The sequence below is a fragment of the Pseudomonas sp. NPDC088368 genome (genome assembly GCF_044753445.1).
GTDB classification, from domain to species: domain Bacteria; phylum Pseudomonadota; class Gammaproteobacteria; order Pseudomonadales; family Pseudomonadaceae; genus Aquipseudomonas; species Aquipseudomonas bambusae.
Window position 1 is genome coordinate 296,066 of record NZ_JBIVNG010000005.1, and the last position, 51,699, is coordinate 347,764.

Consider the following 51,699-nt stretch of genomic DNA (forward strand, 5'->3'; position numbering starts at 1 on the left):
TGGCTTGCCTACGATCTGCCGGGCACCGGCAGCAAAACCTGACGGCTGCGATCCATGTGACCCACCGCATGCACAGGATTTGCTGCCGCTTCGCGCCAGATCGCGAGCAAGCAGCGCTCCCACGCCTTCGGCAGAAGCCGATCGCAGGTAACTCAACATTCTGCGGTGGGAGCAATTGGCTTTTGATTCTGGCCGAAGGCCGTGGGAGCGCCACCCCGGCACTCCCACGCCTTCGGCAGAAGCCGATCGCAGGCAACTCAACATTCTGCCGTGGAAGCAATTGGCTTTTGATTCTGGCCGAAGGCCGTGGGAGTTGGCTTGCCTACGATCTGCCGGGCACCGGCAGCAAAACCTGACGCCTGCGATCCATCTGACCCACCGCATGCACAGGATTTGCTGCCGCTTCGCGCCAGATCGCGAGCAAGCAGCGCTCCCACGCCTTCGGCAGAAGCCGATCGCAGGCAACTCAACATTCTGCGGTGGACCCAATTCCGGGTTCATTTATGCAACACATACTGCCCAACAAACTCCACCGCTGAATCGTCCGATCCTTCGGCCACGATTCGGGTGTTCAGCGCCAATCGCGCACGACCGCGACGCTGATAAAGCTTTACGAATTTCTCCCAGGTCGCGTCATCCGGCGCTTCGCAAATCGCCACACCGTCACGCTTCACCGGCAGCGGATAGCTGATCTGGCCGTCCTGGATCACGATATGGCCGTCTTCGATCCCGGCTTCTTTCAACCGCAGGTACAGCCAACCCCAACCCGCCAGCACGGCGCCGCAATACAGGCTGCCGCCAAACAGCGTGCTCTTGTGGTTGATGTTCTGCGCCAACGGCAAGTGCAGGCGCAGTTGATGGTTTTCCCACGCGATGACTTTCATGCCCATGTCGCGGGTCAGGGGGATGTCGTGATGCAGCACGGTTTCCAGGTAGCTGGCCGCAGATTCATTCGTTGTCATCGGAACCGCCACCGCTAAAGATCAGGCCGTGTTTGCGCAGTTTGTCGTGCAGGGTTTTGCGGGGGATGCCCAGTGCTTCGGCGAGGCTGCGAACGGAGTTGTGAGGGCGGGTCAGTTCGGCGGCAATCAGAGCGCGCTCGAAGGCTTCGACTTGATCACTCAGGCCACCGGTCGAGGCGGGCATGTGCGGCGACGTGCCTTCCAGCTCCAACTCCAGACCCAGCGCAAAACGCTCGGCGGCATTTTGCAGCTCGCGCACATTCCCGGGCCAACTGTGGCGCAACAGCATTGCCCGTTGCCCCGGTTGCAGCTCGTGGCGAGGCAAGCCGTGACGCAGGCTCCCGGCGTCGGCGAAATGCTGAAACAGCACCAGTGCATCCTCGCCCCGTTCGCGCAGAGGGGGAATGCGCAGCGGCGCGACGTTCAGGCGGTAATACAGGTCGGCCCGGAAGCGGCCTTGATCGGCGGCGTGACGCAGGTCTTCCTTGGTGGCGGCGACGATGCGAATGTCCAACGGGATCTGCTGATTGCCGCCCAGCCGTTCGACCACCCGTTCTTGCAACAGCCGCAGTAGCTTGACCTGCACGTCCATGCTCATGCTCTCGATCTCATCGAGAAACAGCGTGCCGCCGTTGGCGAATTCGAATTTACCGATGCGCCGTTTTTGCGCCCCGGTGAAAGCGCCCGGCTCGTGGCCGAACAGCTCGCTCTCGACCACCGACTCCGCCAGCGCGCCCGCGTTGATCGCAACAAAAGGGCCGTTACGGCGGTTGGACAGATCATGCAGCGCGCGGGCCACGACTTCTTTACCGGCGCCGGTTTCACCGAGAATCAGCACATCGGCCTTCGTGGCTGCCAGCGCACCGATCTGGTCACGCAAGCGCTGCATCTGGGGCGAGAGGCCGACCAGTCGCGCACTCAGTTGCTGACGATCACTCAGCTCAAGACGCAGGCTCCGGTTGTCCAGCACCAACCGGCGCAAGGCCAGTGCCCGGCGCACGCTGTCGAGCAGCGCGTCGCTGGCGAAGGGTTTTTCCAGAAAGTCATAGGCCCCGGCCCGCATCGCCTGGACGGCCAGCGGTACATCGCCGTGACCGGTGATCAGCAGTACCGGGAGTTCCGGGTCTTGTGCGTGGAGTTGGTTGAGCAGTTCGAGGCCGTCGATGCCTGGCATGCGGATGTCACTGACGATCACCCCCGGCCAGTCACGCTCAATGCGGGCTTGCAGGCCAGTGGCGTCGCTCAGCGGCAGGACTTTCAGACCTGCCAGGTCCAGCGTCTGACTCAGGGCCTGACGCAAGTGTGGGTCGTCGTCGATCAGCACAACCTGAATACGGCTGTCGATGGCGGTGTCCGTGGTCATGCAGATAGATCCTCCGGCGGTTGAAGACTGACCCCTGAAGCCCCGGTGCGCATGCGCAACGTCAGCAGCGCGCCCCCCTCGGGGTGATTGGCGAACAGCAGTTCGCCGCCCAGCGCGCGCATCAGCGTATCGCAGATCGCAAGGCCCAGCCCCAGGCCCTGCGTGCGCGTCTTGGTGGTGAAGAAGGGTTCGCGCGCATGCTCCAACGCCTCGCGGGAAAAGCCCGGGCCGTTGTCGCGAATGTACAGGTTGACGCCCTCGGCGTTGTACTCGGCACTTATCCACAATTTGCGCGGCGGGCCTTTCTCGGTGAGAGCGTCCAGTGCGTTCGCCAGCAAATTGCCGAGCACCTGCCGCAAGCGGGTTTCGCCAGCCTGCACCCACAGCGTGGCGTCGGGCAGGTCGCGGATCAGCTCGACGTCCATGGCACGGCGCCGTTTGGCGAGCAAGGCCAGTGCGTCGTCGAGGGCCGGTTGCAGCGCCACGCTTTCAGGCGCGTGCCGGTCACGCCGGGCGAAGGCCCGCAAGTGCGCGATGATCGAGGCCATACGTCCCGTAAGCTCGCTGATCAACTTGAGGTTGCCCCGTGCATCGTCGGTGCGCTGGTGATCGAGCAGCACTTCGGCGTTTTCCGCGTAGCTGCGGATCGCTGCCAACGGCTGGTTGAGCTCATGGCTGATGCTGGCCGACATGGTGCCCAGCGCCGACAGTTTGCCCGCTTGAACCAGCTCGTCCTGCGCACGAAACAGCTCCTGTTGCGCATGTTCCCGTTCCAGCACTTCCTGGCGCAGCCGCTGGTTCAAGCCTTCCAGGTCGCTGGTGCGTTCCATCACCCGCACTTCCAGTTCGCGGCGGGCTTTGCCTTCGAAGTTGATGCGGTCCAGGTAGTGACGCCGCCGCTGCATCATGATGCCGAGCAGCAACATCAGCACCAGCAACGTCGCGCCGCCGATGGCGACCACCGTGCGCACTGGACGCGAGACCAGCACTTTCGGGGCGAGGATGTTCACGCTCCAGCCGGTTTCGTCGATCTGCTGGGTCTGGGTCAGCCAGCCGTTTTCATTCAGTTGAAGCGGGCGCGGGTCGCGGGTCGGGTACGGCTGAATCGCAACGATGGCCTGTTTTTCTTCTTCGCTGAGCGGCCGTGTCGCGCGGAAACGCCAGGCCGGGTTGGACGTCAGGATCACCACGCCGTTGTGGTCGGTGACCAGCAATTGCTCAGGCGTCTTGCCCCACAGGGTTTCGGTCAGGTCCAGATCGACCTTGACCACCAGCACGCCGATGACAGTGTTACCGTCATGCACGGCGGCGGCGAAGAAATACCCGCGTTTGGCCGACGTGGTCCCCAAGCCGAAGAAGCGACCCAGTTTGCCGGCCATGGCGTTGCTGAAATACGGGCGGAAGGCGAAATTCCGACCCACGAAACTGTCGCGCTTGTCCCAGTTGGATGCCGCGAGGGTTTCGCCGTTAGGCGCCATCAGGTAAATGACTTCCGCGCCGGTTTGCTGGGCCGTATTCATCAACAGCAGATTGGCCTGCTCTTGGGTCTGCTTGTCCTGAGGGTTGGCCAGCATGGCGCGTAAGCCCGGCAGGTCACCAAGGATTTGTGGCAGCACTTCGTAACGGTGCAGCGTGCCGAGGAGGTTGGCGACGTAGAGGTCCAGCGTCTGGCGGTTCTGGCTCAGCAGCTCATTGAGGTAATAACGCTCGGCCAGGCGTTCGAGCGGCCACAGCAGCGGCGCGAGGATCAACGCCAATAACGCGAGGCTGCGCCAGCGAGGGCGACGGGGTAGGGTGGTGCTGTTCATCGTATGCGTACGCTGCCGATTTTTGTGATGCCTGCATCGACGTCTCGCGGATGAATTCGCTTCCACAGGGGGGGGGGCGTTTTTCTGTGGGGGTGGATTCATCCGCCAACGAGCGCGCAGCGGTCGCAATAGATTACACGCGATTCGCCTATCGCTGCTGAGCTAAGCACTCCAGCAATGCAGCGTGCCAATCCGGCTGGCTCACGCCCCATTCCTGTTGCAGGTGGCTGCAATCGAGGCGGGAGTTGAGCGGGCGTTTGGCGGGGGTTGGGTAGGCGCTGGAAGGGATCGGCTCAATTGTCGCGCACGGCTTCCCGACCTTGATCAGTTCCTGACCAATCGCCTCCGCAAAACCTGCCCATGACGTTTCGCCGCTGGCCGTCAGGTGATACACGCCCCACTTGCCGGGCTCGCCGTCACGCCAGCGCTCTATCAACGCCCGCGTGCTCTGCGCGATGGTGCCCGCCCACGTCGGTGCGCCAATCTGGTCGGCCACGATGGTGAGTTTTTCGCGCTCTTGCAGCAGGCGTTGCATGGTCAGCAGAAAGTTGCGGCCGGTCAGGGAATAGACCCAACTGGTGCGCAGGATCAGGTACTGACCACCGGCCTTTTCGATGGCCTGCTCCCCGGCGAGTTTGCTGCTGCCGTAGACGCCCAGCGGGTGGGGCGTATCTGTTTCCGTCCATGCTTCGTTCTTGCTGCCATCGAACACGTAATCGGTGGAGTAATGAATGAATGGGATGCCCAGCGCGGCAGCTTCTTCAGCAAATACGCCGGGAGACGTCGCGTTGATCGCGTAGGCCAGGTCGGGTTCACTTTCGGCCTGATCCACTGCCGTGTGCGCGGCAGCGTTGATGATCAGGTCCGGTTTGACCTTACGCACGACATTGCGGATCGACTCCGGCTCACTCAAATCGAGCTGGTCGCGACCCACCACGATCAGCTCACCGAGGTCCTTCAGAGTGTGCTGCAACGCTTGCGAGACCTGGCCGTGTTGCCCGCTGATCAGAATCCGCAGTGGCGCACTCACGGGAACAATTCCGCGTCTTTGAGGCTTTTGCCGACCTGGTCCTTGGCCGACAAGGTTGGCGCGTCGCTCAGGCCCCAGTCGATGCCCAGCTCTTCGTCGTCCCAACGAATGCAGCGCTCGGCGGATGGCGTGTAGTAGTCGGTGGTCTTGTACAAGAACTCGGCGTGATCGCTGAGCACCACGAAGCCGTGGGCGAATCCTGGTGGAATCCAGAGCTGGCGAGCGTTTTCCGCCGACAGCTCAAGGCCGAACCATTTGCCGAAGTGCGGCGAGCTGCGGCGGATGTCGACAGCGATGTCCAGCACCTTGCCCGCCGTGACGCGCACCAGCTTCCCTTGAGGGTTCTGGATTTGATAATGCAGACCGCGCAACACGCCTTTCTGCGAACGCGAGTGATTGTCTTGCACGAACTGATCGGTAATCCCGGTGGCTTCGGCGAAGGCTTTGGCGTTGAAGCTTTCGTAGAAGAAACCGCGCTCATCACCGAACACTTTAGGCTCGATGATGAGCACTTCTGGCAACTCGCTTTGAGTGACGTTCACTGGCTTTCCCCGGCAATTTTGAACAGGTACTGACCGTAGCCGGTCTTGCCAAAATAGTCAGCCCGTTTGAGCAGATGATCGCGATCGATCCAGCCGTTCTGATACGCAATTTCTTCGAGGCACGCGACTTTCAGGCCCTGACGATGCTCGATGGTCTGCACATATTGCGAGGCGTCGAGCAGGCTGTCGTGAGTGCCGGTGTCGAGCCAGGCAAAGCCCCGCCCGAAACGCTCGACGCGCAGGTCGCCGCGTGTGAGGTAAGCGTTGTTGACGTCGGTGATTTCCAGCTCGCCCCGAGGCGACGGTTTCACGTCTTTGGCGATCTGAATGACGCCGTTGTCGTAGAAATACAAACCCGTTACGGCGTAGCTGGACTTCGGTGCCTTGGGCTTTTCTTCGATGGACAGCGCGTGGCCGTTCTCGTCGAAATCAATCACGCCGAAGCGCTCCGGGTCCTTGACCCAATAGCCGAACACGGTTGCGCCCGAGATGTGCTCAGCCGCTCGCTTGAGCTGATCGCTGAAGTGCTGACCATGGAAGATGTTGTCGCCCAGGATCAGGCACACCGAATCGTCACCAATGAACTCCTCGCCGATCAGGAACGCCTGCGCGAGACCGTCCGGCTTGGGCTGTTCGGCGTAGTGGAAATGCACGCCGAACTGGCTGCCATCACCGAGTAGGGCCTTGTATTGCGGCAGGTCCAGCGGCGTGGAAATGACCAGGATTTCCTTGATGCCCGCCAGCATCAGCACCGAGATCGGGTAGTAGATCATCGGTTTGTCGTAGATCGGTAACAGTTGCTTGGAGACCCCGAGGGTGATGGGGTGCAGGCGCGTGCCCGACCCGCCTGCCAGTACGATTCCTTTAGTCATGCGATCAGATCCTTCACGTTGGTGCCCAAGCGTTCGCCCTGGTAGCTGCCGTCCTGCACGTTGCGGCACCATTCCAGGTTGTCGAGATACCACTGCACGGTTTTGCGCAGCCCGGATTCGAAGGTTTCTTCCGGCGTCCAGCCCAGTTCGCGCTCGATCTTGCTCGCGTCGATGGCGTAGCGCATGTCATGGCCAGGGCGGTCGGTCACGTAAGTGATCAGGTCCGCGTAGTTGGCCACGCCTTTGCGCTGCTCCGGCGCCAGTTCTTCAAGCAGGGCGCAAATGCCACGCACCACGTCGATGTTCTTTTGCTCGTTATGGCCGCCGATGTTGTAGGTCTCGCCGACCTTGCCTTCAGTCACGACCTTCAGCAGCGCGCGGGCGTGATCCTCGACGAACAGCCAGTCCCGCACTTGCAGGCCGTTGCCGTAGACCGGCAGCGGTTTGCCCGCGAGGGCGTTGAGGATCACCAGCGGAATGAGCTTTTCCGGAAAGTGGAACGGCCCGTAATTGTTCGAGCAGTTGGTCACGACGACTGGCAGGCCGTAGGTGCGTTGCCAGGCGCGAACCAAGTGATCGGACGCCGCCTTGCTGGCCGAATAGGGCGAGCTGGGTGCGTAAGGCGTGGTTTCGGTGAACAGGTCATCGACGCCATGCAGGTCGCCGTACACCTCATCGGTGGAAATGTGGTGGAAGCGGAACGCGGCGCGCTCGGCCTCAGGCAAGGTCAGCCAGTAACCGCGAGTCGCTTCCAGCAGGCTGTAAGTGCCGACGATATTGGTCTGGATGAATTCCGACGGGCCGTCGATGGAGCGGTCCACGTGGGATTCAGCGGCCAGATGCATGATCGCGTCAGGCCTGAAACGCGCCAGCACTTTGCTGACTTCGGCCTGATTGACGATGTCCTGCTGCACGAATTCGTAGCGGGTGTTCGTCACGATGCTGTGCAGCGATTCGAGGTTGCCTGCGTACGTCAATTTGTCGAAATTCAGTACGTCGTGGTCGGTGTTATTGATCAGATGGCGGATCAGCGCCGAACCGATAAATCCGGCGCCACCGGTGACAAGTATTCGCATAGCCAGACCTTCTTCCCTGGATGGACGTCAAGATAACGAAGCATAGCTTGTGGGTGAGTGGTGACAGGCGCAAGGCGCAAACGCCCATATGGCCATGAAATTAATTGATGGCCAGGCCTGCATAGCGTCATAAAACTGCCGTGAGTGTTTCATCCGCTTAACGACTACGCTATCTATCGATCAGCTAAATGATTTCTTTACGTTGCGCTGTCGCAGGGTTGCGAATTTCACGAGCAACTGGCGATATTGCGCGTTCATCCCTGTCCCGAGACCCTTCACATGCCGCTCGCCACCCTGATTCATCGATCCAGCCTGCCTTGCCCGGAGGTCACTCCCGATCAGGCGGCCGAACTGCTTTCGGTGCATTACGGGCTGGTGGGTTCGTTGAAGGAGTTGGGCAGTCAGCAAGACCGAAATTTCTTGCTGGACACAAACGAAGGGCGGCGCTTTGTGTTGAAGATCTGCCGGGGCGACTACGCCACCGCTGAGTTGGCGGCCCAGCATGCAACGCTTCGGCACCTGGGGGCGCACCCCGATCTGCGGGTGCCGGGGGTGGTGCCTGCGGTCAGTGGCGACGACATCTTGTCGGTCGAGGTGGGTGGGAACGCGGTGCACGTGCGCTTGCTGGAGTTCATCGACGGGCAGTCGCTGGCCAATGTTCAGCACCTCAGCCGGGACGTGGTGACCCGTTTGGCTGAGCTGTGTGCCAAGGTCGATGTCGCACTGGCTGACTTCGACCATCCGGGGCTGGAGCGCATTCTGCAATGGGACCCTCGCCATGCGAGCGCGCTGATCAAACACCTGCTGCCGGTGATTGAAAACGCGGATGAGCAGGCCTGCATCGCCAATGCAACGGATCAGGCCCATGCCCGGTTATTGCCATTGATCGCTGCATTGCCGGTGCAAGCCATTCACCTGGACATCACGGAATACAACGTCGTCTGGGAACGCGACGCCCACCATATGTGGCAGTTGCAGGGCCTGATCGACTTTGGGGATGTGGTGCGTACCTGGCGCATCGCGGACCTCTCGGTGACCTGCGCCGCGCTGCTGCACCATGCCGAAGGCGATCCGCTGTACATCCTGCCGGCAATTCAGGCGTATCACCAAATCAACCCCTTGCAGATCGAAGAGCTGAAAGCGCTGTGGCCGTTGATCGTCAATCGCTCGGCGGTGCTGGTGCTCAGCAGCGAGCAACACGGCAGTGTCGAGCCGGATAATGCTTACATTCAGGCCAACCTCGACAGCGAATGGAACATCTTCGACGTGGCGACTTCGGTGCCGATGGCGTTGATGGAAGCTGCGATTCTGGACGCCGTGGGTCTGCTTGAAACGACCAACGAATCAAAAGGCGAAACGCCGTTTTCGCCCCTGCTGCCAAGTCTGGCGGGGCAGCCATTCAAAACCGTTGATTTGGGTGTCCTCAGCGCGCATTTCGAGGCGGGAAACTGGGAGCAGAGTGGCATCGACGAGACGCTCCTCAAGGAGGCGGCCCACGAGCACGGCCTTGCCGCCAGTCGCTACGGGGAGTTCCGGCTCTCCCGAACGTTGCTCGACAGCGCCCATGAGCCGGACACCTTCGCGTTGCACGTCGAACTGCTGATCCCCCACGGGACAGCGGTGCACGCGCCTTTTCACGGCACCTTGCGACACACCGCCGACGGCGCGTTAATGCTCGCCGGTGCCCATTCGAACCTGCGCCTGTGGGGCGTGCGATCGGATTTCGATTCCGGAGTCGAGTTCGGGGCCAGCGATGTGATCGGGCAGGGCGGCGGTTCATTGATCGTGCAGTTGTGTTCCGAACGCAACGTCAGCCCGCCGCTGTTTTGTACGCCTTCCCGCGCTGCTGCCTGGCGCACGTTGTGCCCCTCGCCAAGCGGTTTGCTGGGGTTCGATTGCGACGCGCCGCTCCCCTCAGACGCTGCCGAGTTGCTGGCCCGTCGCGACGCCAGTTTTGCTCGCTCACAGAAGCACTATTACCAGGCGCCGCCGCAGATCGAACGCGGTTGGCGCAATCACCTGATCGACATGCAAGGCCGTTCGTATCTGGACATGCTCAACAACGTCGCGGTCCTCGGTCATGGTCATCCGCGCATGGTGCAGGTCGCGGCGCGGCAGTGGTCGTTGCTGAACACCAACTCGCGCTTTCATTACGCGTCCATCGCCGAATTCTCGGAGCGGCTGCTCAAGCTGGCGCCGCAAGGCATGGATCGGGTGTTTCTGGTCAACAGCGGCACCGAAGCGAATGATCTGGCAATCCGGTTGGCTTGGGCCTACAGCGGCGGGCGCGATGTCTTGAGCGTGCTGGAGGCGTATCACGGCTGGTCGGTGGCCACCGATGCGATTTCCACGTCCATTGCGGACAACCCGCAGGCGTTGAGCACGCGTCCGGATTGGGTGCATCCAGTGGTCGCGCCGAACACGTATCGGGGCGAAGCGCGTGGCGCGGACAGCACGCCGTTCTACCTGAAAAGCGTGGATGCGCACTTGGCACGACTGGCCAGGCAGGGGCGTCAGGTGGCGGGTTTCATCTGCGAGCCGGTGTACGGCAACGCGGGTGGCATCTCGCTGCCGCCGGGTTACTTGAGCGAGGTGTATCAGAAAGTCCGCGCGCAGGGCGGGGTGTGCATCGCGGACGAGATTCAAGTGGGGTACGGCCGTCTCGGGCACTATTTCTGGGGCTTTGAAGAGCAGGGCGTGGTGCCGGACATCATCACCATGGCCAAGGGGATGGGCAATGGACACCCGCTTGGCGCGGTGATCACACGGCGCGAGATTGCTGAGGCGCTGGAAGCCGAGGGCTATTTCTTCTCATCGGCGGGGGGCAGTCCGGTGAGCTGCCATATCGGCCTGGCGGTGCTGGATGTCATGGAAGACGAACAGCTGTGGGAGAACGCGCAGGTGGTCGGCGGCTATTTCAAGGAACGGCTGCTGGCGCTGATCGACCAACACCCGTTGGTGGGCGCAGCTCACGGTTCGGGCTTCTATCTCGGACTAGAACTGGTGCGCAATCGCCAAACCCTCGAACCCGCCACCGAAGAAACCACCTACCTGTGCGACCGGCTGCGCGAACTCGGCATCTTCATGCAACCCACCGGGGATTACCTGAACATCCTCAAGATCAAACCACCGATGGTGACGACGCGTCGCAGCGTGGATTTCTTTGTTGACTGCGTTTCGAAGGTGTTGACCGAGCTTGAAGGGTAATTAAACCTGGCGCTTTGTCGGGCATGGAACAGGTCATCTGTGGGAGCGAATTCATTCGCGAATGGTCGGTACATTCGACGCATCTCCGTCGTCTGTGCCACCGTTTCGCGAATGAATTCGCTCCCACAGGCTGTTTTTTTTACAGATTTATATCGAATTTTAGTCCAGATTATTCTGCATTTTATGTGAGATAAACTTCTAAGGCGGATATATATCGGCTATAAAGTCGACCCTGTCCCGCTACTTCCATCGCTGCTCACTGGAGTCCTGATTAATGACCACACTCAACAGCACACCACGCGCCGACGGCTTCTACATGCCTGCCGAATGGGCCCCGCAAACCCAGACCTGGATGGTGTGGCCTGAGCGCCCTGACAACTGGCGCCTAGGCGGTAAACCCGTGCAGAGCGCCCATGTCGCGGTGGCCAAGGCGATCGCCCGCTTCGAACCTGTGACCGTCGCCGTATCCGCTGCGCAATACGACAACGCCCGCGCGCGTCTTGATGTGCCGAACATCCGCGTCGTCGAAATCAGCAACGACGACGCTTGGGTGCGTGACACCGGCCCGACCTTCGTCATCAATGACCAAGGCGAGGTGCGCGGCGTGGACTGGGGCTTCAACGCCTGGGGCGGCTTCGATGGTGGCCTGTATGCGCCGTGGAACCTGGACGAACAGCTGGCCAGCAAAGTGCTGGAAATCGAACGCTGTCCGCGTTACGTCACCGAAGGCTTCGTGTTGGAAGGCGGCTCGATCCATGTCGATGGCGAAGGCACGCTGATCACTACCGAAGAATGCCTGCTCAATCGCAACCGCAACCCGCACTTGTCCCGCGAAGAGATCGAAGCCGTGCTGCGCGATCACTTGTCGGTCGAGAAGATCATCTGGCTGCCAGACGGTTTGTACAACGACGAAACCGACGGCCATGTGGATAATTTCTGCTGTTACGTGCGCCCAGGTGAAGTGTTGCTGGCGTGGACTGATGATCCGAAAGACCCCAACTACCCGCGCTGCCAGGCGGCCATGGGCATTCTGGAAAACGCGCGTGATGCCAAGGGTCGACCGTTCGTCGTGCACAAGATGCCGATTCCCGGTCCGTTGTTTGCCACGGATGAAGAGTGCGCAGGCGTCGATCAGGTGCACGGCAGCCAGGAACGCAACCCATCGGTGCGCCTGGCCGGTTCGTACGTTAACTTCCTGATCGTCAACGGCGGCATTATTGCCCCGAGTTTCGACGATCCGCTGGACGAAACGGCGCGTCAGATCTTGCAACGCCTGTTTCCAGAGCATGAAGTGGTCATGGTGCCGGGCCGCGAATTGCTGCTCGGCGGTGGCAACATTCATTGCCTGACTCAGCAGCAACCGGCGCCGCACCGCCGCTGAGTTGGTTCACTTCTTGCTCTCATCAAAGCCTGTCGAACGACGGGCTTTTTTGTGGGTAGCGACTTCTCGTTTTTCTAGGAAGGGGTGTTTCCACGAAGGCTTAGCGGTGACGCGAGTCGTTCGTCTGTAACAAAAGCTCCGTAGATTTCGCGGTCCAAGACGTAAGAGGTTATCCCTATGAACGCAGGTCATGAGCCACGCGTGACTCAAGGTTTGTCTGCGAGCAGTGAAGCACGGCAGATGATGGCGGACTGGTTACGGATAACCCAGGCTTCAAAACACCAGGCTCCGGATTACCGGGCCATGCTTTCCGAGCGCTACCCCTCTGGCCTCATCAACGATGCGGAAATCGAGGCGTTGCTCGGAATTTGGCACAAATGATCATGCGCACCTGTTCCAATTTGGAGTAGGCGCACTTCATCGTTTCGGCCTTCATCAAATTGACACTCATCGGTGCTGGCGATAGCATTCGCGCCTCAACCGCCTGTGGCCAAGCGCCATGTACGTGCATCAGTAGTCCACTGCGATGATTTCGTGCGGGCTTCCAGGACTGAAAGTAAGTCTGGGGAGACGCAATTACCTGTCCGGTTTTTGCCACAGCGCGAGATCACTCTGCCAACAAGGACAACAAGATGAAACAGCGTATCGGTCTGCTCGCTCTGGGCATCCTGGCGGCCACTCAGGCCATGGCTGACGGCCAAGCCGACTCCAAAGGCTTCGTCGAAGACAGCAGCCTCAACGTCAATCTGCGTAACGTCTACATCAACCGCGATTACAAAGGTGGTCCTCAAGACCGCGCTGAATGGGGCCAAGGCTTCATCGCCAACTACTCGTCCGGTTACACCCAGGGCACTGTGGGCGTCGGCGTTGACGCATTCGGCCTGTACGCTGTTCGTCTGGACGGCGGCCGCGGCAAAAGCGGCGCAGGCGGCATCGACTTCTTCAAGCAAGACAGCAACGGCAAAGCCGCTGACGACCTGTCCCGCTTCGGCGGCGCGGTCAAATTCCGCATCTCCAACACCGAGCTGAAATACGGCGACATGATGCCGGAGCTGCCGGTGCTGAGTTACGACAACTCGCGTCTGCTGCCAGAAACCTATACCGGCACCATGATCACCTCGAAAGAGATCAAGGACCTGACGCTGGTTGCAGGCCGCTTCACCGCTCAGACCCGCAAGAGTGCCGAAGGCCGCGACAGCGGTGATCTGAAAAGCATCAACGTCTACGGCGGCGCGTACAAATTCTCCGATGCGTTCAGCGCGGCCTACTACGCCTCCGATGACGAAGACACGCTGAAGAAGCAGTACGTCAACCTGAACTACGTCCTCGCGCTGCCGACCGACCAGTCGCTGACGTTCGACTTCAACGGCTACAAGACCAAGCTGGATCGTGACGTGGCGGTCGATGACGCCCGTGACAACAAAATCTGGAGCCTGGCGGCGACGTGGGCAGTGGGCATCCACTCCTTCACCATCGCGCACCAGCGCAGCACCGGCGAAACCGGCTACAACTACGGCGGTTATCGCAACAATGGCGGTTTCAGCGATGGCGGCAACTCCATCTACCTGACCAACTCCTACTGGTCGGACTTCAACGCCAAGGACGAGCGTTCGTGGCAGTTGGGCTACGGCGTTAACCTGTCGACCCTCGTGACTCCAGGCCTGAGCTACAAAGTGGCTTACGTGCGCGGCGACAACATCGACGATGGCACCAACCGTGGCGATGGCGAAGAGCACGAACTGTTCAGCCAGATGACCTACGTGGTCCAGAGCGGCCCGGCCAAAGACCTGTCCCTGCGCCTGCGCAACTCCTGGCTGCGTGTGTCGGACAACGCTTCCAACTACAACGTTGGGGGTAACGAAACCCGCATCTTCATCACCTACCCGATCAACGTTTTCTAATGTTGAACGGCGGTTGAGCTAAAGCGGCAAAAGAGCGCCCCGGTCGAGAGATCGGGGCGTTTTTGTTCAAGTGCTCGCCTGGATGGGCTATTCGCTGGTCAACGTTGGTCCCGTCTCGCTAACATTGCCCACACCCGATCTTTTGTTGGTCACTCTCATGGCCCTTGCCGCCCCTCCCGATCTCACCAACACCACCGTTCCGGTTCAGCGTGTTTCGCGCACGTACCCGCGCGGGCTTTACATCGAACCGCATGAGCATGACTGGGGGCAGGTGCTTTATGCCATGTCAGGGGTGATGTGGGTCGAAACACCCAACGAGGCATTGGTGGTGCCGCCACAGCGGGCGGTCTGGTTGCCGCCGGGGGTGTCTCATGGCATTCGCGTGGTGTCGGACCTGGAGATGCGCAACATCTACCTGCGCCCAGCGTTGTCCGAGACGCTGGAGCCGACCGTTCAGGTATTCGAAGTGGCGCGGCTGTTGCGCGAGCTGATCGTCAATCTGGTGGCCGAGCAGGACAAGGATTCCGAATATTACAGCGCCTTGGTCGGTCTGGCGTTGCTGGAGCTTCGACGGGCCAAGCGGTCGCTGCTGAAGGTGCCGATGCCCGACGACAGCGACCGTCGACTGATGAATATTTGTCAGGCGGTGATGATCGAACCCTCCATTGGCATCTCGTTCGAGCAACATGCCGAAAACGCCGGGGCCAGTGTGCGCACGCTATCCCGGTTGTTTCAGGGCACGCTGGGCATGGGTTTCGCCGAATGGCGCAGGCAGGTGCAATTGGCGACGGCGGTGGCGGAGATCATTCAGGGCGTGCCGGTCAGCACCATTGCGCGTTCGATGGGGTATTCGCCGAGCAGTTTTAGCGACATGTTCCGACGTGAGCTGGGCATGGCGCCATCGCAGTATCCGTTGGGCGAAATGGCGTAATCGCCAGACATCTCTGTGGGAATGAGCACGTTCACGCCTGCGGTCTGGACGTTACGTTCAGCCTGTCCGAAATTCAGAAGCACTTGGCCGGTAGGCATTTCCACCTTTCCCTAAACTCTGGTCCATCGCCCACGGCAGTCGTACTTCACGACGCCAGGCCCCCGGAGTTCGTCATGAGCTACATCATTTCACTCGCCATTGGTATCGCCGTCGGTTTGCTGTACGGCGCACTCGACTTTCGCTCACCCGCGCCGCCCTTGGTGGCGTTGGTCGGGCTGCTCGGCATGCAGGCGGGGGAAAAGCTGTGGCCCATGGGCCGCCAGCTGTTCGCCAACCTGATGTCCTGAATAGAACGAATTCTGTATTCCCACTCTGGATTTGAACGCCATGAAAGCACTGCAATTTTCCCGAACCGGCGACCTGGCTGCACTGGAAGTCGTTGAACTGCCCACTCCCGTTCCTGCAGCGGACGAGGTTCTCGTACAGATCAAAGCGGCAGGGCTGAACCCGAGCGACGTGAAAAACGTCATGGGCCGTTTCCCTTACACGACGCTGCCACGGGTGCCCGGTCGCGACTTCGCAGGCGTCGTCGTCGAAGGTCCAAGTGAGTTGATTGGTGAGGAAGTCTGGGGCACAGGCAACCAGATCGGTTTCTCGCGTAATGGCTCCCACGCGGGTTACATCACGTTGTCCGCCAAAGGCGTGGCGCTCAAACCCAAGTCCTTGAGTTTCGTGCAGGCCGCGAGTCTGGGTGTGCCGTACACCACCGCATGGGATGCGTTGGAGCGCAGTCTGGTAAAAGCCGATACCCGCTTGCTGGTGATCGGTGCCAATGGTGCAGTCGGCAGCGCTGCCATCGCGTTGGCTAAAGTCCGCGGAGCCCAAGTGCTGGCTGCCGTACGCCGTCCGGAACAGGTCAAAGCCCTCCAGGACCAAGGCTACAACGCCATTCTGCTGGGCAAGCCTGAAGAACTCTCGGCCCAAGTGAACTCAGTCTTCCAGGGCGGCGCGGATGTGATCTTCGACACCACCGGTTTCTGGCTGCCCGCCTCGGTACAGGCGCTGGCGCAGTTCGGCCGCATCGCAATCATCGCCGCCCCGGTAGACGGCCACGTCCAACTGCCAGCGCTGGCGCTGTACCGCAAAGGTGGCTCGGTGGTGGGCGTCAATTCGTTGCTGTACGGCGTCGAAGCCTGCGCGCGGATGCTGGAGCAGTTCGGCAAACTGTTTGACGACGGCACGTTGCCGCTGCCGACCGACTTGATCGAGACGCCAATTGAAGAAGGGCTCGCACGTTACGCAGAAGTGAATGAGGGCAGTGCGGACAAGATTATCCTGTTGCCGTGATCCCTCGTGTCGCTGGGCGAACCTTGCTGCGTTCGCCCAATCTCACCAAACCGGTAACCCTTTCACATACCCCGACTCAATCCTCGCCGACGTGCCATTGGCTTCCAGCGTATCGAGGGCCGTGCGCAGGCGTTCGACCATCTGCGGGTCGCAATCCTTGGAGCAGGCCAGGTAGAGGTTTGCGGTCATCAACACTCGGCTCATCACCAGTGGGCGGTCGCTGATTTGCTTCCAGATGTAGCGGGTTTCAGGCACGCCGTTGAACCACGCATCCACACGTCCTTTGAGCAGCATTTGAGCCGGGTTTTCACCGATCTTCAACGGGTAGATTTGCGAGGCGGGGAAGCCTTCTTCGCGTAGGCGGGTTTCCTGCGCTGTGCCGATTCCCACGGCGATGAGCTTGAAGGCTTTCTTTGCTTCGTCGAAGGTATCGACGCGCTGATCGAGGCTGAAAAACGTACGGTCCATCGTCATCACCGGGGCGATCCAGGTGAAGAGGCCTTCTCGGCTTTGCGTGCGCGTGAGCGGGGCGATCAGCATGTCTTTGCCATTGCTGACTTCCCGTTGTGCACGGGGCCAGGGCGGAGAGACAAAGTTGCCCGAGTATCCCGTCATCGCCATTGCCTGTACCACAATGTCGCCCACGATGCCGTGCGCGTCTGCCTGATTGAGCATGGTCAACGGTGGCGCTTCGGGAACGTAAAGGTCAACGGCGGAGGTGGCGAATGCCATGGGTGGACCTGCCAATACCGCACTGATGGCGTATCGGATAAAGCGGGAAATCCATTTCATGGCAGCAGCGCTCAAGGTAAATACAGGGCCTGTCAGGGCAGGCCTCTTGCCTGGCTCACGAGTCGGTCGGAAAGCCGCTCATGATTTTGCTGGAAAGGTACAACATTCAAGCTGCGAGGGCTTCACAAGACTCACGTCTTATTGTGCTCATTGGTGTAGCGGCCGCTCAGTTCCCATCCACATTCGAGCAACATGTCGATCCAGTCCTCATAGGAATCGTCGACGTCCAGCAGGTTCATGAACTGATCTTCGATGTGACAGCGAAAGGTCTGCTCTTCAACGTTCCACTCAACGTCCCGGATTCGCCAGGCGCGTTGATCGGGCAGTTGAATGTTCAGGCCATGGAAGGGCACGAACGGCAACTCGACCTCATACAGAAGCTTCGACCATTCAGAAGAAATTTCGGGGGTCTGATGGGTCCAGACGTATTTGATCAATCGAACATTGTGCACGGTTGGGCCTTCTCTGGTGTTTCGGGTGACGGGTCGCTGTCGCTGCGGGCGAAGGCGCGGGCCAGTCGGAATGCCTATACGTTACTAGATGGGCGCGTGATCGGGGAGGGGGCGCGTGATATCGCTGCCGCAGAGCCTCAGGTGTGCAAGGCTTGTGGGGCATCGTTGACGACGAATGGTGGGGGCGACGAGGGTTTTGAGTCAGTTTAGGGAGACCGTCTGGCAGAATCAGGCGCTGCAGGACAATGATTCGACATCCCTCAGCCCAATCGTGCTATCACAGAGACAGCCTCATCTCCTCTACGGCGCTATCCAGCTTTTCGCGTAACGGATCGATCAAGCACCAGATCTGATCCGCATCGAGCTTTTCGGTGTGAGCCGCCTCGAGCAGGCGGGTCGTCAGCTCCAGCGCCATATTAACGTTCGCTACCTGCTGCATCGCCGCGCTGACGGCGCCCACATGGCTCTTTACATCTTTCAACTCAGTCAACCATTCCAGTACGCGGGCCGCAGGTATTGGGGCCTTACCCTGGACGCTATTTTCAAGCAAAAGCTGAAGTGAGTAGAGGCGTGCTTCGATATTCATAGGCGACGCTCTCTGAGTTTGGGGGAGGCGATTTGTCTGAAACAGACAGCCGGACCTCGAGAACACCATTATTTGGATAAAACGGCGGTGCAGATAATTTCAGATCCTAAGTATGTCTTAGTACGCGGTCAACCTGATTCTAAGAATCTCTTAGCCTTTTAGCGGCTAATAAATGAGCATTTTTAGTAAGCGTTTGAAGGAGGCCCGAACGGCTGCCGGCCTGTCTCAGGAGCGGTTGGGCATTGAATCAGGGATTGATCCCGCCTCCGCCAGTGCGCGGATGAATCAATACGAAAACAATAAACACACGCCCAATTCATTAACCATCATTCAAATTGCGGCGGCTCTGGATCTTCCGCCCGCTTATTTTTATAGCGCTGATGATGAAGAGGCCAGAATGTTGCTCCTGTTTTATCGCCTCGATTCGCCCGGGAAAAAACAAATTCTGACATTGGCCGTTGAATTACACGGTCAGACCAAATTCCTGAACGTCTGAAATATTCAATCAGTTTGCAGATGTTTAGAAGACGATATTGATCCACATCTCTGATTTGTTGTCTTTCAAATTCCTGTTCTGGTGGGGTGATAGCCAGCCGTCGTTTTACGTATATGCTGGGCAGGCCCCGTGGCCGAGACCTGCCCATGCTTCACAAAAATCTCATTCGTCGCCTTGATCTGATCACCCTCAAGCTGTTCGTTGCCGTGCATGAAGAAGGCACGCTGACCCGTGCAGCGGCCCGCGAGGCCATTGCTGTATCGGCCGCCAGCAAGCGATTGATGGAGCTCGAAGAGGTCTTGGGCATTGGGCTGTTCGTGCGCAACGCCAAAGGCATGGTGCTGACCGCTGCGGGTGAGACCTTGCTGCACCATGCTCGGCGCATGCTGTTCGACCTCGAAAAAATGGGTCTTGAACTCGATGAGCACCTGCAAGGCATGCGCGGGTATGTACGCATGTTGGCGAACCTTTCGGCGATTATTCAGTTTCTCCCGGAAGACCTGCACGACTTCACCATCAGCCATGAGTTGGTCAAGGTCGATCTGGAAGAGCGGCCCAGCACCGGCGTGGTTCAAGGGTTGATCGACGGCGTTGCCGACATCGGCATCTGTTCGGAAGACACCGATGTTCAGGGTCTCTACAGCGTGCCGTACAGGCGCGACGAGTTGGTCGTGGTCATGCGCTCCGACCATGCGCTGGCTCAACGGGATCACGTCGCTTTCGAAGACACCCTGGGCAGTGATCACATCGGCCTGCACGCCGCCAGCTCCATCAACATGCGCACCCACACGGCAGCGCGCTCCCATGGCAAACCTCTACGCGTGCGTATTCATGTTCCGGGCTTCGACGCCATGTGCCGAATGGTGCAGGCGAACATGGGAATCGGCGTCCTGCCGCGTAAGGCGTTTGATTTGTTGGGCACACCATTAGGCCTGACAGCCGTAGGCTTGAGCGATGCGTGGGCCAAACGCACGTTGATTCTGGTGGTGCGCGACAAGGCCGCCTTATCCCCGGTCAGCCTCTTGCTGTTCGATCACCTTCAGCAGCACCATCACTAGCGTTCGCGTTTCGCGAACGATGCTTGCCAACATACGGTTGGATTTGCCAAACCCCGGTCCTCTAGTCTTGGTTACAAATTCCAAGAAACACTGAGGTATCCGCTATGACAGGCCCCCTGAACGGTGTGCGCGTAATTGAAATCGGCACACTGATCGCAGCGCCCTTCGCCGCACGCTTGATGGGCGAGTTCGGCGCTGAGGTGATCAAGATCGAATCCATGGGACAGGGTGACCCGCTTCGTAAATGGCGAAAGCTGCACGAAGGCACTTCTCTCTGGTGGTATCTCCAGTCTCGGAACAAAAAATCCCTGTCGCTGAACCTTAAATCCCCCGAAGGCATCGAGATCGTCAAGCGTCTGGCCGAAAGCGCCGACGTGTTGATCGAAAACCTGCGCCCTGGCGCGCTGGAAAAGCTCGGTCTTGGCTGGGATGTCCTACACGCTTTAAACCCCAAGCTGACGCTGGTGCGTATCTCAGGCTACGGCCAGTCCGGTCCTTATCGTGATCGTCCGGGCTTTGGTGCCATCGGCGAGGCCATGGGCGGCATCCGTTACACCACCGGCACCCCCGGTTCGCCTCCGGCGCGAGTGGGCGTCAGCCTGGGTGATTCACTGGCCTCGATGCACGCTGTGATGGGCGCGCTGATGTCATTGCTGCGAGTGAAAACCGGGCAAGGCGACGGCCAAGTCGTCGACGTCTCGCTGGTCGAAAGCGTGTTCAACCTCATGGAAAGCCTGGTGCCGGAATACGACATGCTTGGCCATGTTCGAGAGCGCACTGGTGGTGCACTGCCGGGTATCGCACCCTCCAACACCTACCCGACCGCTGATGGCGCATTTGTCGTCATCGCCGGCAACAGCGACCCGATTTTCAAGCGCTTGATGCACACGATTGGCCGTTCTGACCTGGCCGAAGCCCCTGAGCTTGCACAGAACGATGGCCGTGCCGCGCAAAGCGAGATGCTCGATGCGGTAATCAGCGCCTGGTCGTCCAGCTTGCCTATCGACGACGTCCTTGAGGCACTTGAACAGGCGGAAGTGCCCGCCGGCCGGATCTATAACGTCGCTGACATTGTGGCCGACCCTCACTATCAGGCGCGCGAGATGATCCTCGACGCGCAACTGCCCGGCGGCGCCAACGTGAAAATGCCCGGCATCGTGCCCAAACTCTCCGAAACACCGGGCTCGGTGAACTGGCAAGGCCCTGCCTTGGGGCAACACACTGACAGCGTCCTGAGCGATCTGGGCCTGACCGCTGCCGATATCGCACAACTCAAAACAGAGGGGGTGGTGCAATGATCACCGACTTTTCCGAGCGTTTGATCGTCCAGGAAGTTTCGCCGCGCGACGGTTTGCAAATCGAGCCCACTTGGGTCGAAACACCCGACAAAATCGAGCTCATCGATCAGCTTTCTCTGGCCGGTTTCAGCCGCATCGAGGCCGGCTCTTTTGTTTCGCCCAAGGCCATTCCCGCGCTGCGTGATGGCGACGAGGTGTTTCGTGGAATCTTGCGCCACCCGGGCGTGATTTACGTGGCGCTGATCCCCAACCTCAAGGGGGCGCAGCGTGCGATAGACGCAGGTGCCAACGAGCTGAATCTGGTGATGTCCGCCAGCCAGACCCACAACCTGGCGAACATGCGCATGCGCTGCGAGCAGTCGCTCAGTGCGTTTGGCGACGTCGTTTCCTTCGCCGCTGGCCATCCCGTGAGTCTCAACGGCTCTATCGCCACGACGTTCGGTTGTCCATTCGAGGGCAAGATCGACGAAGACCGCGTGCTGCAGATCGTCGATGCCTACCTGGAACTGGGCATGCAGGGCATTTCGCTGGCGGACACAACCGGCATGGCCAACCCGCGTCAGGTGCATCGGCTGGTACAGCGCGTGCTGACCCGCATACCCGCGTCGGCACTGACGCTGCACTTCCATAACACCCGTGGGTTGGGGCTCAGCAATGTCCTCGCGGCCTACGAGGCAGGCGCTCGCCGTTTTGATGCGTCGTTGGGTGGCTTGGGCGGTTGCCCGTTCGCGCCTGGCGCATCAGGAAATATCTGCACTGAAGACCTTGTGAACATGTGCGAAGAAATGGGGATCGAGACCGGTGTCGACCTGCCGCATCTCCTGAAACTCTCGCGCGGCCTGCCTGCGCTGCTCGGGCATGAAATGCCGGGGCAAGTTGCCAAGGCAGGGCGTAACTGTGATTTGCATCCCGCGCCTGAACATCTGCCGGGCTGATTTATCGCGAGACATCTGTAGCCAAACGCTTTACCGAATACGAACGAATACGCCTCGCCGCGCATTCGTCCAGACAACAAAAACAATAGGGCTCCCTTTGGGAAGTCCAACTGGAGTGACCGCAATGACTATCTCCGTTCTAAACCCCAATAGCAGCGTCGTCGACGTTGTGAACGCCGAAAAAGCGTTGATCCGCAAAGTCGCGTGGCGGCTGATGCCGTTGATCATGGTCTGCTACCTGTTCGCGTTCTTTGACCGCATCAACATCAGCTTCGCCAAGTTTCAGCTGCAAACCGACCTGAGCCTGAGCGACACCGCGTACGGCCTCGGCGCGAGCCTGTTCGTCATCGGTTACGTGCTGTTCGAGGTGCCGAGCAACATCATGCTCTACAAGGTTGGCGCCCGCCGCTGGATTGCCCGGATCATGATTTCCTGGGGCATCGCGACTGCGCTGATGGTGTTCGTCAACGCTGAATGGCAGTTCTACGTGCTGCGCTTCATCATCGGCGCGATGGAAGCCGGTTTCGCACCCGGCGTACTGTTTTATCTGACGCTGTGGTTCCCACAAACCTACCGTGGGCGCATCACATCGATCCTGTTTCTCGCCTCGGCCTTCGCCGGTCTGCTCGGTGCGCCGATCTCCGGTCTGGTATTGGGTCACATGGACGGGGTCATGCAGATGCGCGGCTGGCACTGGCTGTTCCTGCTCGGCGGCCTGCCTTGCATTGCACTCGGTATCGCCGTGCTCAAGATCCTCAAGGACCGCGTTTCCGACGCCCACTGGCTGACCGATGCTGAAAAAACCTACCTTTCCAGCCGCATCGCCCAGCATGAGCCCAACAAACATGGCTCGCTGCTGACCGCCCTGAAGATGCCCGGCTTCCTGATGCTTGGCCTGATCTACTTTCTGATTCAGGTTGCGTCCTACGGCCTTAACTTCTGGGCGCCTCAGCTGATTCGCAGCGCAGGTGTCGAAAGCCCTGTCGTGATCGGCCTACTCACCGCCATTCCTTATATTTGTGGCGCGATCAGCATGGTCGTGATCGGTCGCCTGTCAGACGCCAGCGGCGAGCGTCGCAAATTTGTCTGCGGTCTGGTTGTGCTGGGCGCCATCGGCTTCTTCAGCGCCGGGATTTTCGCTCAGCACACCAGTATGCTGATCCTCTCCCTGGCCATGCTCGGTGGCGGCATCGTTGCCTCCATCCCGGCATTCTGGACCCTGCCACCAAAACTGCTGGCCGGTGCAGGCGCAGGCGCGGCAGGCGGCATCGCGCTGATCAACACCCTCGGCCAGTTCGGCGGCATCGTCAGCCCGATCATGGTCGGCAGCATCAAGGACATGACAGGCAGCACCACGCCAGCGCTGTACGTGATCGGCGTCACCAGCGTGATTGCGGCAGGTTTATTGTTGTGGGCGTTGCCCGAGAAGTTGCGGACATTGGACAAGAATCACGCCTGAAAACCGCGAGCTGCGCCTGACTTCAGGCGCAGCTTTTTGTGCAGGTATAAGGCCGCATCGTATCGTTCGGGCGTTATCCCTGAGTCGCCTTGTTCAACACGGCTTTATGCAACTCGATGTTCTGCTCCGCCGTGCCCTCATAGGAGGAAATCCCGACCTCCTCGGCCAACTTCTTCCGATTTTCCATGCTGCTGTCGAGCTTCAATGCCTTGAGCAAGTCAACGATGGACGACTGGGGATTCAGCCCTGGATTGCCCTCCTTCAACTTCGTAATTTCGGCGTTGAGCTGATCAGGCGTAGGCTGGCTACTTACTCCAGGAGAAGGCGGCGCGCTCCCCGTCGCGGGCGCAGTCGGCGCATCTGGCGATGCCTGCGTGCTGGCGTTGGCCGTCCCAAACCCGAGTTTTTCAAGAATGCTGCTGATAATGCTCATGGTAAGTCCCTTTTTTAGGTAATCGAACTGATCAGGGGATGGCCGACAGGCAGTTGCCCGTCCGTAGAGAATCGCCATCCCCGTCGTCGCGGCGACTGATATGTCTTCACAAAAGCCTGTGCGCACCAACACATGCGCGAAGCACGCACCTGCGCCATGCGAATTCAGGCTATGGAGCGAATACATTCCCCGAGACGGTCAAAACGGCTTCCATTGCTGGAAATGGGATCGTCACTGCCATGTGGGTGGGTGCAGTCCATAAAACGTGTGGCAGATCAGTCAGGTTGCAGCGTAGCCGCTATTTACTGGAGTGGTTTCGCTGAGGTTCGGTTCCTGCTACTCGTGAAGGATTGGGGGTATCGGACGAGTGGCGCTGCGCCGGCGGATGGCGAAAAGCAAGTTTGTTGGACGCTTTCGCCATCGTAGAAAGCGAGCTACATGTTCAGTTTTAGCAGGTCTTTTTGGTCATCCGTGTACACCACTACGTCCATGCACATTGATGCGTATTCGGTATAAATCTCAACCACCCGTTGGATATCTCTACCACACGGGACGATTTCTTCTGGCGTTTTTATCACCGCAATGTTGTATCTCTCATGCTTCAATAGCAATTCGAGGTATTGAGGCAACGTTACACCCGAGACTCGCTTAAGGAACTCGTCGGAAATTTCACTGATGATAAGGGGAGTGTGTTCGCGAAGAGTACGCTGCATGCCCTGCAGCGCCAGGTACTCGGCACCTTCAATGTCCATTTTAATCAGGTCAATCTTGATCGCAGGATCAATCAAATCATCCAGTGGCATGCAATAAACAACAGTGCACTTCAACAGATTCGCAAAATTGCTGTCCAGTCCACCGACATTGCCGCTGTTGCCGGCACTGTCATCATAACTGAGAAAACCTTTGCTCTTTGATAACGCAAAAGGCAGCACTTCGACATTCTCGCACTGGTTGAGGGCTATATTTTTTTGAATGAGTTTAATGTTGTAGGCGTAGGGCTCAATAGCAAAAACCTTCCCAGTGTCAGACACCTTTTTCGACGCCAGGACCGAAAAATAACCAATGTTTGCACCGATATCCACGAACGTCATCCCGGGCGCCAGTACACACTCAATGACAGATGTAACCCCCGGTTCGTAAGTCTTTGCAGTCCTGAGCAACCCGCACACCTCATCCATGCTGCTGATGCAGATCGACAGGTTATCAAGCTCGACGATTTCGTGAGCCGTATTGGCCATCACAATCGAAGATGTATCTCTTTCTTTAAACTCAGCAGCGCTCAGAAACTTGTTAACCACGGTTTGAAGTTGCTGGCCTGCAGCAAGTTTATGCCCGTGCCATTCTTTGATCGAAGGAGAACGCCCCAGTAACAACCTAAAGCAGCTGCGAATATCTTCTTCTGTTGCTGTGTAGGGGCCAATTGCTGCTTCGTCTGATATCGGCAGGATTTTCTCTGGCGCGTCCCTGAAAAAGCCCAGCAGCCGTTCGATCATCATCATCAACCTCCTCTGTTTAAATGAGTGTCGGCCGGGATTTAACGTCATTTGTTTTTCGACAAACAAGAGGGCTTATTGCACGGTGATCAGGGAAACGAAGAATCTTCAGACATTGCCTGTTATTGTGTAGGAAAAGTCCATTGCGATAATCACAGTTCGCACTGGAAAGCATGCATTTCTCGGTATATCTGCGAGACCGTATGGTTGAGGACTGGTCACATCGCGTGACAATTTGGATGATCGCAAACGATCTTCCCGAATCAATGGATGGCGAGTGTCTGGATAAGCCTGACGAGGATCATGTAGGCAGATGGCGAGGCTGGATAGGGGGCGTTTGACTCCAGGCCGTTGATTGGCCGGAGTGATTTGGAAGGAAAGCCGCAGGTACGGTAAAAAGACAAAAGGCCCGCATTTCTGCGAGCCCTTGTTTTGTATGGTGCCGGCACCAGGAGTCGAACCGGCGCCTACTGATTACAAGTCATGTGAATTTAACGATAGAAACAGCTATTTAGAAAAAATGTTGTCAGGTCACGGATACGTTTAGAGCCGCTATTACCGGGCTCATCTTCCATCCGTTACGCATGCGGCGAGCTACCAAAAAAGACGTGGGCGGGGCGGGCGTGGGTTGTTCCAGCACCCTTCACTAGCAGAGTCGAAGAAAACTACTTCCTCAACGCCTATGGTTTCCAGGATTCTTTCGGCTGTCACTGCGAACGGTTGGTTACCATTACGGACTGATATAGCAACCCGTCTCGGTGGGCGTTGACCAAGCTTGTCCACGATGTGCTGATCCTGTTCTGACATGCTCCAGCCATAAATGACCAATGATTCTTGGATATCCGGCAATACCTCGCTAAATACCCTCTGCAGATAGGAAGAGCTTCGTATCGAATCTTTTTTGTGGTGAGTGGTGCCTTCACAAACGAACAGAGGAACGCAGATCTCACTTTCCCATTGGCGAAGAATCGTCTCAAGAAGAGGTCCGTTTCCTCTGTCCACCTTACCTTCGCCGTTTTGTGTTCTCTTTAGTGCGAGGTTCCCGTGAGGATAAAAATACAGAGTCGCCCCTTCTGCTGCCCTGTAGGGTCGGCGGAATTGCTGCCAGTCCTCGCTAAACTGTCCCGTTTGGAAAGCGTCTTTGAACCACGTGACACCGAGCTGATCATTGCCGAGCTGTGCTGCCCAATAGACGATCAGGTCATAGTTGAGCGAAACGACGGTTTGGAAGCGCTTCATAAATTCATAGATATGGGGCAAGTGCGGCTCGGCGTCCCTTGGCGTGATATGTGAGGCTCTAACTGTGGCTATCAGTGCTGCCCGAACCTCGGTGTACGCCTCCTGTACTCTCACAAAGGGCAAGTCTAATGCATTGAGGACTAGCTTGGTGTGCCAAAGCTTCCGTAGTACCTCTTCGAAATCGTTGACGCCAAACTGGCGAAAAATTTTAGCAACCTGCGGTGTGATGAATCCGCGGTTGACAGCTTCGCTGTACAAGCTGGCGTAACCAAAACCCTTATGAAGCGCGATACTGGCTCCATTTCCAAGCAAAAGGCCATCTGTGAAATCAGCTTCAATATCCTTCCAATCAAGTATGTCTGGCATAGTTTCAATCCTTGCGGCCCCTGTTCGCTGATCATCCGGTTCATGTTCCCGATGGGTCGACCACCGGGAAGCTGTGATCATATACGTCCATCATTTTGGCATCACGGTGGCGCTTGCTTCCTGCTTATCCGCTCGATTGCCGTAGGTGGCGTGAAGAAGATCGAGGCGCTGGGCGCGCTCAAGCTGTTGTCGGGCGGGTCTGCGAGCCTGGCGGCGGTGGACGATCTGCATTTGGCCACCGGGCAGGACCTGAACCTGGCCGTGGGGCAGAAACATAATGCGGCGGTGGCCAGGGATATGGTGGAGCGGATTCAGGTGATTCGGGAGAGTGTGAGTCAGATCAGTCAGCGGCTTGTTGCACCGAAGAATCATGCGGGGTCGGAGAGTGTGAAGACCTTCAAGGTGCTGTGCAATACGCTGGACGTGGTGCAGGAGATGGCCACGCAGCTAGCGGGGCATGGGCATCCGCTGCTTGGGGCGCCGCCGACGAATGCAGAGGCATTCGGGGGAGCGGCGGGTAAAGCAGAAGCGCTTTCAAAACGTTTAGCAACCGCAACTGGCTGATGCAGGACTCCAGCCTCACGTTGTCGGAGGGCTCTGCCGCCGACGTGCGTACGGGTAGTGTACGGATAGTCTACCCCCCGGATTTTGGGATTTGGCTCCTAGCCTGAGGTGGGATCCAGGCTGCGCGACTGTCTGCGGTCGCTTTTATCAAATGGTCCCCAATACGCCCCCCCTGATGGATGCGCTAGCAGGTAAGGAGCGCTGGAAACCTTGAACTCATTGGAGCGGGTGAAGGGAATTGAACCCTCGTTATCAGCGCAGAGGCCTTAGCGAATCAAATCAGGTCGATAGACAACCGTGGGAAACTCTCCACGAACCTCGATTTCATAAAGGAATTTTTTTGTCGACTCGTTCTTGTTTTCCATCGATCGCATACCGAGGGTGAAAGTAAGCTCGACGCGGTTCTGGCTGTACCTCGCTTCGCGAATATGTTGAATACCCACCTGTGTTATGAAGCCGCCGTCAAAGTTGAAACCTAGGCCATTCGTTCCTATCAGGACCCAGTCATGTTGATCAGAACCTGGAAAGCTCTCATCACCAATTCGCAGGCGAATTTCTGAAACCTTGATGTTGCATGGATGGGGACCAACGTTCACTGGTTGGATTACAACGTGAAATTTGGTATCTCCTGCATCCATCTGTACGGGCACAGCGGTAACCAAGGGCACAACGTAAGGCCGGTATTTCGCTAGGTACTCTCGCTTCAGATAAGCAAGGGTGCGCCAGGCAAGGACAAACGCGCCGATGGCTGCGAAGGCGGTTACGGCATTGGCATAGTTGTTTGAAAAATCTTTCAGCCATTCCATGGGCAGCTCGCTTGTTACGGCCAACAGAAAAAGCAAAGGCCCGCATTTCTGCGAGCCCTTGTTTTGTATGGTGCCGGCACCAGGAGTCGAACCCGGGACCTACTGATTACAAGTCAGCTGCCTTATCGCCAATCTGTCTACGTTGCAGGCATTTTAATGTACGCGAGGCATAAGCTTGAAGCCAAACGGGCCGAGGACCTACCCGGTTATTGTACGTAGGGATTCGGGTCGCAATCTTCGGGTCTGGCACGGTCGTGGACTGTGGATAACTGAGGTCGGGCAACTGATCCAAACGCTCCGTCCGGAGGATGGTGCGGGGTTCGTGGGAGAGCTCGAAGGGAGGGAAGGGTGCTTTGAGCGATCCGCTTTCGCGGTTATTGAAGGGGGGGGGGGAGAGTAGCCGTTATTTGAAGCGACTGTTCAACCGAAGTTGAAGAGCGATTTACTCAGCTGACGGATTAACGATCGGCAAACTCAGGTCATAAACATCCATCATGGATTCGTCTTTGTGCCCTGAAGCTTCTTGCTTATCGGACCTATTCCCGACTGTGTCGGTGATGCCTTTTCGCTTGAAGTCGTGCATCCCAAATCGTTGCTCTTCGGTTAGAACTTTCTTGTCGATTGCCTGGATAATTAATCGTTGGAAGGCGGAATCCAGACCTGACTTCGAAAGTTGCCCACCGCTGGCGGAAACGATCAGGAACCGTTGCTCAGGACGGAATGGCACCGGTTTTTTTCGCCGCTGCCAGATTTCATTCCTCACCGTCTTGGCGGCGTCCCATGCCGCGCGAAGCCGGGGAGTCCAGCGCACGATGTTGTCGCGGCTGCCTTTGCGCCTGTTGGTCAGCACTCCTTCAGGCAGTTCGTTCTCGTCAGTGAGGGTGATGGTCTCGATCCCCCGTAGCCGGCATAGATAGCCAATCTCCATGACATACCAAAGGTAGGGCGAGCAGGCGCCGGGCTGTCCGCGCTTGAGCTGACCCTGTTGATGCGCGAACCGGATGAGGTTGGTCATCACCGCAGAATCAGGCAGACGTCGTTGTTTCCGCTCTTTGGGCGCCTCGATGCCCTTGGCTGGGTTATCGGTCACGAATCCACGGTTACGGCCCCATTGCATCGTGCGGCGCAGATAGCGAAGGGCATGAGCGGCTTTCGATGGCGTGCCTTGTTGAGCGATCTTGTCGATGATCCGTTGAATCAGGGCCGGGGTGAATTTCTTCACTGCCAGCTCACCCAAGGGCTTGCCCAGCTTGGTGGGATAGTCCAGAAGCACGTCGCGCGAGTAGCAATAGTCGTCCTGAGTTTTCTGGCCCAGGCTAGTGAACTGCAGGCTTTTGTGGAACTCGGCGCACAGGTATTGGAGGCTGTCGCGGTCAATGCCCTTGCGATCCTCGATGAGCCGATGCAGCTCGGATAGGGTGACGTTCGCTGCGCAAAGATTCGCGCGCTGACGCCGGCCAGCCTCATTGAAATACAGGATGTACCAGCAGCCGGACCCTCGATGGTCGAAATAGACGTCGCGCGGGAGGGCCGTCTGATCAATGTGTCCAGGGATGTTCGGGTTGTGCTGGCGCTTCCGGCCTCTTTTCATACGATCTCCGCACCGTATTTGTCTTCATCCATCGGCTTCAGACCGCCCGCCTGATTCACCAGGTCGACGGTCGTCCACGGTCCGTTGCGGCCGAGGAATATCCGGATTCCCTGCCCGCGCAGCGTCCGCTCGACGTCGGCGCGGCGCGTATAGCCGGTGATCCGCTGCAACTCTTGGAATTCCAGAACTGTAGCTGCGCTCATAGCGGGTTGCCTTCTTCTGTTGCGCTGTCGAAGCGTGGTTGTTTATTTGCTTTGGCGTGGCCAACACACGCGCGCCTCGGCTCACCGGTCTCATCCATGTAGGCGTGACACAGGAAACCTTTCGGATCGTGCGCTTTGTAAGCCGCGTCCGATGTGGCGATAGGTGATTGATTCGCTATCGACCCAAGCCGGTAGGCGCACCCATGGCACGCGCCTTTCGGGTCACACAGGCTGGCAAGAACCACGCCTTGGCATGCGCCGATGATTGTCGGCATGTTCACGCTGGTGAATCTGTCGGGGTGCACGCCGCATTCCTCGATGAGCACTTGGTCGCTCATCTCCGCGCAGTTCGCGACGACAGAATTGGCCATGCCGATGAACTGCGAGAAAAACTCGATCAAGTTGTGCTCACCATTCCGTTCCAAAAACTCCGCCAGCAGCTCAACGCGCTTTGCCGGATCGAACTGAACAATCCCTGCCAGTTCGAGCGCGACCCTGGGGCTCATGCGGTATTCAGTATTCGCAGGCATGCGTATCTCCTGCCCGCGGTAATGCAGGCTATATTGGGCAGTTGGTAATAGCCGCTCATCGGAACTTGAGCACTATCAGGAGGTTGGCTACTCAACTGAGTAACCAGAGGAAAAGGAATTTATGCAACCGGAAGTATTTGATACCCCCAACGCGCTCGATCTCATCAAAGAGCTCGACAACGCTACCGAGCAGATGATGGCGATTTCAGTCGACCTCATCGGCACTCTTGAATGGCAAGAAGCCTTTGATCGACAACAGCGCGCCTTTCGTAGCTGGCGCGACTATCTCTACAACAAGGCCGACGAGAAACCGCCGGCGCGACTGTTGCACATTGCTTGATTGACGCTATCCGTCAACGTGTCAGCTCGTGGCCGAAAGGCACGCGAAAGCCTGACGCATTGCGATGCCCGCCACCGCCGTACTGCTTGGCCACTTCAGAGACGTCTAGGCCCGCATCGGTGCTTCTTAAGCTGAAGACTCGCCCATCTGGCGTATCCCAGTAGCAGGCAGCGAATGGCTCACCTTGTGCCATGAGGTGTCCCGCATCGCTGGTTAGCGTGTATGGCAGGCTGGCGGCCGGAACGTCATGTCCGCCGATCACCAATCGCCGCTTGGTCACCGCTACCAGTTCCGCGATGTCTTTGTGATGCTTGCGCTCGATCGCGGCGCCGTCGGCCCGCATTGCCTGCACGTCGGCCTCCATCAACTGATCCCAAACCTCAAAGTCGTAGGGATAGCTGAACAGGTTGGCCTGGATTTCCCGAGTGCCATCCAACTTGAACAGCCATAGGTCGCGGTCCTCGATGTGGCGGAGCAACTGCGGAGGCTCCTGGGCAGGGAAAAAGTGATCCCACGCCAGCATCGCGCCGCTTCTGTTCATGTCGAAACAGCAGGCTATCGCAGGGCCGCCTTGACTCATGGCCATGTCGTGAGCAGTTTTCCATCCAAGCAGGGGCGATCCGTTGTCGTGGCGGATGTCGTTTTCAATGCCGGCATGGAACGGCCCAAAGCGCGCCAGATCTTCCGCTGCGCTTTTGTGGTGGTCCAGCACAATGATGCTGTGTGCCTGGCGCGCGAGGCTCGACAGAACGTCGTACTTGTAGCTGAAGTCGACCAAGATGACGTTCTTTCCGGTCACATCCGGCGGCTCTTGTCCGTACACGCCCGCCACAAACTCCACGCCATCGCCGAGAGCTTTGCGGACCACCCAGGCGGCGCCAAACCCGTCGGCGCAGTTGCCGTGGTAGATGCACATCGTTTTACGTTGGATATCCGTCATGAGTCTCTCCGGGTGCAGCGCGATCTAATGGTGGGTATTTTGCCAAGACTTGGTCGGCGACTGTCATCGCAGCTTGGGCATCGTTGACGTAGGCCGGGTCGAAGCCACCGCATAGATGAATTGTTGCCTGGCATGCGCGGAGGTTTTCACGATTCAGCTTCAACGCTGCGGTCAGTTCCTCGCGCGCAGCGCCTTCTGCTCGGCCAAGGTCCCAGAACCGTTTCGCCCAATGACCTTCCGGCGGCGCGTTCGTGTTCTGGTAACCGAAGGCCATGGCACCGGAGATGACATCGCACAGTTCGCGCTTGTAGGTGTTTTCGCCGTCGACGCCGGCGCCGATCTGACGCAGCTTGTCGATCGCCACGTCAAACTCCAGCTGCGATGGTTTGTTGCGGTCAGTGAAAGACTGGTAGTGCTTCAGCAGCGGCACGTCGTCGATCATGCAGTAGTCGAGGATGCGCTTGCGCAGCCTGGCGTTTTCTTCCTTCAGGCTTTCAATTGTATCGGACACAGTTGATACCTCGCCCGCCGTACACCGGCAGGCATGTGGATAGATGGGGAAGGGGTTTAAAAATAGTGGCGCTATGCTATATATTCGTTTTTCAGGGAGGTGCACATGTCGACCAATTACCAAGCGCAGTACAAGTCATCCGCTACACAACAATGGCAGACGAAGACCTATGGCTCGGAGATGGGTTGCATGCAGGAGCTTGCGCGTCTCCGGGAGAAATATCCTTTTGCTCGGGTTATTGATCCCCAGGGTCGCGTTGTAAGTTGAACTAGCCCATTCAAGGCAAGCGCCGGAAGGTTATTACCCATACCCATGGGTTTTTGTCCCAGCTACCGGCGCCATTAATGGCTTCCCACAATTTGCGCCAAGCTGCTGGGAACCAGTCCCGGTAGTTAGGCGACACATCGTCGCTCGCCAGTTCTGGTGGACACTCCAAGCCTTCCGCCCGAATGTCGCGGCGGCTGATATCTTGCAGCCGCTCGACGCGCACATCTGTGATCTCCAGCAGGATGCGGCTGGCCCGACGGGGCATGTGGATGCTCGGCTTCCATGCGGAGCGATCATCACCGCCGCCGTCATCATCACTGGCCCATACCGCCTCACGGTCGGCTCGGTAGATCGCGTGCCCAGAGTAATAACCGCGGCCGAAAGGCATCTCCCGGATCGGCGTGGCAGGGCGGTCAGGCACCCAGTCAATCATGTTACCGTGCTCGTCGAAGTCGTGACTGATCACCCCCCACGTCTCGCGCACCCACAGCCGGTCGCCTGGCTGGCCGTAGGGGCAGTGACTCTTGACGAAGTGCCTAGTCATTGGCGTGCCGTCCAAATCCTGCCCGTAGTTGTATTGCCCCACGCAGAAATTTCCGCTCGCATCGATATGCGGCTGCACTTTGAGCGCGCGGCGCGTGACTGACTTCCGGCCTTCCAGAATGGCGCGCACCATCGGCGCCGAGAACAGGATCGGGCGTTCTTTAATGCTGTTCATCGGTCTCTCGAAGTAGAACACCACCGGCGCCACTGTCTCGACGATCAGGCCGTACGCTTTCGCGAGCCGATAGATGGGGTGATAGAGGTTGAGGCTATTGACGTGGCCCACCAGGAATGCGCGCCAGGCTTCCAGCGGCATTTGCGACTTGCTCAGGTTGCAGGGCGCGCAGGCGGGCATCATGTTGTTGAGGTTGTGGTTCTGCGGGCGTTCGGCGTTGCCCTCCCAGCGATGGCTGGTGCCGCGCCGAACCGATTGAAGATGGTCGGCGTGCCACTTCAGTCCAAGTTCTATGCCGCAGTACGCGCAACGGCCGCCGTATTTCATGCGGACCTGCTCGCGCTCATGTTTCTTCAGGCGCACAGTTGCTCCTTCACCACGCTTAGGCGCAGTCGGAAATTGGGATAGTTAACGGGAGTTTTCACCGCTGATCCGATCGGGTTGAATTACCCAATCAATTACGGCTCACAGATAGATGGAATCGATAACCGATTGCTTTCAGCAGAAAGGTTTTTCCGAATGCAAACCTCAGATGACTTCCGTTTTACCGCGCATACGCTCCTGCTAGCTCTGGATGAATCAACCATCAACATGATGAAAATGGTGATGATTTCCACGATGGGAAATGCTGCGTGGAAGACAGCGGTCATTGCACAGGAAGCTTCCTTCGCAGCACTGCATCTGCATTTGGGTCATCCTGACGCTCCAGCCCTGATGCAGCAGGGTTACGGCAAGTAGACCCGGCACCCTCGATACCGAAGTTGGTCCTTTGATCTGCCATATTTCGACTGCATAATCCTCTCCGAATTGGGGGGATGCTATGCGGATACGCGGCCAAAAGTACTGGGATTGGAACAAGTCTGACTTGCATTTCCGCGACCATGACGAGCGACTCGACGACGGAAAATCGATCAACATCCAGGTACGTCACTGCCCGGCAGTGGGTGTTCAGCTATTTATCGGTGTGTACGCCTCAAGCGGCGCGATGCTGTTTGAAGAGGTTTACGACTCGCGTCCTGACCATACGATGACCCAGGCTATCAAATGGGGCGTCGGTCGAGCTTACGAGCTGATCGGCAAGAAGTCGCTCAGGAACTCCGCGGACTCAGCGAAGCCTGAGCCACTGCCGCGTAAAGGGTCTCGCCGCTATAAATAAACATCGGCTTTCGGGCGGAATGTAAGTTTTTCTGGGCTGGTGTAGGATTTTCTGCGGGTTACTTGTGCAGCAGAGCTTTTCGCCGCCCGTTGATGATAGCGACCAGTTCGTCTCGATCAATTTCCTTTGCGCCCAATTGAACGGCGCACGCCCGCTTGCTCAGGCAGATGTCGTAGTGGCTCTTCACCGTGCCGGGGAACTGGTGCCAGCGCCGCGCGATGCCGATTTTGTCGGCCATGGCGTGCAGCTCCTCCTCGGTGTCGGCGAGCATGTGGCACATCTTCATACGACGGTAAGGGATCTGTTCTTTGTCGACATAGACGGTCATGGCTGCTCACCTGTGTAGATGCGCCAATCGATCTTCTTGCCCTTCACCAGGAAGCCCCAGTCGCCTTTCCAGCGGCTGGTGATGAACAGCGTCCACACGCCGCCCCCGCTGACCGAGTCAATGCGGTGGTACTCGCCGTGCTTCAGTCTGGCGGTGTCACCAAGACGACGGTCGATGTATTCCGTGGCCTCCCAAGCTTTTTCCCAAGTGCCCAACTTCGCAGCAGCATCCATCCGCAGCGAGGTCAGCGCAGGATCGCCAGCTTCGAGGAGCCGCTGCTCTGTGTAGCTGCCACGCAGGATCACGGTGCGCGCGTTCCAGGGGTGATCGTGCAAGTCTCGGTCAGCATCCGGGCGCAGGATGTGATGGATCCGGATCGACCACGGGAACCAGGAGTGCTTGCCGACGTGGGTCTCCCGGTCGTACGGGTTGAACAGCCACCACCGGCCCATGTAGGTGTCCTGGCCATCGGCTGACATGATGTGCTGGTAGGGCGTGCGCTGAGCGCGGGCGATCAACCAGTCGGCAATAGCAGGGCGCGCCAGCAGCTTGGCCAGCAGGCGCCAGATCAGATTTCTCATGTGGATATCCCTGTAACCCATACAGGTTACTTTTCGAGATGTAACCTCTGGAGGTTACGGTGGGGTTGGTCAGGCGGTAGCCATCAGCGCTTCGATTACGCGCTGTCCAGCGAGCGGAGGAACCGCGTTTCCGGCCATGTGCATGGTCAGCTTGTGGCTTTTGGGGCGGAGGGTGTCGGCAGGGAAGGATTGGGCCCCCAGCGCCTCGCTGGCGCTGAGCATCCGCATCTCATCGCCGCGCACCAGCGCCCAACGGTCGAGCGTGGTGATGGTGCCAATCGGTCTGTTCATATCGCGCCCGGTCAGGCCGGAGCCCTTCCCGTAATACGGCATGATGAACTGATCGCCGAAGCGCTCGCGCCCATTGCGAACTCGGTTGAGCGTGGCCAGCGCCCGGCCCGGTCGCTCGATCGTCGACCATCTCCCAGCGTTGAAGTCCAGAAAGCTGGCAGCGGGCACGTGTTGATGCCGGTGCAACTCGAGCATCAAAGGCGCCTTGCTAAGTGTCAGCACCAGAAACAGTCTGACGCGGTGCTGGGGAACGCCCAGATCTGCACAGTCCACGACGTGCGGCGCGACCTGGTATCCAAGAGCCTGAACAGCAGAGACCCAAGCGGGGTAGAGTGCCCAGTCGGTGAACTCCTGAACGTTCTCGACCAGTGCCACCCCAGGCCGGTGAAACTCCAAGGCCGACACAACTGCCCAGGCTGTTGAGCGTGAGGCATCGTGCTGTGGATTGCCGTTCGCTTGCCCGCGGGCCTTCGAGTGACCTTGGCAGCACGGCGACGCCAGCAGTATGTCGTGGGCGGGCACCTGCTCCCAGCGGGCTTGGTGCAGGTCTTGGCAGATGTGCTGGGTGTCCGGGTGGTTGGCTGCGTGCCACTCGACCGCCACCGGCCAGTGGTTTGCCGCCCAGAGAACTTCGACACCCGCCTTGCGGGCACCGGTAGACCATCCGCCGAGCCCGGCGAACAAATCGATTGCAGTGGTCATGCTGATCCTCGCCAGTGGCGTGATTCAAAGGGGAAGGGGTGGGTCAGGCGCTCAGAGCGCCATTTCGGTTTGCGATTCGCGAAGCCAGACAGGAGCGCTGTTATGCGCCTCGATTCGGTCGGCGATCACGTTGGCGCGCTGCCCGGCGGTTGGCGGGGCGTACATGCCGAACCGGCTGATGCTGCCGCCGTTGACTGCGGCGTTTGTCGAGTCGGCCGAGGCAAAAGGAAGGTGCTGGAAGATGGCCGGGTCAAGCATGCGTAGCCCGTGCAGGCGGCAAGTTGGCCGGCCTTGTTCATCACAGATGGCATCCATCGCAGCACTCATCCGCTTCCACCACGATCCGGTGCCGGGCGTGGCCCACTGCCCGGAACTGCCCAGGGCAACAGTTCCCCAACACCGGGCGAGTCGCTGCAACCGCTCAAGCGATTCGTGCAGGTGCCAAACTGGCACGCCCCGCAGTTCCTCCGGCCACTGGCGAACGAGGTCGTCGTTCGCCTCTTCGTCGCCGTCGATCACGTCCGGAATCAGCGCCCAAATGAAACCAGGGTGCCGGTGCCAGTCTTCAACCCACCGCGTGTAACCGTCGACGTCGACCTGGCCCCCTTTCTTCCAGACCGTGAACGCACCATTGTCGAAAACAAACGACTTGCACACATCGGCGACGATCCCTAGATCGTCTTTGCGCGGAAATGGCACCAGCGCGTGCCGGCCGGCGAGGAACTTCGCGGCGTCCTCGCGCTTACCGCCGACTGGCGTGCCGTGATAGTGGATCATTGGTCGATTCCATGCGAGTTAGGAGCGGCCTACGCCTTATCACCTCAACTACGGAGGTCGTCATGGGCGAAGCCATGGAAGTGGCAATGAAGCCGGAGATCAAGGCTCTGTCATGGCACTGGCAGCCATATCGGTAGTTAGCTAAGCTTTACTTTCCTGCAATGGAGGACGTCATGAGCGAGGATCGAGAAGTAGCTCTGGAGTTGGCGTTGAACGCTGTCATTCAAACAGCACATCTGGCTGGGATGGATGTGGAAGATTTAACCGAGTTCGCAGCCGAGCTTTTGGTGACAGATCGAAATCACCCACGATGGCACCTGAACCAGGCTATCGCAGAGATACAAGAAACCGTGGCGACGATGGTCAAACCGCAACCTGGCCCACCTGGTTAGACGAGCGGCGGGCAGCGTAGATATGCGCTATCTCATCAGCCAGATCCTGTCGATTCGAGCTGCCGCCATTGCGGCGGCTCAGGTTTCGCCCACCCGCCACACGCATGGCCTACGCTCACCTCTCATAAGTGGAGGTAGTGATGAGCGCTGACAGGGATATAGCAATGAAAGTAGCGATTAAAGCGCTGCTTGTTACGGCGAAAGAACAAGGCCTTCACGTCGAAGCGATATGCGATGGCGCGGTGGAGTTGATCGGCAGATACAGCGGACTCGAATCGGACGCCGTTCGGGCCATAAATGCGATCCGCCGCCTTGAATACGAGCTTGCAATCCGTCCCTGACGTTTTCGCTGTACACCGATTTGTGATGCAGCTCATCGAGTAGGCTTGATCTTGAAAGTGCGGGTTCGCTAATTTTGGTCTTAACCAATCAAGGAGAACCGGTGATGACTTGCGTCATTTGCGAATCACATGACAGGGAAATTTCGTGCGTTGGCCAGTTCTGGGTCCGCCAGTGCAAGGAGTGCGGCATTTACGGCATGCCTCGCGACCTTGTAGAGCATCTAGAAGCCACCGATCAGAGACTCAATACAGAACGCACCAAGGCGTTCCTGCTTTCGCGAACTCAAAATCAGCAACCTCCTTGGATCACGCTGGAGGATGCCGAGCACCATTTTCTAATGGAGCAGGCGTGATCGAGTGGCGACTAGCTGGCGCTGCCTTGCCATCGCTTGCCGTACTGCGAGAGAACAGCCATGAGCGAAGACAGAGTTAAAGCGCTAAAGACCGCACTGAGATACGTGCTCATTGAGGCCCGTAGCAAAGGGATCGATGTTGATGCCTTGGCGGATGCGGTCGCGGATCGGTTGGTCAGATATCCTGTAGCCTCTGGGCTTGCAGCTGAGGCGGTAATAGCCATCGAGGTTGCTGCCGATGGGCTTCATTACCCAGGGTGAGGCTTTCATTGCTATTGAGGTGGCGGCTGATGCGGTGGTGTGATCAGGCGGCCTCAGACGCGGCCTCGACCTCGGCCCAGGGTGGCAAGAAGGCTTTCATCTCTTCGCCCCTCATAGGCATCAGTATTCCTACGAAGCGGTCGACCAGGTCATGACTGTTGAACCGTACGACCACCGAGCCCTTATCTGATCCGGTTTCGAGGTGCATCCCGCCGCCGCCGAAATGCTTCTGTCCAGAGAGCATCACGCCGATCTTGTTGAATGCTTCCAGGTATTCACCGTTCAGGCAGGGGTATGCACCTTCAAACTGTGCCCGCTGCTTCGGCATGACGCGGCGCCAGTCCGGGAATTTTCCGTCGACTAACTCAGTTTTCTCGGTGAGATGAGAAAACTGACCGAACAGTTCTGGCTCTTCGGTGATGTCAGGAAAGCTGCTCACCAGAGAGAATTTCTCCGATATCCACAGCACCGCAGGTGGCTCGCCGTCTGGTCCTTTTCGGGACATGCATGCCGACAGCATCCGCTTAGAAACTGTGCCGATCAGAACTGACTTATGGTCGGGATGAATCCAGCCATCCGGATCGTGCATGGCTCCCATGAAGTGGCCGTTCGTTGCGACGATCACGACACCGCCGGCCGCGTGCGGCTCGATGTGCACCGCATTCAGGTAGTAGCGGACATCACCCTTGGCGGCGCACTGATGGATTGCTGCGAAGTACTTCGGGTTGACCCGGGCGAGGTATTTCATGTGTTTCTCCATTGCATGCGCCGTCCTCCGGTACGGGACGGTGGCGAATAGGTTGGTGGTGGGCTATACGTGGTGACCGGCGTTTATCACACAGGCCGAATGCTTCGGGCGATACCGGGCGTCTTTATCACCACACCCTTTTTGATCATCATGTTGATGCGATCAGCAATCGCATTGCCGTGCACGTTGGCGGCTTCGGCCATTTCGGCGATGGTCGGCGAGTAGCCGTTTTTCTCACGGAAAGCCGCGATAAAAGCCAAGGTTTTTGACTGAGCCAGCGTCAGTTCATTCTTCGTCTGCATGTGGGTCCGCCTGGGCCATTCCGGCCTCTTTCAACTGACGCGCTAGTTTTGGAGTCACCACGAAAGCTGACGCGCTAGGTTTTCTGAGGCGCCGCTTCTGTTCCTCAAACGGAGAAGCAAGAAACGAAAGCGCCAGATCCTGCCAAAGCTCCTGAATCTGGCTGTAGCCGTGTTCCTTCATCGCGGTGTTCAGGCCCGACCGCGTGCCGACTGGGGTGTCGATCTTCTGAACCTCGATCCCCATCTTCTCCTTGATCGCGTTCTGCCGATCCCGGTAGTCCGCTGAGTGCTTCGCAGCTCCCGTCTTTGCCATTGGGTGCCTCGTTGATCTGGTGCGCCGACAGCTCAAACCAAGCCTGTCGGCGCCTCTGGTGGACGCGCTTATTCGTTCTGCGCATTGCTGGCGCTGGCCTTCTTTTTCTTGGTGCGGCTGGTTGTGCCGAACATGGGCACGTCAGCAGTTGCGCCGGGCGGCACCTGCTGGATGCGTTGGCCCGTGGCCAGGTAGTGATCGATCTGCGCGCTGAGCTGTTGCATGGCGAGCTTGTGCGGGTCTGGCTGCGGTACGAAGTTCACCAACTGACCCCCATGAAAGCGAAGGCGCCGAGGATCACCGCGAAAGCCGCTGTCCAGCAAAGCATCCAGCGAGCGAAGCTACCGACACCCAGCTGCGCATGCTGGACAAAGGAGGCCGTATTTTCGAACTGTTGCGCCGATCGGCAGGCGTTCATGTGACCGGCGACTTCGATGCGCTCGGCGCCGGTCTTGCGGTCTACCACGCCGAACAGATTGTTCCTGTGCGGGATGACAACGAAGCGTGGCTTGGCGTTGAACTCGGCAGTGGCTTGCTGGGTGCGCTGGCGCAACGCTTCGTGAACGGCGCGCATCTGGCTGATTGTCTGATTCATGTCCTTTCCCTCAGTTGGTTGCGTTCACTCGTCAGCACTCTGGCCGCCCGCTGTTTGCCGTTGGGCGCAGGGGAGAGTGCTGACGGATAAACGCGAGGCGAAAAAAAGCCCTGTCGACGCAGGGCTTTTCACGTTGCTAATTGGCCACGCCTTGTACGTGGATCCTGCTAGCGGATGCTGGGCGAGGCGGTATGCCCATTGGTTTTTCTCATGATTGGAAACCCTTTGTCAGTTAATGACCTGCGTCGCCAGACATAACGATTGGTTGCATAGGAAGCGGCCAGAGCCAGCCAGTTTTCCATCGGCGAGATTCGTATGGATGAGCCCTGGTCTAAGATCAAATCGATGGTTCATGATCCAGGAGAATGGGTTTAGGCTAGCCTGACCACACGTCAGAGGGATGAGATCCGAGATCGCACTGAGGGTCCTCTGCCCTCCACACCGAGTGTTCTTGGGAGGAGCACAAAATGATATCGACACTCGAATTACGACATATCATCGAATCTAGCTTTCTGCCCGTAGAGTGCATCTGCAGTCCGAACGATGCCGGCACCCTAACCATCCAGTTGATTAATCCTGAGACAAAAGAGATTGATCTGACTGTACCGGGCATACCAGTATCAAACTTGACCACAATGCGCGCGATTTCGGACCTTGTTGCGCAGATTCGCGAGGAGCTACGGCTAACTCATCTCGCTCAATCCGATTCCCGTCCTCGATCAAATGCCCGCCGATCGTAATTGCCAAAGGAACTGCGCTGTTGTGTCGGTACGGCTGACCTTCAGCGCCCTAGGGCTTCAAGCTCTAAGTGCTTCTCCTGCAATTTTGCGATGAGACACAATCGCTCCTGGCCGGTAAGGTGCCGGGCAGCTAGAAACAATCCCTCAGCAAGATCACCGTCGAACTTCATCGAGCCCGCGGCGTGTTCTAATTCGATCTGAACGCGCTTACCTGTTGCTTCCATCTGCGACCCTTACCTGCTCAGCCGAAACCACATCACCATGCCTAGGAGCAAACCGCTGACGATGCCAGCCAGGTATGCGATGGAGATGATGTGCAGAAAGCTGGCGGCGAGCAGTAAAGCTGCGCCAACCAATAGCAGGAGGATTAAGCGGCTGATCACCGCACCACCTTCACGACGCTGTTAATGCCCTTGTCCACTGCCCGACGGACCTTCTTGGCTTCATCCGGCTGCATGCTCTTCAGGTAGTCGTTGTTGAAAACGATCTGAGCGCGCAGGCAGTAAGTGTCGGGCTTGCCCATAGTGGAGGTTTCCAGCCCGCTCTGACCTTCCTTATCGACAACGCAATGCGTGTACAGCGGGTTGTTGTTGGCGTCCTTGGCATCTTCGAACGAGTTGTCGTTCACTTCGCCGATCATGACCTGTTTGCTGAAATCGGCGGTGATATCGCTCGGGATCTTCCCGGACCGGCCGATGTACAGCATCCCGGCGATTTCGATCCGGACACCAGCCTTCGTGACATAGCCCTGGGCGACCGCCTCAGCAGCGCTGTACCAATCATCAAACTCGACGATGCGCGCGCCTTCGTAGTCCTTGTCGGTTTTGATCCAGTTACGCACGGTGATCAGCGCACCGGAACCGGACACCGCAGCGAAGGCGTATTTCGCCGCGACGCTGTCTTTCTCCATCTTGCCGAAGTCATCCACACCGGCCTTGCCGTGAAGCCAGTAGATGACCTCCTGATGCGCATCGCTGACCTTGAGGTCGGCGGGCATCGGCAGGCTGATGACGGCGTCGCTCTGGATGACCGCGATATCGCACGCGCCGTCTTTTAGCTTCTCGGCGTTCTCGACGCTACCGCCGGTGTTGATGATCTTCACCTCGCCGCCGTCCTGCTTGGCAATCGTGTTGCCGATGCTGGTACCCAGGCTTTCATAGAAGCCACCTTCGCCGCCGGTGCAGAAACGTAGGGTAGGCGATGCCGCACTGGCGGCGGCCGAAACACTCAGTAGCACGGCCAGCAGTAACGCTTTTGATTTCATGGGTGTTCCTCAGGGTGGGTGATTTCCCATCTGGCCCTCGTTGGAAGGCCAGCCAGCGAAATCAATTTCCAGCGGCGCCGTTCCTTTGCGCTGCTGCGTGGGCCAAGGCGTCCAGCAGCAGATCCTGCCGCGCCTGCTTGTCCAGGAATTGGCGAAGGGCGCGAACGAAGATGGTGTTCATGGACGTGTCTGCCGCATCCGCTGCAATCTCAACTTCCTCACGGAGATTGTCCGGCAGGCGAACGACGAATTTCGGAAGGGGTGATTCTTTGGTTCTCGGCATGATCTTTCCTCAGGACGTGGCATTCCCAATGCAGCCTGGTGGCAAGCTGCATTGGTGAATCAGGGAGGCCGGCGGCCAGCTCACCACTGCCCAGGTGACGGGCCTTGCGCTAGGCTGAGCGCTCTCACACAACACAGCCTGCAAAGGAGGGCGATGCGCAGATGCACACCTACAAGTTGAAACACGACCGCGACTTCGGCAGTCATCTGCCGAAGGTCTATGAGTCAGGTAGGGCGATTGAGGCGGGGGATGTAATCGAGCTGGAAAACGGCATGTGGCATGGCGTTATCGAGGCCCGTAAAACTCAGCAAGGTATGCTTCTAGTTCTCGCTGAATCTGCTCAGAGCGCTGATCAGGCAGAGCTTCTACTAAGGCAGCAATTGTCTGAGTAAGAACGATCGTTGCGAACTTGCTGCACCCTGATGAGTTGAGTTCAGTGCTGGGGTGCATCAGGGACATTTTCGTCGCCAGTCCGGGATTGCCCTGGCAGGCCAGCGTCATCAGCGCCGCCTCAATTCTGCCGACAAGGGTTGGAGTTTCTACTGTCGGCCTCCCGGGCGCTTCGGGGTGTGGGTGGTGCATGTTGAATCTCCTCTGCCATCTCAGCGCAGCCTCAGTCGTCGAAGCCGTAGGAGAAGTCGCCTTCTTCGCAATCGATGAGAAGGACGGCATTGCCAAAGTAGAGCGATGCGAGCATCCGTTCCCATTTACTGCGAACGGTTTTCTTCAGGGTGATTTTCTTGTCATCCAGCTGGGCGCTATACACCTGCCCGAATGCAACCTTGGGCTGCCAGCGATCTTCGGTATCTCGCTCACCCTCGATCATCACGTGGAGGTTGTGTTTCAACGAATAGTCGCTGCGCCGCGAGTTGCTGTAGTTGTAGCGATCGCCGCCCTCAGGCGCAGGATCGAAGTAGATGTGGATGAATTTGCGCGTATGGGAATCGTCTTCGGTGATCCGAATTTCTGGTGCGCTCCAATGCTCCTGAGCAGCCTCTTCCTTATGCGCGTCGATGAATTCTTCCAGCAGCGCTTTCAGAGAAACCTCGCCGGTGAGCAACCCTTCGCCATTAAGAACTTCCGCAATGGAGGCATCCGCCTGGGCGAGAATCGTCGATTGCAAGCCCGATGCCTCCCAACGCTCACGCAAGGCGCTGGCGATCATCGCGTTGTAGCGCTGAAGCTCAAACACGTCGGTCACATTTGCCGGGAACGCATTTTCAACGGCTTCTTTGATCGATTTGCCGATCGTACCGTACGAGCGGAAGGCATCCTCGACGACACTTTTGAACATCTTGTCGATACCTTCGTCGATCAATTGTCGCGGGCGATCGGACTGTGCGTATTCGGAGACGCGGTCCGCCATGAGTTGCTGAAGGGTCTGTTCCATGGTTGCTGCTCCATATGTGTTCGGTCGATTTCCCGTCTGGCCCTCAACCTCGAAGGCCAGTCGGTGAAATCCCGACCTCGCTACTGGCGACAGGTCGGGGTAACGCATCAGCGATGTTGGCCCGTTCCCCGCTGCTGATTGCAGGACTGGCCGGTCTTGATCGGTGTGGGCTTCGAGCTTCCTCCCCGTGGCGTCAATCAGCATCTGTTCGCCATGGATCGCAGGTCTCTACAACATGCACGCTGCAGCTCTGTGTGCCCGGGTGATTGGGGCAGGGTGCATGAGGTCCGGCGCCCCTCAATGCCGAAGCTCGGAGCGCTATTTTTTGAATTGGTGTATCTCCCATCTGCCGCCGGGATGGCGGTGCGCATTGCTTGCCGGGTCATTCGCGCGGTTCGGGTATTTCGCCCTTGATCAGCCGTACAGGGTTCTCCCTGTCGTTGGCAGGCTTTCCTCGTTCGCCTGTCTGATCACCGGTCGCCGGTAGAGGCAGTGCGGTCTATTCGTTGTTTGTTTCGTTCGGTTTTTAAAGAGCGCCGGGGCGTCGCCCCTTCGCCGAGTTGTCGCTGGCGATGGAGCTAATTTAGCCATGCGCTAAAATAACGTCAATAGCTCCCAGCTAAATAATTTAGCTTTGCGTGAAATTTATTTTCCTGACTTTCGTACGCTATCGGTATGACGAATATCTAACGGTGGGTATTTACGAGCGGGTTAGCAGCGAGCTAAGCTTTGAAAATAACTGTACATACATCCAGCAATAAGGAGTAGCTGATGGCAAGCCCGCATAAGAAATCACAAGAGCCAAGGCCAATGTCAGGAGTAGAGCGCTTGACGCTCAGGGTGTCTGGAATGGTTAACCATCCGATAGCTCAGGATCGAAAGTGGGCCAGAATTCATCGGCTCGATACCGATGGTGATCGAGAATGGGGTGAAGTGATGGGCGTGCTCGCCGAGGTCGACGGAATTGAGATGACGTTCAACGATGAGGATGATTCTGTAACGCTGAGCTGGGAAGCCCCGGATGACGAAGATCCGCGAGCCCAAGATCATGGAGAATTTGATGCGGTGGAAGAGCCCGCACCTTTCTGATGAGAACAAAAAAGCCCGCTTACTGCGGGCTGTCCGCGAGCGCCCGGACTGCTTGATATAATTCTTTATTGCGACTAAAATTAGTCGCACATAGGGAGCCTTCATGTCCAAGCAAGAAAAACTGATCGCGAAGCTGCTGAATAAGCAGGCCGGATTGACTTGGCCCGAGTTAGTTTCGCTGCTGATCGGGCTTGGGTATCACCAGATTGAAGGAAGCGGCAGCAGGGTGAAATTCGACAACGGCAACCCGCACGCGATGATCAACCTGCATAAGCCCCATCCGGGCAACGAAATAAAGGCATACGTCAAACGTCAGGTGATAGATCACCTAAAGGCAGGAGGATTGATCTGATGAGCACCATGCTGCTATACCGCGGTTACTATGGTTCCATTGAGGCCAGCCCCGAGGACAACTGCCTGTTCGGCAAGCTTCAGTTTATTCGCTCCCTTGTCAGCTATGAGGGGGAGACGGTTGCTGAATTGACCCAGGCGTTCCATGAAGCGGTAGACGATTATCTGGTCACCTGCGAGTCGCTCAAGCATGACCCGGAAATTCCGTGCAAGGGATCGTTCAACGTGAGGGTAGGGCATGACCTGCACTTGGCTGCTAGCGTGGCCGCAACGCGGCAGAGCATTTCCCTGAACGATCTGACTCGCAAGGCGCTAAGTGAGTATTTGGAGCATCACGCGTAGGGCACAAATTGCGGGCAAAATAAAAGCCCGCGATGGGGCAGGGCCTTCCTTGGTCCTGACACCATCCTACTTCCGTCACGTAGTTTGATTGCCGATCACAGCCCTGCTGGCGTTTACCACTATGCCGATGATCACGCCTTGCGCGCATTCCAGATCAGCAGAACTTTTGCATGGATCGTTACGTCGTCAATCCGCGCCGTCTGATTCTCGTAGTGCTGGTTATCCGATATGAGTCGGTAATGCTCTTCATCCAGCCGCATCACGCGCTTGATGTACAGCTCGTTGTGCCAGGTCAGAACGTAGATACCTTCGCCGATGAAATCCCTCACGCCTTTGTCGACAATGACCATGTCTTTGTCGTTAATCGTGCCGGCCATGCTCTCGCCCCAGCCGTTAATCATGCCAAGGGACGTGGTGGACGTGTACGTGACGCCTTTCTCTCGCAGGATGTCTTCGCGGACCACCAGATTACGCACCACCTCTTGATAGTCGGGCGGCACCTGTCCATGCCCCATTGCGGCGCGAATGTCGTATTGAGGAATGACGATTTCCTCATGGGTCGGCTTGAGGTTCGATAGGTTACTTGGAACCAAATTCGCCGCCCCTTCATCAGGCTCCTTAGCGGCGGCAACAATCCGATCCCGGGCCTCGATCGACAGCCCTTTGACCTTCGCGAGCATACGTTGCACTTGATCGGCAGCTGTCGAAACGTGTTCTTCGCGCGGTGATAACGCCTTTGACATCTCAGCCGTTACGACCGATGCCGTCATGTCCTGCGTTAAAGAATCGAACCAGCCACGAGGCAACGCTTCTATGGCTTCAATGCGTCGAGCCACATCGTCACCCAAGTTCTTTGCCGTTTTTTCAGAAAGGATCTGACTGAGATGCGCAGGCGCCATCCCCCAGCGTTCAGCGCACTCGCCTTTCTTCTGGTTGCCTATGAGCCTGATCAGCTGCTGCTTACGAATTGCGTAGATATCCATCCGGGCAAGAATGCCAGTGTTTAGCTCAATGCTAAATGTGCCCATAGCTAAATATTCCTTGCTCTGATATTAGCCCTAAGCTAAATTTCTCCTATCTTTAGGAGAGCCCCTATGAATGACCACCTGCGCGGCTGGCTCGCCAGTGCCACGCCCGACCGCCGCAAGCAAGTAGCCGATGCCGCAAACACCACTGTTGGCCACCTCTGGCAGCTCGCAGGTGGCCATCGGAAAGCTTCTGCCGAGCTTGCCGAACGTCTTCAGGACGCTTCTGGTGGTGAAATCAAAATCGCTGGCCTTCGTCCTGATCTGATTGATTTGGCTCACAAAGTTTTGCTCGGCGCTGCTTGATCTCCCTGCGACAGACACATTTTGCAACGCGTGATAGCAAGCAGCCACATAAACAAATCTGAGGTTTTAGGAATGCAGGAATTTCTGAGGGCATGTGACGCAGCCGTCGAGGACGCGAACACGAAGAATCTTGCCACGCTGATGAACATGCCACCGGTGAGCCTGCTCCAGCGTGCGAACGCGAATTACGACGGTGCCTGGTTCAACGTGAAGCATCTGTATGCGCTGATCCTGCATACGGAAGACATGCGTCCGCTGGCTGCTCTTGCTGGGGAGTTCGGTTACTCAATCGTGAAAGCCGAAGCGCCCGCTGTAATTGATATCCACCAGGCGCTGGGCCGTGCGGTGCTCGAATTCGCCGAAGTGACGGTCGAGACCAACAAAGCGATGGCTGACGGCCGAGTCAATCAAGTTGAGCGCGCGCGGATTCTTCGCGAAATCGACGACGCCGAGCGGGCACTGGCGCAACTGAAAGCATCCGTGAAGGTGGCTTGAGATGAGCCTGAAGCGCGGCATTTCCCGCAAGACACAAACACTGCGTACTGACGAGAGCAGCCGCGAGGCGTTTTACGCCGCATTTCTCAGTCTTGGTTGGGTTCGGTCCGAATCATGTTCCATGTCTTCACGTAGTTTTCGAGGCCCGAAATGACCTCATCGGGAATTGGTGAATTGTTGACGTGTGAACGCGCGAAGGCGATTTCGGTATCGAACTGGGCAGTCGTGTCTGGCTCCCGCGGCTTTTGCGTGTGGAAACAAAAAGCTATCACGGATGCGCCGGGCGCCTGAATCGCAGGCACAAAAAAGCCGGGCTGCAACCCGGCTCTTTCAACAACACATGTGAGGTCGATTATGCACACAGCCACCAACCAGAGCAATAGCCCGCCAAGCGCGTCAGGTTTTCCGATATATCAAAACCTGACGCGTCAGGTGATGTCGTCGCGCGAGATCGCCGAGCTGACTGGCAAGCGTCATCCCGACGTGAAGCGGGACATTCAAACTATGGTCCGCGACCTTCATGAGGATGTGAGCAGTTTTGCTCACATCTATCTGGATAGCATGAAGCGGAACCAGACCGAGTACCTGCTTGACCGCGAGCACACCGACTGCCTGCTGACTGGCTATAGCGCTCCGCTGCGAATGGCAGTGGTCCGCCGCTGGCGTGAACTCGAAGAGCAGGGCGCACCGCGCATCCCTGCCAACTACGCCGAAGCACTCCAGCTTGCCGCAGACCAAGCGCGGGAGAACACCCGCCTACTGGGTGTGATCGAGCTTCAGGCGCCGAAGGTCGCAGCCATCAAGCGCTTGGCCGCTGCCGAGGGCGCGATCTGCATCACGGATGCGGCGAAGCAACTGGGTATGCCCCCGTCGAAGCTCTTCGACTGGATGCAGGAAAACCGCTGGATATATCGCCGTGGCGGTTCTACCCGCTGGATTGCCCGCGAGCCACGCATCCGGTCCGGCTACCTCAAACACAAAGTGACTGCACTCAAGCCCGATATCGAAACCGGTATTGAGCGCGCAGCGTTTCAGCCGCTGGTCACGCCGAAGGGCTTGATCCGCCTGGCTGAGCTTCTACAGGAGGGCAAGTAATGGCCCGTATCCGCTCAATAAAACCTGAGTTCTGGACCAGTGAACAGGTGATGGAGTGCAGTCCGCTCGCTCGCCTGCTGTTCATTGGCATCTGGAACTTCTGTGACGACGCCGGCAATCACCCGCTGTCGCCAAAGACTCTGAAAGCTCTGGTGTTTCCAGGTGACGACGTCACATCCACTCAGGTAGCCGGACTGGTCGACGAACTGGAGTCGAATGGTCTGCTATCAATCTACGCCCATTCGGCGAAGCTCTACCTACACGTCAACGGCTGGCATCACCAGAAGATCGACAAGCCGACTATCAAACACCCTGCTTTTACTGCGCCGATCACCGATGAGTCGTCGAATGCTCCGCGACAACTCGACGAGCAGTCGTCGAGCGGTAGTGGAGGCCTCCCCCCCGGAGTGGAAGGGGAAGGGGAAGGGAAAGGAGAATCTACACACTCTGCGCGCGGACCGTTTGCGATGTCGCTCGACTGGACCCCCCACGCTGATTTGGTGAAGGCCTACGCAACCCGAGCGGGGTTATGCGTCACCCTGTTCACCCGAGAGGCGATCGCCGGTTTCGTGTTGCATCACGAAGCGAAGGGGCTCGCTCAAACCGAGAAGCAGTGGATCGCTGCCTTGGTCGGCTGGGTAAAGCGAGACAAGGCGAACGGCGCCCGGGTGGTTCCGTTTCCCCCGCGCGGGGGTGGTCCTGATTTTGACGACACCAGCTGGGCCCACGATCTGGGAGCGCTTTGATGAGCGTTGCGAAGAAGCCCCCGGTCAAACACGTCACCTCGATCATGTCGGTCATGGGCAACCTGCCGCCTGTGATCCCTGCCTTGCCTACCGAATTGCCGCCGGGCACCGCCGAGGTTGTGAACACGCTGTTCCGCGAGTTGCAGGCGATATTCCCGGCGTGGAAGCAGGCTTGGCCCGATGCCGCAACGTTGGCCGCTGCGAAGCGGAGTTGGATCAAGGCGTTCATGGCCGAGGACATCACACAGCTTGAACAGATCCGTTACGGCATCCAGAACTGCCGCAGGCTCGGCGGCGACTTCGCCCCCAGTGTCGGCAAGTTCATCAAGTGGTGCCAGCCGACGCCGGAGATGCTGGGCATCCCCTCCCATGACATCGCATTCCGCGAAGCATTGGAGAACTCACACCCGAGCCGCTCGGCTTCACGGACTTGGTCCCACCCTGCCGTTCGGCACGCGGCGCTGCAATGTGAGCTGCACAACTTGGCGGACCTGGCCTCAGCAAAGGCCAGCGAGATTTTCGACCGTGCCTACGACATCACCATTCGAATGCTGGTGCAGGGTCAACCGCTTGATGACATCGCCGTGGGCATCGGGCACGACACCCAGAAAAGTGAATTGGAGCTCGCGGCCGAGGAGGGAGAGCGCTTCATCCACGCGACGATGCGCCGTCAAGGTGTTCCAGCTGACGGGCAGGCGGCGCGTACCCAGTTGCTGGCGAAGATGAATATCAAGCGCGGGTGCCGTGCTGAACCGGGGGGAGCATGAATTGAACGATTTCATTGAGGTTAAGACCGATGCATTGACCGGTCCCGCGCTGGATTGGGCTGTCGCTCGGGCGGCTGGAATCACCGTGGAGCTTGCAGCGCCTCAGTACGGCGCACCATGGCGGCCCTTCTTGCCTGATACCGGCGCTCGCTTCGCTCCGTCCGCTAACTGGGAACATGCCGGGCCTTTGCTGGAGGCTCACAAGATCGGAAGTGGCGCCGTTGGCCAAGGTTGGGTCGCGTACCCGCGCCGGAGTAATGCGCCTACCGACTGGCTGCATGGCCCTTCGGCGCTTGTCGCGATCTGCCGTGCCGTTGTGGCTGACAAGCTGGGCCTCGTCGTCGGCATCCCTGCGGAGTTGGCCCAGTGATCACCTTCCTCGTCGCCGCGCTGCATTGCACGTTCGCACTGCTGGAGAGCGCATACACCCATCAGGTGCCGCCGGCTGAATACCAATTCGGAGGTGTCCTGTGAGGCAAACCAAGTTGACCAAGGCCGCACGCGGCCGAGATTGTCAGGTTCGGGTACCGGGTGTGTGCAATGGCAATCCCGAGACAACCGTCCTCGCGCATTTCCGGTTAACCGGCACACGTTGCGGCGCAGGTTTGAAGCCTCACGACTTACAGGCCGCCTGGGCTTGTTCGGCTTGTCATGACGCCGTTGATGCGCGCAGCAAGACCGAGTTCAGCCGCGACGAATTGCGCGTCATGCACATGGAAGGCGTGGTGCGGACCATCGACATCCTGATCAGCGAAGGGAAGGTGGCAGCGTGAGCGCTTATTCGGTCATGTTCGGTGGCGTTCAGATTCGTGCCTGCGACCACCTGCCGAAAACAAAAACGATCACTTGGCGTACTGAGCGTAAGTGGTGCCATTGGAAGGGCGACCCTGCGCGCAAGTTTCGGTTTCGGACAGAGGAAATACCCTGCGAAATGGTGCTGATGTTCAACGGCAGCTACGTGGTATCGCCTGAAACCATGGCCAAGATTGAGCCGCAGCTCAATAAGCGGAGGGCTACGTTGTGACCCCTACAACACCCAAAGCCTACAAGCCGCGCACATTGCGCACCAAGCCGGTGGACCGAGAAGGTAAGGAGCAGGCCGCGCTGCTACGAGAGCTAGAGCTGCGTCTGCCGAAAGTGGCCGAACTGATCTACCACGTGCCGAACGG

At 58.2% G+C, this 51,699-nt stretch carries 67 protein-coding genes and 1 pseudogene (1 of these 68 running past the window's edge); 34 read left to right on the forward strand and 34 right to left on the reverse strand.

All coding sequences use genetic code 11. From position 1 onward, the window contains the following. A partial coding sequence (locus ACIQAL_RS12890; RefSeq protein WP_401145806.1) for a hypothetical protein occupies nucleotides 1–356 on the forward strand: 356 nt, incomplete at its 5' end. Nucleotides 357–497: 141 nt separating this feature from the next. Here the strand turns inward: ACIQAL_RS12890 and ACIQAL_RS12895 are convergent. The 7 genes from ACIQAL_RS12895 to rfbB all read right to left on the reverse strand — a co-directional run bounded on the left by ACIQAL_RS12895 (nucleotide 498) and on the right by rfbB (nucleotide 7,653). Beyond that, a complete protein-coding gene (locus ACIQAL_RS12895; RefSeq protein WP_401145808.1) occupies nucleotides 498–962 on the reverse strand; it encodes a YiiD C-terminal domain-containing protein in 465 nt (154 codons plus the stop codon). Further along, a complete protein-coding gene (locus ACIQAL_RS12900; protein WP_341960672.1) occupies nucleotides 949–2,325 on the reverse strand; it encodes a sigma-54 dependent transcriptional regulator in 1,377 nt (458 codons plus the stop codon). The genes ACIQAL_RS12895 and ACIQAL_RS12900 overlap by 14 nt, the downstream gene beginning before the upstream one ends. Then, complete coding sequence (locus tag ACIQAL_RS12905) at nucleotides 2,322–4,133, reverse strand: ATP-binding protein (RefSeq protein WP_401145809.1); 1,812 nt, start codon at nucleotides 4,131–4,133, stop codon at nucleotides 2,322–2,324. Before ACIQAL_RS12905 ends, ACIQAL_RS12900 begins: the two co-directional genes overlap by 4 nt. A 148-nt stretch (nucleotides 4,134–4,281) precedes the next feature. Further along, nucleotides 4,282–5,163: a dTDP-4-dehydrorhamnose reductase gene (gene rfbD, locus ACIQAL_RS12910; RefSeq protein WP_401145811.1), complete on the reverse strand. Its 882-nt coding sequence runs from the start codon at nucleotides 5,161–5,163 to the stop codon at nucleotides 4,282–4,284. Beyond that, the gene (gene rfbC, locus ACIQAL_RS12915; RefSeq protein WP_166594186.1) at nucleotides 5,160–5,705 is read right to left on the reverse strand and encodes a dTDP-4-dehydrorhamnose 3,5-epimerase; all 546 of its coding nucleotides are present in this window, start codon (nucleotides 5,703–5,705) and stop codon (nucleotides 5,160–5,162) included. The genes rfbD and rfbC overlap by 4 nt, the downstream gene beginning before the upstream one ends. Beyond that, nucleotides 5,702–6,577, reverse strand: coding sequence for a glucose-1-phosphate thymidylyltransferase RfbA (gene rfbA / locus ACIQAL_RS12920; protein ID WP_401145812.1), 876 nt, complete (start codon nucleotides 6,575–6,577; stop codon nucleotides 5,702–5,704). Before rfbA ends, rfbC begins: the two co-directional genes overlap by 4 nt. Beyond that, the gene (gene rfbB / locus ACIQAL_RS12925; protein ID WP_401145815.1) at nucleotides 6,574–7,653 is read right to left on the reverse strand and encodes a dTDP-glucose 4,6-dehydratase; all 1,080 of its coding nucleotides are present in this window, start codon (nucleotides 7,651–7,653) and stop codon (nucleotides 6,574–6,576) included. Before rfbB ends, rfbA begins: the two co-directional genes overlap by 4 nt. A 279-nt stretch (nucleotides 7,654–7,932) precedes the next feature. Here rfbB and ACIQAL_RS12930 point away from each other — a divergent pair, with 279 nt between their 5' ends. The 7 genes from ACIQAL_RS12930 (at nucleotide 7,933) to ACIQAL_RS12960 (ending at nucleotide 16,420) form a co-directional block, all read left to right on the forward strand. Then, complete coding sequence (locus ACIQAL_RS12930) at nucleotides 7,933–10,860, forward strand: aminotransferase (RefSeq protein WP_401145817.1); 2,928 nt, start codon at nucleotides 7,933–7,935, stop codon at nucleotides 10,858–10,860. A 274-nt stretch (nucleotides 10,861–11,134) separates the two neighbouring features. Then, the gene (aguA, locus tag ACIQAL_RS12935) at nucleotides 11,135–12,241 is read left to right on the forward strand and encodes an agmatine deiminase (protein WP_401145820.1); all 1,107 of its coding nucleotides are present in this window, start codon (nucleotides 11,135–11,137) and stop codon (nucleotides 12,239–12,241) included. A gap of 201 nt (nucleotides 12,242–12,442) precedes the next feature. Beyond that, complete coding sequence (locus tag ACIQAL_RS12940) at nucleotides 12,443–12,622, forward strand: hypothetical protein (RefSeq protein ID WP_401145822.1); 180 nt, start codon at nucleotides 12,443–12,445, stop codon at nucleotides 12,620–12,622. Nucleotides 12,623–12,873: 251 nt separating this feature from the next. Continuing rightward, the gene (locus ACIQAL_RS12945) at nucleotides 12,874–14,142 is read left to right on the forward strand and encodes an OprD family porin (protein ID WP_341960664.1); all 1,269 of its coding nucleotides are present in this window, start codon (nucleotides 12,874–12,876) and stop codon (nucleotides 14,140–14,142) included. 157 nt (nucleotides 14,143–14,299) lie between these two features. Further along, on the forward strand, nucleotides 14,300–15,073 hold the full coding sequence (locus ACIQAL_RS12950; protein WP_401145824.1) for an AraC family transcriptional regulator: 774 nt from the start codon (nucleotides 14,300–14,302) through the stop codon (nucleotides 15,071–15,073). A 173-nt stretch (nucleotides 15,074–15,246) separates the two neighbouring features. Further along, entirely contained in the window at nucleotides 15,247–15,420 is a 174-nt protein-coding gene (locus ACIQAL_RS12955) for a DUF1427 family protein (protein ID WP_166594195.1), read from the forward strand. Nucleotides 15,421–15,460: 40 nt separating this feature from the next. Further along, entirely contained in the window at nucleotides 15,461–16,420 is a 960-nt protein-coding gene (locus ACIQAL_RS12960; protein WP_401145826.1) for a zinc-binding alcohol dehydrogenase family protein, read from the forward strand. Between the two features lie 42 nt (nucleotides 16,421–16,462). Here ACIQAL_RS12960 and ACIQAL_RS12965 read toward each other — a convergent pair whose 3' ends face one another. The 3 genes from ACIQAL_RS12965 to ACIQAL_RS12975 all read right to left on the reverse strand — a co-directional run bounded on the left by ACIQAL_RS12965 (nucleotide 16,463) and on the right by ACIQAL_RS12975 (nucleotide 18,250). Next, nucleotides 16,463–17,212 (reverse strand): substrate-binding periplasmic protein, encoded by a 750-nt coding sequence (locus ACIQAL_RS12965; RefSeq protein WP_401145829.1) that lies wholly within the window; start codon nucleotides 17,210–17,212, stop codon nucleotides 16,463–16,465. Between the two features lie 131 nt (nucleotides 17,213–17,343). After that, nucleotides 17,344–17,664: a hypothetical protein gene (locus ACIQAL_RS12970; protein WP_074757986.1), complete on the reverse strand. Its 321-nt coding sequence runs from the start codon at nucleotides 17,662–17,664 to the stop codon at nucleotides 17,344–17,346. Between the two features lie 277 nt (nucleotides 17,665–17,941). Further along, nucleotides 17,942–18,250, reverse strand: a complete 309-nt coding sequence (locus ACIQAL_RS12975; RefSeq protein WP_401145831.1) for a hypothetical protein — start codon at nucleotides 18,248–18,250, stop codon at nucleotides 17,942–17,944. Between the two features lie 172 nt (nucleotides 18,251–18,422). Between ACIQAL_RS12975 and ACIQAL_RS12980 the strand changes: the two genes are divergently transcribed. From ACIQAL_RS12980 to ACIQAL_RS13000, 5 genes are all read left to right on the forward strand, one after another. Further along, a complete protein-coding gene (locus tag ACIQAL_RS12980) occupies nucleotides 18,423–18,746 on the forward strand; it encodes a helix-turn-helix domain-containing protein (RefSeq protein ID WP_166594198.1) in 324 nt (107 codons plus the stop codon). A gap of 146 nt (nucleotides 18,747–18,892) precedes the next feature. Continuing rightward, nucleotides 18,893–19,804, forward strand: coding sequence for a LysR family transcriptional regulator (locus tag ACIQAL_RS12985; RefSeq protein WP_401145833.1), 912 nt, complete (start codon nucleotides 18,893–18,895; stop codon nucleotides 19,802–19,804). A 104-nt stretch (nucleotides 19,805–19,908) separates the two neighbouring features. Further along, complete coding sequence (locus ACIQAL_RS12990) at nucleotides 19,909–21,102, forward strand: CaiB/BaiF CoA transferase family protein (protein ID WP_401145836.1); 1,194 nt, start codon at nucleotides 19,909–19,911, stop codon at nucleotides 21,100–21,102. Next, the gene (locus ACIQAL_RS12995; RefSeq protein WP_166594201.1) at nucleotides 21,099–22,037 is read left to right on the forward strand and encodes a hydroxymethylglutaryl-CoA lyase; all 939 of its coding nucleotides are present in this window, start codon (nucleotides 21,099–21,101) and stop codon (nucleotides 22,035–22,037) included. Before ACIQAL_RS12990 ends, ACIQAL_RS12995 begins: the two co-directional genes overlap by 4 nt. Before the next feature lie 124 nt (nucleotides 22,038–22,161). After that, nucleotides 22,162–23,496, forward strand: a complete 1,335-nt coding sequence (locus ACIQAL_RS13000; RefSeq protein ID WP_401145838.1) for an MFS transporter — start codon at nucleotides 22,162–22,164, stop codon at nucleotides 23,494–23,496. A 73-nt stretch (nucleotides 23,497–23,569) separates the two neighbouring features. Here the strand turns inward: ACIQAL_RS13000 and ACIQAL_RS13005 are convergent, their stop codons facing one another. From ACIQAL_RS13005 to ACIQAL_RS13015, 3 genes are all read right to left on the reverse strand, one after another. Further along, complete coding sequence (locus tag ACIQAL_RS13005) at nucleotides 23,570–23,929, reverse strand: DUF3597 family protein (protein WP_401145841.1); 360 nt, start codon at nucleotides 23,927–23,929, stop codon at nucleotides 23,570–23,572. A 434-nt stretch (nucleotides 23,930–24,363) separates the two neighbouring features. Further along, on the reverse strand, nucleotides 24,364–25,428 hold the full coding sequence (locus ACIQAL_RS13010) for an FkbM family methyltransferase (RefSeq protein ID WP_401145843.1): 1,065 nt from the start codon (nucleotides 25,426–25,428) through the stop codon (nucleotides 24,364–24,366). 588 nt (nucleotides 25,429–26,016) lie between these two features. Beyond that, the gene (locus ACIQAL_RS13015) at nucleotides 26,017–27,027 is read right to left on the reverse strand and encodes a DUF4917 family protein (RefSeq protein ID WP_401145845.1); all 1,011 of its coding nucleotides are present in this window, start codon (nucleotides 27,025–27,027) and stop codon (nucleotides 26,017–26,019) included. Nucleotides 27,028–27,165: 138 nt separating this feature from the next. Here ACIQAL_RS13015 and ACIQAL_RS13020 point away from each other — a divergent pair. Then, nucleotides 27,166–27,591, forward strand: a pseudogene (locus ACIQAL_RS13020) (hypothetical protein); the annotation flags it as partial. 266 nt (nucleotides 27,592–27,857) lie between these two features. Here the strand turns inward: ACIQAL_RS13020 and ACIQAL_RS13025 are convergent. The 4 genes from ACIQAL_RS13025 to ACIQAL_RS13040 all read right to left on the reverse strand — a co-directional run bounded on the left by ACIQAL_RS13025 (nucleotide 27,858) and on the right by ACIQAL_RS13040 (nucleotide 30,721). Next, nucleotides 27,858–28,397, reverse strand: coding sequence for a hypothetical protein (locus ACIQAL_RS13025; protein ID WP_401145847.1), 540 nt, complete (start codon nucleotides 28,395–28,397; stop codon nucleotides 27,858–27,860). 442 nt (nucleotides 28,398–28,839) lie between these two features. Continuing rightward, complete coding sequence (gene xerC, locus ACIQAL_RS13030; protein WP_401145849.1) at nucleotides 28,840–29,988, reverse strand: tyrosine recombinase XerC; 1,149 nt, start codon at nucleotides 29,986–29,988, stop codon at nucleotides 28,840–28,842. Next, the gene (locus ACIQAL_RS13035) at nucleotides 29,985–30,191 is read right to left on the reverse strand and encodes a hypothetical protein (protein ID WP_296187798.1); all 207 of its coding nucleotides are present in this window, start codon (nucleotides 30,189–30,191) and stop codon (nucleotides 29,985–29,987) included. The genes xerC and ACIQAL_RS13035 overlap by 4 nt, the downstream gene beginning before the upstream one ends. Continuing rightward, on the reverse strand, nucleotides 30,188–30,721 hold the full coding sequence (locus tag ACIQAL_RS13040) for a hypothetical protein (RefSeq protein WP_401145851.1): 534 nt from the start codon (nucleotides 30,719–30,721) through the stop codon (nucleotides 30,188–30,190). The genes ACIQAL_RS13035 and ACIQAL_RS13040 overlap by 4 nt, the downstream gene beginning before the upstream one ends. 121 nt (nucleotides 30,722–30,842) lie before the next feature. Between ACIQAL_RS13040 and ACIQAL_RS13045 the strand changes: the two genes are divergently transcribed. After that, entirely contained in the window at nucleotides 30,843–31,061 is a 219-nt protein-coding gene (locus ACIQAL_RS13045; protein WP_401145854.1) for a hypothetical protein, read from the forward strand. A gap of 13 nt (nucleotides 31,062–31,074) precedes the next feature. Here the strand turns inward: ACIQAL_RS13045 and ACIQAL_RS13050 are convergent, their stop codons facing one another. The 3 genes from ACIQAL_RS13050 to ACIQAL_RS13060 form a co-directional block, all read right to left on the reverse strand. Then, nucleotides 31,075–32,001, reverse strand: coding sequence for a phosphohydrolase (locus tag ACIQAL_RS13050; protein WP_401145857.1), 927 nt, complete (start codon nucleotides 31,999–32,001; stop codon nucleotides 31,075–31,077). Beyond that, nucleotides 31,982–32,512 carry a hypothetical protein gene (locus ACIQAL_RS13055; protein WP_401145860.1) on the reverse strand — a complete coding sequence of 177 codons (531 nt, stop codon included), beginning with the start codon at nucleotides 32,510–32,512 and terminating at the stop codon, nucleotides 31,982–31,984. The genes ACIQAL_RS13050 and ACIQAL_RS13055 overlap by 20 nt, the downstream gene beginning before the upstream one ends. A 277-nt stretch (nucleotides 32,513–32,789) precedes the next feature. After that, complete coding sequence (locus ACIQAL_RS13060) at nucleotides 32,790–33,497, reverse strand: hypothetical protein (RefSeq protein WP_401146216.1); 708 nt, start codon at nucleotides 33,495–33,497, stop codon at nucleotides 32,790–32,792. Nucleotides 33,498–34,016: 519 nt separating this feature from the next. Here ACIQAL_RS13060 and ACIQAL_RS13065 point away from each other — a divergent pair. Then, complete coding sequence (locus ACIQAL_RS13065; RefSeq protein ID WP_401145862.1) at nucleotides 34,017–34,235, forward strand: hypothetical protein; 219 nt, start codon at nucleotides 34,017–34,019, stop codon at nucleotides 34,233–34,235. A gap of 127 nt (nucleotides 34,236–34,362) precedes the next feature. Then, nucleotides 34,363–34,653 carry a hypothetical protein gene (locus ACIQAL_RS13070; RefSeq protein WP_401145864.1) on the forward strand — a complete coding sequence of 97 codons (291 nt, stop codon included), beginning with the start codon at nucleotides 34,363–34,365 and terminating at the stop codon, nucleotides 34,651–34,653. A 58-nt stretch (nucleotides 34,654–34,711) separates the two neighbouring features. Here the strand turns inward: ACIQAL_RS13070 and ACIQAL_RS13075 are convergent, their stop codons facing one another. The 4 genes from ACIQAL_RS13075 to ACIQAL_RS13090 form a co-directional block, all read right to left on the reverse strand. After that, complete coding sequence (locus ACIQAL_RS13075) at nucleotides 34,712–34,981, reverse strand: DUF4031 domain-containing protein (protein ID WP_401145867.1); 270 nt, start codon at nucleotides 34,979–34,981, stop codon at nucleotides 34,712–34,714. Continuing rightward, on the reverse strand, nucleotides 34,978–35,562 hold the full coding sequence (locus ACIQAL_RS13080; protein WP_401145869.1) for a hypothetical protein: 585 nt from the start codon (nucleotides 35,560–35,562) through the stop codon (nucleotides 34,978–34,980). The genes ACIQAL_RS13075 and ACIQAL_RS13080 overlap by 4 nt, the downstream gene beginning before the upstream one ends. A 69-nt stretch (nucleotides 35,563–35,631) precedes the next feature. Next, a complete protein-coding gene (locus tag ACIQAL_RS13085) occupies nucleotides 35,632–36,555 on the reverse strand; it encodes a DNA cytosine methyltransferase (protein WP_401145871.1) in 924 nt (307 codons plus the stop codon). Between the two features lie 51 nt (nucleotides 36,556–36,606). Then, nucleotides 36,607–37,332, reverse strand: coding sequence for a hypothetical protein (locus ACIQAL_RS13090; RefSeq protein ID WP_401145872.1), 726 nt, complete (start codon nucleotides 37,330–37,332; stop codon nucleotides 36,607–36,609). A gap of 173 nt (nucleotides 37,333–37,505) precedes the next feature. On the opposite strand from ACIQAL_RS13090, the gene ACIQAL_RS13095 reads away from it, so the two are divergent. From ACIQAL_RS13095 to ACIQAL_RS13110, 4 genes are all read left to right on the forward strand, one after another. Further along, nucleotides 37,506–37,724 (forward strand): hypothetical protein, encoded by a 219-nt coding sequence (locus ACIQAL_RS13095; protein WP_401145875.1) that lies wholly within the window; start codon nucleotides 37,506–37,508, stop codon nucleotides 37,722–37,724. Between the two features lie 164 nt (nucleotides 37,725–37,888). After that, nucleotides 37,889–38,065 (forward strand): hypothetical protein, encoded by a 177-nt coding sequence (locus ACIQAL_RS13100; protein WP_401145877.1) that lies wholly within the window; start codon nucleotides 37,889–37,891, stop codon nucleotides 38,063–38,065. A 104-nt stretch (nucleotides 38,066–38,169) separates the two neighbouring features. Next, nucleotides 38,170–38,418 carry a hypothetical protein gene (locus tag ACIQAL_RS13105; RefSeq protein ID WP_401145879.1) on the forward strand — a complete coding sequence of 83 codons (249 nt, stop codon included), beginning with the start codon at nucleotides 38,170–38,172 and terminating at the stop codon, nucleotides 38,416–38,418. 60 nt (nucleotides 38,419–38,478) lie between these two features. Next, nucleotides 38,479–38,679: a hypothetical protein gene (locus ACIQAL_RS13110; RefSeq protein WP_401145882.1), complete on the forward strand. Its 201-nt coding sequence runs from the start codon at nucleotides 38,479–38,481 to the stop codon at nucleotides 38,677–38,679. A gap of 43 nt (nucleotides 38,680–38,722) precedes the next feature. Here the strand turns inward: ACIQAL_RS13110 and ACIQAL_RS13115 are convergent, their stop codons facing one another. From ACIQAL_RS13115 to ACIQAL_RS13135, 5 genes are all read right to left on the reverse strand, one after another. Then, nucleotides 38,723–39,427, reverse strand: a complete 705-nt coding sequence (locus tag ACIQAL_RS13115) for a hypothetical protein (RefSeq protein WP_401145884.1) — start codon at nucleotides 39,425–39,427, stop codon at nucleotides 38,723–38,725. Between the two features lie 86 nt (nucleotides 39,428–39,513). Continuing rightward, nucleotides 39,514–39,729 (reverse strand): LexA family protein, encoded by a 216-nt coding sequence (locus ACIQAL_RS13120; RefSeq protein WP_401145887.1) that lies wholly within the window; start codon nucleotides 39,727–39,729, stop codon nucleotides 39,514–39,516. Next, complete coding sequence (locus tag ACIQAL_RS13125) at nucleotides 39,713–40,042, reverse strand: hypothetical protein (protein WP_401145889.1); 330 nt, start codon at nucleotides 40,040–40,042, stop codon at nucleotides 39,713–39,715. Before ACIQAL_RS13125 ends, ACIQAL_RS13120 begins: the two co-directional genes overlap by 17 nt. Nucleotides 40,043–40,110: 68 nt before the next feature. Continuing rightward, nucleotides 40,111–40,305, reverse strand: a complete 195-nt coding sequence (locus tag ACIQAL_RS13130; protein WP_401145891.1) for a hypothetical protein — start codon at nucleotides 40,303–40,305, stop codon at nucleotides 40,111–40,113. Beyond that, complete coding sequence (locus ACIQAL_RS13135; RefSeq protein WP_401145893.1) at nucleotides 40,302–40,637, reverse strand: hypothetical protein; 336 nt, start codon at nucleotides 40,635–40,637, stop codon at nucleotides 40,302–40,304. The genes ACIQAL_RS13130 and ACIQAL_RS13135 overlap by 4 nt, the downstream gene beginning before the upstream one ends. A gap of 467 nt (nucleotides 40,638–41,104) precedes the next feature. On the opposite strand from ACIQAL_RS13135, the gene ACIQAL_RS13140 reads away from it, so the two are divergent. After that, on the forward strand, nucleotides 41,105–41,377 hold the full coding sequence (locus tag ACIQAL_RS13140; RefSeq protein ID WP_401145895.1) for a DUF1652 domain-containing protein: 273 nt from the start codon (nucleotides 41,105–41,107) through the stop codon (nucleotides 41,375–41,377). Between the two features lie 41 nt (nucleotides 41,378–41,418). Here the strand turns inward: ACIQAL_RS13140 and ACIQAL_RS13145 are convergent, their stop codons facing one another. The 3 genes from ACIQAL_RS13145 to ACIQAL_RS13155 all read right to left on the reverse strand — a co-directional run bounded on the left by ACIQAL_RS13145 (nucleotide 41,419) and on the right by ACIQAL_RS13155 (nucleotide 42,924). Then, nucleotides 41,419–41,601: a hypothetical protein gene (locus tag ACIQAL_RS13145; protein ID WP_296187835.1), complete on the reverse strand. Its 183-nt coding sequence runs from the start codon at nucleotides 41,599–41,601 to the stop codon at nucleotides 41,419–41,421. 155 nt (nucleotides 41,602–41,756) lie between these two features. Next, the gene (locus tag ACIQAL_RS13150) at nucleotides 41,757–42,641 is read right to left on the reverse strand and encodes a TAXI family TRAP transporter solute-binding subunit (RefSeq protein WP_401145898.1); all 885 of its coding nucleotides are present in this window, start codon (nucleotides 42,639–42,641) and stop codon (nucleotides 41,757–41,759) included. A gap of 61 nt (nucleotides 42,642–42,702) precedes the next feature. Then, the gene (locus ACIQAL_RS13155) at nucleotides 42,703–42,924 is read right to left on the reverse strand and encodes an Arc family DNA-binding protein (protein WP_401145899.1); all 222 of its coding nucleotides are present in this window, start codon (nucleotides 42,922–42,924) and stop codon (nucleotides 42,703–42,705) included. 161 nt (nucleotides 42,925–43,085) lie between these two features. Here ACIQAL_RS13155 and ACIQAL_RS13160 point away from each other — a divergent pair, with 161 nt between their 5' ends. Continuing rightward, a complete protein-coding gene (locus tag ACIQAL_RS13160) occupies nucleotides 43,086–43,316 on the forward strand; it encodes a hypothetical protein (protein WP_401145900.1) in 231 nt (76 codons plus the stop codon). Between the two features lie 221 nt (nucleotides 43,317–43,537). On the opposite strand, the gene ACIQAL_RS13165 is transcribed toward ACIQAL_RS13160, so the two are convergent. Then, a complete protein-coding gene (locus ACIQAL_RS13165; protein WP_401145903.1) occupies nucleotides 43,538–44,314 on the reverse strand; it encodes a hypothetical protein in 777 nt (258 codons plus the stop codon). A 771-nt stretch (nucleotides 44,315–45,085) separates the two neighbouring features. On the opposite strand from ACIQAL_RS13165, the gene ACIQAL_RS13170 reads away from it, so the two are divergent. The 3 genes from ACIQAL_RS13170 (at nucleotide 45,086) to ACIQAL_RS13180 (ending at nucleotide 46,096) form a co-directional block, all read left to right on the forward strand. Then, on the forward strand, nucleotides 45,086–45,403 hold the full coding sequence (locus tag ACIQAL_RS13170) for a DUF1654 domain-containing protein (protein ID WP_401145906.1): 318 nt from the start codon (nucleotides 45,086–45,088) through the stop codon (nucleotides 45,401–45,403). A gap of 103 nt (nucleotides 45,404–45,506) precedes the next feature. Then, the gene (locus ACIQAL_RS13175) at nucleotides 45,507–45,755 is read left to right on the forward strand and encodes a type II toxin-antitoxin system HicA family toxin (protein ID WP_401145908.1); all 249 of its coding nucleotides are present in this window, start codon (nucleotides 45,507–45,509) and stop codon (nucleotides 45,753–45,755) included. Next, nucleotides 45,755–46,096, forward strand: a complete 342-nt coding sequence (locus tag ACIQAL_RS13180; RefSeq protein ID WP_401145910.1) for a type II toxin-antitoxin system HicB family antitoxin — start codon at nucleotides 45,755–45,757, stop codon at nucleotides 46,094–46,096. The genes ACIQAL_RS13175 and ACIQAL_RS13180 overlap by 1 nt, the downstream gene beginning before the upstream one ends. A 131-nt stretch (nucleotides 46,097–46,227) precedes the next feature. On the opposite strand, the gene ACIQAL_RS13185 is transcribed toward ACIQAL_RS13180, so the two are convergent. After that, nucleotides 46,228–47,124, reverse strand: coding sequence for a helix-turn-helix transcriptional regulator (locus ACIQAL_RS13185; protein ID WP_401145912.1), 897 nt, complete (start codon nucleotides 47,122–47,124; stop codon nucleotides 46,228–46,230). Between the two features lie 66 nt (nucleotides 47,125–47,190). Between ACIQAL_RS13185 and ACIQAL_RS13190 the strand changes: the two genes are divergently transcribed. The 8 genes from ACIQAL_RS13190 to ACIQAL_RS13225 form a co-directional block, all read left to right on the forward strand. After that, complete coding sequence (locus ACIQAL_RS13190) at nucleotides 47,191–47,427, forward strand: hypothetical protein (RefSeq protein WP_401145915.1); 237 nt, start codon at nucleotides 47,191–47,193, stop codon at nucleotides 47,425–47,427. A gap of 72 nt (nucleotides 47,428–47,499) precedes the next feature. Then, nucleotides 47,500–47,922 carry a phage regulatory CII family protein gene (locus tag ACIQAL_RS13195; protein WP_401145917.1) on the forward strand — a complete coding sequence of 141 codons (423 nt, stop codon included), beginning with the start codon at nucleotides 47,500–47,502 and terminating at the stop codon, nucleotides 47,920–47,922. Between the two features lie 435 nt (nucleotides 47,923–48,357). Further along, entirely contained in the window at nucleotides 48,358–49,017 is a 660-nt protein-coding gene (locus tag ACIQAL_RS13200) for a phage antirepressor KilAC domain-containing protein (protein WP_401146219.1), read from the forward strand. Next, nucleotides 49,017–49,763, forward strand: a complete 747-nt coding sequence (locus ACIQAL_RS13205) for a DnaT-like ssDNA-binding domain-containing protein (RefSeq protein ID WP_401145919.1) — start codon at nucleotides 49,017–49,019, stop codon at nucleotides 49,761–49,763. Before ACIQAL_RS13200 ends, ACIQAL_RS13205 begins: the two co-directional genes overlap by 1 nt. Continuing rightward, nucleotides 49,763–50,530: a replication protein P gene (locus tag ACIQAL_RS13210; protein ID WP_401145922.1), complete on the forward strand. Its 768-nt coding sequence runs from the start codon at nucleotides 49,763–49,765 to the stop codon at nucleotides 50,528–50,530. The genes ACIQAL_RS13205 and ACIQAL_RS13210 overlap by 1 nt, the downstream gene beginning before the upstream one ends. Nucleotide 50,531: 1 nt before the next feature. Continuing rightward, on the forward strand, nucleotides 50,532–50,900 hold the full coding sequence (locus ACIQAL_RS13215) for a phage protein NinX family protein (protein ID WP_401145924.1): 369 nt from the start codon (nucleotides 50,532–50,534) through the stop codon (nucleotides 50,898–50,900). 100 nt (nucleotides 50,901–51,000) lie between these two features. Then, entirely contained in the window at nucleotides 51,001–51,303 is a 303-nt protein-coding gene (locus tag ACIQAL_RS13220; RefSeq protein WP_401145927.1) for a DUF1364 domain-containing protein, read from the forward strand. A 247-nt stretch (nucleotides 51,304–51,550) separates the two neighbouring features. Beyond that, nucleotides 51,551–51,699, forward strand: the start of a protein-coding gene (locus ACIQAL_RS13225) for a VRR-NUC domain-containing protein (RefSeq protein ID WP_401145928.1). It continues 283 nt past the right edge of the window; only the first 149 of its 432 coding nucleotides appear in the window; it begins with the start codon at nucleotides 51,551–51,553; its stop codon lies off the right edge, out of view.

Excerpts from the sequence above, each read along its gene's own strand:
- ACIQAL_RS12895 (WP_401145808.1), bottom strand. The coding sequence starts at position 962 with ATGACAACGAATGAATCTGCGGCCAGCTACCTGGAAACCGTGCTGCAT.
- ACIQAL_RS12900 (WP_341960672.1), bottom strand. The coding sequence starts at position 2,325 with ATGACCACGGACACCGCCATCGACAGCCGTATTCAGGTTGTGCTGATC.
- ACIQAL_RS12905 (WP_401145809.1), bottom strand. The coding sequence starts at position 4,133 with ATGAACAGCACCACCCTACCCCGTCGCCCTCGCTGGCGCAGCCTCGCG.
- rfbA (WP_401145812.1), bottom strand. The coding sequence starts at position 6,577 with ATGACTAAAGGAATCGTACTGGCAGGCGGGTCGGGCACGCGCCTGCAC.
- rfbB (WP_401145815.1), bottom strand. The coding sequence starts at position 7,653 with ATGCGAATACTTGTCACCGGTGGCGCCGGATTTATCGGTTCGGCGCTG.
- ACIQAL_RS12930 (WP_401145817.1), top strand. The coding sequence starts at position 7,933 with ATGCCGCTCGCCACCCTGATTCATCGATCCAGCCTGCCTTGCCCGGAG.
- aguA (WP_401145820.1), top strand. The coding sequence starts at position 11,135 with ATGACCACACTCAACAGCACACCACGCGCCGACGGCTTCTACATGCCT.
- ACIQAL_RS12945 (WP_341960664.1), top strand. The coding sequence starts at position 12,874 with ATGAAACAGCGTATCGGTCTGCTCGCTCTGGGCATCCTGGCGGCCACT.
- ACIQAL_RS12950 (WP_401145824.1), top strand. The coding sequence starts at position 14,300 with ATGGCCCTTGCCGCCCCTCCCGATCTCACCAACACCACCGTTCCGGTT.
- ACIQAL_RS12955 (WP_166594195.1), top strand. The coding sequence starts at position 15,247 with ATGAGCTACATCATTTCACTCGCCATTGGTATCGCCGTCGGTTTGCTG.
- ACIQAL_RS12960 (WP_401145826.1), top strand. The coding sequence starts at position 15,461 with ATGAAAGCACTGCAATTTTCCCGAACCGGCGACCTGGCTGCACTGGAA.
- ACIQAL_RS12965 (WP_401145829.1), bottom strand. The coding sequence starts at position 17,212 with ATGAAATGGATTTCCCGCTTTATCCGATACGCCATCAGTGCGGTATTG.
- ACIQAL_RS12975 (WP_401145831.1), bottom strand. The coding sequence starts at position 18,250 with ATGAATATCGAAGCACGCCTCTACTCACTTCAGCTTTTGCTTGAAAAT.
- ACIQAL_RS12980 (WP_166594198.1), top strand. The coding sequence starts at position 18,423 with ATGAGCATTTTTAGTAAGCGTTTGAAGGAGGCCCGAACGGCTGCCGGC.
- ACIQAL_RS12985 (WP_401145833.1), top strand. The coding sequence starts at position 18,893 with ATGCTTCACAAAAATCTCATTCGTCGCCTTGATCTGATCACCCTCAAG.
- ACIQAL_RS12990 (WP_401145836.1), top strand. The coding sequence starts at position 19,909 with ATGACAGGCCCCCTGAACGGTGTGCGCGTAATTGAAATCGGCACACTG.
- ACIQAL_RS12995 (WP_166594201.1), top strand. The coding sequence starts at position 21,099 with ATGATCACCGACTTTTCCGAGCGTTTGATCGTCCAGGAAGTTTCGCCG.
- ACIQAL_RS13000 (WP_401145838.1), top strand. The coding sequence starts at position 22,162 with ATGACTATCTCCGTTCTAAACCCCAATAGCAGCGTCGTCGACGTTGTG.
- ACIQAL_RS13005 (WP_401145841.1), bottom strand. The coding sequence starts at position 23,929 with ATGAGCATTATCAGCAGCATTCTTGAAAAACTCGGGTTTGGGACGGCC.
- ACIQAL_RS13010 (WP_401145843.1), bottom strand. The coding sequence starts at position 25,428 with ATGATGATGATCGAACGGCTGCTGGGCTTTTTCAGGGACGCGCCAGAG.
- ACIQAL_RS13015 (WP_401145845.1), bottom strand. The coding sequence starts at position 27,027 with ATGCCAGACATACTTGATTGGAAGGATATTGAAGCTGATTTCACAGAT.
- ACIQAL_RS13025 (WP_401145847.1), bottom strand. The coding sequence starts at position 28,397 with ATGGAATGGCTGAAAGATTTTTCAAACAACTATGCCAATGCCGTAACC.
- xerC (WP_401145849.1), bottom strand. The coding sequence starts at position 29,988 with ATGAAAAGAGGCCGGAAGCGCCAGCACAACCCGAACATCCCTGGACAC.
- ACIQAL_RS13035 (WP_296187798.1), bottom strand. The coding sequence starts at position 30,191 with ATGAGCGCAGCTACAGTTCTGGAATTCCAAGAGTTGCAGCGGATCACC.
- ACIQAL_RS13040 (WP_401145851.1), bottom strand. The coding sequence starts at position 30,721 with ATGCCTGCGAATACTGAATACCGCATGAGCCCCAGGGTCGCGCTCGAA.
- ACIQAL_RS13045 (WP_401145854.1), top strand. The coding sequence starts at position 30,843 with ATGCAACCGGAAGTATTTGATACCCCCAACGCGCTCGATCTCATCAAA.
- ACIQAL_RS13050 (WP_401145857.1), bottom strand. The coding sequence starts at position 32,001 with ATGACGGATATCCAACGTAAAACGATGTGCATCTACCACGGCAACTGC.
- ACIQAL_RS13060 (WP_401146216.1), bottom strand. The coding sequence starts at position 33,497 with ATGAACAGCATTAAAGAACGCCCGATCCTGTTCTCGGCGCCGATGGTG.
- ACIQAL_RS13065 (WP_401145862.1), top strand. The coding sequence starts at position 34,017 with ATGCAAACCTCAGATGACTTCCGTTTTACCGCGCATACGCTCCTGCTA.
- ACIQAL_RS13075 (WP_401145867.1), bottom strand. The coding sequence starts at position 34,981 with ATGACCGTCTATGTCGACAAAGAACAGATCCCTTACCGTCGTATGAAG.
- ACIQAL_RS13080 (WP_401145869.1), bottom strand. The coding sequence starts at position 35,562 with ATGAGAAATCTGATCTGGCGCCTGCTGGCCAAGCTGCTGGCGCGCCCT.
- ACIQAL_RS13085 (WP_401145871.1), bottom strand. The coding sequence starts at position 36,555 with ATGACCACTGCAATCGATTTGTTCGCCGGGCTCGGCGGATGGTCTACC.
- ACIQAL_RS13090 (WP_401145872.1), bottom strand. The coding sequence starts at position 37,332 with ATGATCCACTATCACGGCACGCCAGTCGGCGGTAAGCGCGAGGACGCC.
- ACIQAL_RS13095 (WP_401145875.1), top strand. The coding sequence starts at position 37,506 with ATGAGCGAGGATCGAGAAGTAGCTCTGGAGTTGGCGTTGAACGCTGTC.
- ACIQAL_RS13100 (WP_401145877.1), top strand. The coding sequence starts at position 37,889 with ATGAAAGTAGCGATTAAAGCGCTGCTTGTTACGGCGAAAGAACAAGGC.
- ACIQAL_RS13105 (WP_401145879.1), top strand. The coding sequence starts at position 38,170 with ATGACTTGCGTCATTTGCGAATCACATGACAGGGAAATTTCGTGCGTT.
- ACIQAL_RS13110 (WP_401145882.1), top strand. The coding sequence starts at position 38,479 with ATGAGCGAAGACAGAGTTAAAGCGCTAAAGACCGCACTGAGATACGTG.
- ACIQAL_RS13115 (WP_401145884.1), bottom strand. The coding sequence starts at position 39,427 with ATGAAATACCTCGCCCGGGTCAACCCGAAGTACTTCGCAGCAATCCAT.
- ACIQAL_RS13120 (WP_401145887.1), bottom strand. The coding sequence starts at position 39,729 with ATGCAGACGAAGAATGAACTGACGCTGGCTCAGTCAAAAACCTTGGCT.
- ACIQAL_RS13125 (WP_401145889.1), bottom strand. The coding sequence starts at position 40,042 with ATGGCAAAGACGGGAGCTGCGAAGCACTCAGCGGACTACCGGGATCGG.
- ACIQAL_RS13135 (WP_401145893.1), bottom strand. The coding sequence starts at position 40,637 with ATGAATCAGACAATCAGCCAGATGCGCGCCGTTCACGAAGCGTTGCGC.
- ACIQAL_RS13140 (WP_401145895.1), top strand. The coding sequence starts at position 41,105 with ATGATATCGACACTCGAATTACGACATATCATCGAATCTAGCTTTCTG.
- ACIQAL_RS13145 (WP_296187835.1), bottom strand. The coding sequence starts at position 41,601 with ATGGAAGCAACAGGTAAGCGCGTTCAGATCGAATTAGAACACGCCGCG.
- ACIQAL_RS13150 (WP_401145898.1), bottom strand. The coding sequence starts at position 42,641 with ATGAAATCAAAAGCGTTACTGCTGGCCGTGCTACTGAGTGTTTCGGCC.
- ACIQAL_RS13155 (WP_401145899.1), bottom strand. The coding sequence starts at position 42,924 with ATGCCGAGAACCAAAGAATCACCCCTTCCGAAATTCGTCGTTCGCCTG.
- ACIQAL_RS13160 (WP_401145900.1), top strand. The coding sequence starts at position 43,086 with ATGCACACCTACAAGTTGAAACACGACCGCGACTTCGGCAGTCATCTG.
- ACIQAL_RS13165 (WP_401145903.1), bottom strand. The coding sequence starts at position 44,314 with ATGGAACAGACCCTTCAGCAACTCATGGCGGACCGCGTCTCCGAATAC.
- ACIQAL_RS13170 (WP_401145906.1), top strand. The coding sequence starts at position 45,086 with ATGGCAAGCCCGCATAAGAAATCACAAGAGCCAAGGCCAATGTCAGGA.
- ACIQAL_RS13175 (WP_401145908.1), top strand. The coding sequence starts at position 45,507 with ATGTCCAAGCAAGAAAAACTGATCGCGAAGCTGCTGAATAAGCAGGCC.
- ACIQAL_RS13180 (WP_401145910.1), top strand. The coding sequence starts at position 45,755 with ATGAGCACCATGCTGCTATACCGCGGTTACTATGGTTCCATTGAGGCC.
- ACIQAL_RS13185 (WP_401145912.1), bottom strand. The coding sequence starts at position 47,124 with ATGGGCACATTTAGCATTGAGCTAAACACTGGCATTCTTGCCCGGATG.
- ACIQAL_RS13190 (WP_401145915.1), top strand. The coding sequence starts at position 47,191 with ATGAATGACCACCTGCGCGGCTGGCTCGCCAGTGCCACGCCCGACCGC.
- ACIQAL_RS13195 (WP_401145917.1), top strand. The coding sequence starts at position 47,500 with ATGCAGGAATTTCTGAGGGCATGTGACGCAGCCGTCGAGGACGCGAAC.
- ACIQAL_RS13200 (WP_401146219.1), top strand. The coding sequence starts at position 48,358 with ATGTCGTCGCGCGAGATCGCCGAGCTGACTGGCAAGCGTCATCCCGAC.
- ACIQAL_RS13205 (WP_401145919.1), top strand. The coding sequence starts at position 49,017 with ATGGCCCGTATCCGCTCAATAAAACCTGAGTTCTGGACCAGTGAACAG.
- ACIQAL_RS13210 (WP_401145922.1), top strand. The coding sequence starts at position 49,763 with ATGAGCGTTGCGAAGAAGCCCCCGGTCAAACACGTCACCTCGATCATG.